This window comes from Pseudomonas migulae NBRC 103157, from assembly GCF_002091715.1.
In the GTDB taxonomy this organism is placed as follows: Bacteria; Pseudomonadota; Gammaproteobacteria; order Pseudomonadales; family Pseudomonadaceae; genus Aquipseudomonas; species Aquipseudomonas migulae_A.
This window is the reverse complement of sequence record NZ_BDAG01000025.1, coordinates 1-56,419: the sequence shown is the minus strand read 5'-3', so window position 1 is coordinate 56,419 and position 56,419 is coordinate 1. Positions and strand designations below refer to the sequence as shown.

Annotated in this window: 51 protein-coding genes and 2 pseudogenes (1 of these 53 cut by a window edge); 33 read left to right on the top strand and 20 right to left on the bottom strand. The window is 59.9% G+C overall.

The window, feature by feature from the left end; translation table 11 throughout:
• The 3 genes in view from fapD to fapF are tightly spaced (at most 45 nt apart) and all read left to right on the top strand, a layout consistent with a single transcriptional unit that may run on beyond the window.
• Positions 1-133, top strand: partial view of a fibril amyloid maturation endopeptidase FapD gene (fapD, locus tag PMI01S_RS18840; RefSeq protein WP_084321597.1) — the 3' portion only. Its footprint begins 548 nt before the window's first position; only the last 133 of its 681 coding nucleotides appear in the window; the start codon falls outside the window, past its left edge; the stop codon is at positions 131-133.
• A 33-nt stretch (positions 134-166) separates the two neighbouring features.
• The gene (fapE, locus tag PMI01S_RS18835) at positions 167-907 is read left to right on the top strand and encodes a fibril amyloid subunit FapE (RefSeq protein ID WP_084321596.1); all 741 of its coding nucleotides are present in this window, start codon (positions 167-169) and stop codon (positions 905-907) included.
• Positions 908-952: 45 nt separating this feature from the next.
• A complete protein-coding gene (gene fapF, locus PMI01S_RS18830) occupies positions 953-2,233 on the top strand; it encodes a fibril amyloid transporter FapF (protein WP_084321595.1) in 1,281 nt (426 codons plus the stop codon).
• A gap of 63 nt (positions 2,234-2,296) precedes the next feature.
• On the opposite strand, the gene PMI01S_RS18825 is transcribed toward fapF, so the two are convergent.
• Complete coding sequence (locus tag PMI01S_RS18825; RefSeq protein ID WP_084321594.1) at positions 2,297-3,622, bottom strand: sigma-54 dependent transcriptional regulator; 1,326 nt, start codon at positions 3,620-3,622, stop codon at positions 2,297-2,299.
• A gap of 343 nt (positions 3,623-3,965) precedes the next feature.
• Here PMI01S_RS18825 and PMI01S_RS18820 point away from each other — a divergent pair, with 343 nt between their 5' ends.
• The 3 genes from PMI01S_RS18820 to nhaB all read left to right on the top strand — a co-directional run bounded on the left by PMI01S_RS18820 (position 3,966) and on the right by nhaB (position 7,384).
• On the top strand, positions 3,966-4,232 hold the full coding sequence (locus tag PMI01S_RS18820; RefSeq protein WP_084321593.1) for a hypothetical protein: 267 nt from the start codon (positions 3,966-3,968) through the stop codon (positions 4,230-4,232).
• A 281-nt stretch (positions 4,233-4,513) separates the two neighbouring features.
• Positions 4,514-5,803, top strand: a complete 1,290-nt coding sequence (locus PMI01S_RS18815; RefSeq protein ID WP_084321592.1) for a hypothetical protein — start codon at positions 4,514-4,516, stop codon at positions 5,801-5,803.
• A gap of 78 nt (positions 5,804-5,881) precedes the next feature.
• Entirely contained in the window at positions 5,882-7,384 is a 1,503-nt protein-coding gene (gene nhaB, locus PMI01S_RS18810; RefSeq protein WP_084321591.1) for a sodium/proton antiporter NhaB, read from the top strand.
• 114 nt (positions 7,385-7,498) lie between these two features.
• Here the strand turns inward: nhaB and PMI01S_RS18805 are convergent, their stop codons facing one another.
• The 3 genes from PMI01S_RS18805 to gnd are packed head-to-tail and all read right to left on the bottom strand — an operon-like array spanning position 7,499 to position 10,817.
• Positions 7,499-8,320, bottom strand: coding sequence for a Cof-type HAD-IIB family hydrolase (locus tag PMI01S_RS18805; protein WP_084321590.1), 822 nt, complete (start codon positions 8,318-8,320; stop codon positions 7,499-7,501).
• A complete protein-coding gene (gene zwf / locus PMI01S_RS18800; RefSeq protein WP_084321589.1) occupies positions 8,317-9,840 on the bottom strand; it encodes a glucose-6-phosphate dehydrogenase in 1,524 nt (507 codons plus the stop codon). Before zwf ends, PMI01S_RS18805 begins: the two co-directional genes overlap by 4 nt.
• Positions 9,837-10,817 carry a phosphogluconate dehydrogenase (NAD(+)-dependent, decarboxylating) gene (gene gnd / locus PMI01S_RS18795; protein ID WP_084321588.1) on the bottom strand — a complete coding sequence of 327 codons (981 nt, stop codon included), beginning with the start codon at positions 10,815-10,817 and terminating at the stop codon, positions 9,837-9,839. Before gnd ends, zwf begins: the two co-directional genes overlap by 4 nt.
• 271 nt (positions 10,818-11,088) lie before the next feature.
• Between gnd and PMI01S_RS18790 the strand changes: the two genes are divergently transcribed.
• The 3 genes from PMI01S_RS18790 (at position 11,089) to PMI01S_RS18780 (ending at position 13,583) form a co-directional block, all read left to right on the top strand.
• Positions 11,089-11,271, top strand: coding sequence for a DUF6026 family protein (locus tag PMI01S_RS18790; protein WP_017338676.1), 183 nt, complete (start codon positions 11,089-11,091; stop codon positions 11,269-11,271).
• Positions 11,272-11,470: 199 nt separating this feature from the next.
• A complete protein-coding gene (locus PMI01S_RS18785; RefSeq protein ID WP_084321587.1) occupies positions 11,471-13,219 on the top strand; it encodes a phosphoethanolamine transferase CptA in 1,749 nt (582 codons plus the stop codon).
• 163 nt (positions 13,220-13,382) lie between these two features.
• Positions 13,383-13,583 carry a hypothetical protein gene (locus tag PMI01S_RS18780; protein WP_084321586.1) on the top strand — a complete coding sequence of 67 codons (201 nt, stop codon included), beginning with the start codon at positions 13,383-13,385 and terminating at the stop codon, positions 13,581-13,583.
• A gap of 107 nt (positions 13,584-13,690) precedes the next feature.
• On the opposite strand, the gene PMI01S_RS18775 is transcribed toward PMI01S_RS18780, so the two are convergent.
• From PMI01S_RS18775 to PMI01S_RS18755, 5 genes are all read right to left on the bottom strand, one after another.
• Positions 13,691-14,182 (bottom strand): GNAT family N-acetyltransferase, encoded by a 492-nt coding sequence (locus PMI01S_RS18775; RefSeq protein ID WP_084321585.1) that lies wholly within the window; start codon positions 14,180-14,182, stop codon positions 13,691-13,693.
• 98 nt (positions 14,183-14,280) lie between these two features.
• Positions 14,281-14,862 carry a DinB family protein gene (locus PMI01S_RS18770; protein WP_084321584.1) on the bottom strand — a complete coding sequence of 194 codons (582 nt, stop codon included), beginning with the start codon at positions 14,860-14,862 and terminating at the stop codon, positions 14,281-14,283.
• 18 nt (positions 14,863-14,880) lie between these two features.
• Positions 14,881-15,999: a cell division protein ZapE gene (zapE, locus tag PMI01S_RS18765; RefSeq protein ID WP_084321583.1), complete on the bottom strand. Its 1,119-nt coding sequence runs from the start codon at positions 15,997-15,999 to the stop codon at positions 14,881-14,883.
• 30 nt (positions 16,000-16,029) lie between these two features.
• Positions 16,030-16,371, bottom strand: coding sequence for a nuclear transport factor 2 family protein (locus PMI01S_RS18760; RefSeq protein ID WP_084321582.1), 342 nt, complete (start codon positions 16,369-16,371; stop codon positions 16,030-16,032).
• Between the two features lie 52 nt (positions 16,372-16,423).
• On the bottom strand, positions 16,424-17,140 hold the full coding sequence (locus PMI01S_RS18755; protein WP_084321581.1) for a helix-turn-helix transcriptional regulator: 717 nt from the start codon (positions 17,138-17,140) through the stop codon (positions 16,424-16,426).
• Positions 17,141-17,343: 203 nt separating this feature from the next.
• On the opposite strand from PMI01S_RS18755, the gene PMI01S_RS18750 reads away from it, so the two are divergent.
• Positions 17,344-18,396 (top strand): aldo/keto reductase, encoded by a 1,053-nt coding sequence (locus PMI01S_RS18750; protein ID WP_084321580.1) that lies wholly within the window; start codon positions 17,344-17,346, stop codon positions 18,394-18,396.
• 106 nt (positions 18,397-18,502) lie between these two features.
• Here the strand turns inward: PMI01S_RS18750 and speB are convergent, their stop codons facing one another.
• Positions 18,503-19,462: an agmatinase gene (gene speB / locus PMI01S_RS18745; RefSeq protein WP_084321579.1), complete on the bottom strand. Its 960-nt coding sequence runs from the start codon at positions 19,460-19,462 to the stop codon at positions 18,503-18,505.
• A 19-nt stretch (positions 19,463-19,481) separates the two neighbouring features.
• Positions 19,482-20,573: a polyamine ABC transporter substrate-binding protein gene (locus PMI01S_RS18740; RefSeq protein ID WP_084321637.1), complete on the bottom strand. Its 1,092-nt coding sequence runs from the start codon at positions 20,571-20,573 to the stop codon at positions 19,482-19,484.
• Positions 20,574-20,674: 101 nt separating this feature from the next.
• Between PMI01S_RS18740 and PMI01S_RS18735 the strand changes: the two genes are divergently transcribed.
• The 4 genes from PMI01S_RS18735 to PMI01S_RS18720 all read left to right on the top strand — a co-directional run bounded on the left by PMI01S_RS18735 (position 20,675) and on the right by PMI01S_RS18720 (position 24,334).
• On the top strand, positions 20,675-21,568 hold the full coding sequence (locus PMI01S_RS18735) for a LysR family transcriptional regulator (protein WP_084321578.1): 894 nt from the start codon (positions 20,675-20,677) through the stop codon (positions 21,566-21,568).
• Positions 21,569-21,759: 191 nt separating this feature from the next.
• Positions 21,760-23,232, top strand: a complete 1,473-nt coding sequence (locus PMI01S_RS18730; protein ID WP_084321577.1) for a nucleobase:cation symporter-2 family protein — start codon at positions 21,760-21,762, stop codon at positions 23,230-23,232.
• A gap of 56 nt (positions 23,233-23,288) precedes the next feature.
• Positions 23,289-23,762: an LEA/WHy family protein gene (locus PMI01S_RS18725; protein ID WP_084321576.1), complete on the top strand. Its 474-nt coding sequence runs from the start codon at positions 23,289-23,291 to the stop codon at positions 23,760-23,762.
• Between the two features lie 26 nt (positions 23,763-23,788).
• Positions 23,789-24,334 carry a GNAT family N-acetyltransferase gene (locus tag PMI01S_RS18720; protein ID WP_084321575.1) on the top strand — a complete coding sequence of 182 codons (546 nt, stop codon included), beginning with the start codon at positions 23,789-23,791 and terminating at the stop codon, positions 24,332-24,334.
• A gap of 101 nt (positions 24,335-24,435) precedes the next feature.
• Here the strand turns inward: PMI01S_RS18720 and PMI01S_RS18715 are convergent, their stop codons facing one another.
• Positions 24,436-25,359 carry a carbon-nitrogen hydrolase family protein gene (locus PMI01S_RS18715; RefSeq protein WP_084321636.1) on the bottom strand — a complete coding sequence of 308 codons (924 nt, stop codon included), beginning with the start codon at positions 25,357-25,359 and terminating at the stop codon, positions 24,436-24,438.
• A gap of 84 nt (positions 25,360-25,443) precedes the next feature.
• Between PMI01S_RS18715 and PMI01S_RS18710 the strand changes: the two genes are divergently transcribed.
• Positions 25,444-26,352, top strand: coding sequence for a LysR substrate-binding domain-containing protein (locus PMI01S_RS18710; protein ID WP_084321574.1), 909 nt, complete (start codon positions 25,444-25,446; stop codon positions 26,350-26,352).
• A 9-nt stretch (positions 26,353-26,361) separates the two neighbouring features.
• Here PMI01S_RS18710 and PMI01S_RS18705 read toward each other — a convergent pair whose 3' ends face one another.
• A complete protein-coding gene (locus PMI01S_RS18705; protein ID WP_007937833.1) occupies positions 26,362-26,613 on the bottom strand; it encodes a hypothetical protein in 252 nt (83 codons plus the stop codon).
• Positions 26,614-26,777: 164 nt separating this feature from the next.
• Between PMI01S_RS18705 and PMI01S_RS18700 the strand changes: the two genes are divergently transcribed.
• The gene (locus tag PMI01S_RS18700; RefSeq protein WP_084321573.1) at positions 26,778-27,095 is read left to right on the top strand and encodes an ElaB/YgaM/YqjD family protein; all 318 of its coding nucleotides are present in this window, start codon (positions 26,778-26,780) and stop codon (positions 27,093-27,095) included.
• 139 nt (positions 27,096-27,234) lie between these two features.
• Here the strand turns inward: PMI01S_RS18700 and PMI01S_RS18695 are convergent, their stop codons facing one another.
• Complete coding sequence (locus PMI01S_RS18695; RefSeq protein ID WP_084321572.1) at positions 27,235-28,263, bottom strand: Ldh family oxidoreductase; 1,029 nt, start codon at positions 28,261-28,263, stop codon at positions 27,235-27,237.
• Positions 28,264-28,493: 230 nt separating this feature from the next.
• On the opposite strand from PMI01S_RS18695, the gene PMI01S_RS18690 reads away from it, so the two are divergent.
• Positions 28,494-33,353 carry a dermonecrotic toxin domain-containing protein gene (locus PMI01S_RS18690; protein ID WP_084321571.1) on the top strand — a complete coding sequence of 1,620 codons (4,860 nt, stop codon included), beginning with the start codon at positions 28,494-28,496 and terminating at the stop codon, positions 33,351-33,353.
• A 97-nt stretch (positions 33,354-33,450) separates the two neighbouring features.
• Positions 33,451-34,452, top strand: a complete 1,002-nt coding sequence (locus PMI01S_RS18685; protein ID WP_084321570.1) for a FecR family protein — start codon at positions 33,451-33,453, stop codon at positions 34,450-34,452.
• A gap of 53 nt (positions 34,453-34,505) precedes the next feature.
• Here PMI01S_RS18685 and pvdQ read toward each other — a convergent pair whose 3' ends face one another.
• Entirely contained in the window at positions 34,506-36,851 is a 2,346-nt protein-coding gene (pvdQ, locus tag PMI01S_RS18680; RefSeq protein ID WP_084321569.1) for a bifunctional acylase PvdQ, read from the bottom strand.
• A 312-nt stretch (positions 36,852-37,163) separates the two neighbouring features.
• Between pvdQ and PMI01S_RS18675 the strand changes: the two genes are divergently transcribed.
• Positions 37,164-37,535, top strand: coding sequence for a fe2+ zn2+ uptake regulation protein (locus tag PMI01S_RS18675; RefSeq protein WP_084321568.1), 372 nt, complete (start codon positions 37,164-37,166; stop codon positions 37,533-37,535).
• Between the two features lie 19 nt (positions 37,536-37,554).
• On the opposite strand, the gene PMI01S_RS18670 is transcribed toward PMI01S_RS18675, so the two are convergent.
• Positions 37,555-37,743, bottom strand: coding sequence for a hypothetical protein (locus PMI01S_RS18670; protein ID WP_008024801.1), 189 nt, complete (start codon positions 37,741-37,743; stop codon positions 37,555-37,557).
• A 190-nt stretch (positions 37,744-37,933) separates the two neighbouring features.
• Between PMI01S_RS18670 and PMI01S_RS31720 the strand changes: the two genes are divergently transcribed.
• Complete coding sequence (locus PMI01S_RS31720; RefSeq protein WP_017338653.1) at positions 37,934-38,074, top strand: hypothetical protein; 141 nt, start codon at positions 37,934-37,936, stop codon at positions 38,072-38,074.
• A 6-nt stretch (positions 38,075-38,080) separates the two neighbouring features.
• Here PMI01S_RS31720 and PMI01S_RS18665 read toward each other — a convergent pair whose 3' ends face one another.
• Positions 38,081-39,004: a LysR family transcriptional regulator gene (locus PMI01S_RS18665; RefSeq protein ID WP_084321567.1), complete on the bottom strand. Its 924-nt coding sequence runs from the start codon at positions 39,002-39,004 to the stop codon at positions 38,081-38,083.
• Positions 39,005-39,121: 117 nt separating this feature from the next.
• Between PMI01S_RS18665 and PMI01S_RS18660 the strand changes: the two genes are divergently transcribed.
• From PMI01S_RS18660 to PMI01S_RS18635, 7 genes and pseudogenes are all read left to right on the top strand, one after another.
• Complete coding sequence (locus PMI01S_RS18660) at positions 39,122-40,117, top strand: aldo/keto reductase (protein ID WP_084321566.1); 996 nt, start codon at positions 39,122-39,124, stop codon at positions 40,115-40,117.
• Positions 40,118-40,284: 167 nt separating this feature from the next.
• Positions 40,285-41,415, top strand: a pseudogene (locus PMI01S_RS32620) (HAMP domain-containing protein); the annotation flags it as partial.
• A 333-nt stretch (positions 41,416-41,748) separates the two neighbouring features.
• Positions 41,749-42,276: pseudogene (locus tag PMI01S_RS32615) on the top strand (methyl-accepting chemotaxis protein); the annotation flags it as partial.
• Positions 42,277-42,593: 317 nt separating this feature from the next.
• On the top strand, positions 42,594-43,040 hold the full coding sequence (locus tag PMI01S_RS18650) for a DUF411 domain-containing protein (RefSeq protein WP_084321564.1): 447 nt from the start codon (positions 42,594-42,596) through the stop codon (positions 43,038-43,040).
• Complete coding sequence (locus PMI01S_RS18645) at positions 43,040-43,474, top strand: YqaA family protein (RefSeq protein WP_084321563.1); 435 nt, start codon at positions 43,040-43,042, stop codon at positions 43,472-43,474. The genes PMI01S_RS18650 and PMI01S_RS18645 overlap by 1 nt, the downstream gene beginning before the upstream one ends.
• Before the next feature lie 85 nt (positions 43,475-43,559).
• Positions 43,560-44,582: an alpha/beta fold hydrolase gene (locus tag PMI01S_RS18640; protein WP_084321562.1), complete on the top strand. Its 1,023-nt coding sequence runs from the start codon at positions 43,560-43,562 to the stop codon at positions 44,580-44,582.
• A 13-nt stretch (positions 44,583-44,595) separates the two neighbouring features.
• Entirely contained in the window at positions 44,596-45,549 is a 954-nt protein-coding gene (locus tag PMI01S_RS18635) for a D-2-hydroxyacid dehydrogenase family protein (protein ID WP_084321561.1), read from the top strand.
• A 116-nt stretch (positions 45,550-45,665) separates the two neighbouring features.
• Here PMI01S_RS18635 and PMI01S_RS18630 read toward each other — a convergent pair whose 3' ends face one another.
• The gene (locus PMI01S_RS18630) at positions 45,666-46,436 is read right to left on the bottom strand and encodes a class I SAM-dependent methyltransferase (protein WP_084321560.1); all 771 of its coding nucleotides are present in this window, start codon (positions 46,434-46,436) and stop codon (positions 45,666-45,668) included.
• Positions 46,437-46,573: 137 nt separating this feature from the next.
• Here PMI01S_RS18630 and PMI01S_RS18625 point away from each other — a divergent pair, with 137 nt between their 5' ends.
• The 4 genes from PMI01S_RS18625 to PMI01S_RS18610 are packed head-to-tail and all read left to right on the top strand — an operon-like array spanning position 46,574 to position 49,002.
• Complete coding sequence (locus tag PMI01S_RS18625) at positions 46,574-47,134, top strand: cytochrome b (RefSeq protein ID WP_084321559.1); 561 nt, start codon at positions 46,574-46,576, stop codon at positions 47,132-47,134.
• 26 nt (positions 47,135-47,160) lie between these two features.
• Entirely contained in the window at positions 47,161-47,691 is a 531-nt protein-coding gene (locus PMI01S_RS18620) for a tetratricopeptide repeat protein (protein WP_084321558.1), read from the top strand.
• 46 nt (positions 47,692-47,737) lie between these two features.
• Entirely contained in the window at positions 47,738-48,238 is a 501-nt protein-coding gene (locus tag PMI01S_RS18615; protein WP_208603353.1) for an RNA polymerase sigma factor, read from the top strand.
• Positions 48,235-49,002: an anti-sigma factor family protein gene (locus PMI01S_RS18610; protein ID WP_084321556.1), complete on the top strand. Its 768-nt coding sequence runs from the start codon at positions 48,235-48,237 to the stop codon at positions 49,000-49,002. Before PMI01S_RS18615 ends, PMI01S_RS18610 begins: the two co-directional genes overlap by 4 nt.
• 447 nt (positions 49,003-49,449) lie before the next feature.
• Here the strand turns inward: PMI01S_RS18610 and PMI01S_RS18605 are convergent, their stop codons facing one another.
• Together PMI01S_RS18605 and PMI01S_RS18600 are read right to left on the bottom strand one after the other, a co-directional pair.
• Positions 49,450-50,754 (bottom strand): ATP-binding protein, encoded by a 1,305-nt coding sequence (locus PMI01S_RS18605; protein WP_084321555.1) that lies wholly within the window; start codon positions 50,752-50,754, stop codon positions 49,450-49,452.
• Positions 50,755-50,758: 4 nt separating this feature from the next.
• On the bottom strand, positions 50,759-51,460 hold the full coding sequence (locus PMI01S_RS18600; RefSeq protein WP_084321554.1) for a response regulator: 702 nt from the start codon (positions 51,458-51,460) through the stop codon (positions 50,759-50,761).
• Between the two features lie 294 nt (positions 51,461-51,754).
• On the opposite strand from PMI01S_RS18600, the gene PMI01S_RS18595 reads away from it, so the two are divergent.
• Both PMI01S_RS18595 and PMI01S_RS18590 read left to right on the top strand, forming a co-directional pair.
• Positions 51,755-52,912, top strand: coding sequence for an efflux RND transporter periplasmic adaptor subunit (locus PMI01S_RS18595; protein ID WP_084321553.1), 1,158 nt, complete (start codon positions 51,755-51,757; stop codon positions 52,910-52,912).
• Positions 52,913-52,927: 15 nt separating this feature from the next.
• Entirely contained in the window at positions 52,928-56,026 is a 3,099-nt protein-coding gene (locus PMI01S_RS18590; protein WP_084321552.1) for a multidrug efflux RND transporter permease subunit, read from the top strand.
• Positions 56,027-56,419: the final 393 nt, after the last annotated feature.

The window sequence follows — 56,419 nt, the reverse complement described above, 5'->3', positions numbered from 1 at the left end:
GGGCTATGACAAAACCAATGCGCTGCTCGACCCTCCCCTGCCACTGACTGCCAAGAACCGTATTGACACCTTCAGCCCGGTGCAAGACGCAGAGTTGTTGGACTTCGGATTTATCCGAAGCGACTTCTTCTAATAACAAGGGAGCACGACGCTCCGGGAGCATCTAATGAAGACTCCAATCTGGCTGGCTGTAGTTTGCCTGGCCGCCAGCCTGCCAACCCAGGCACAGATATTCAAACCCATCGAGCTGAGCGATCAGGAACTGGCAAGCCTGCGAGGTCGCTATGTCATGCCGGGACGGATCGTCAGTTTCGGGATTGTCATGACCAGCACCTGGCAAAATGCCAACGGTCAAGTGATCGGGGCAACGTCCTCGATGCAAATTCAGCAAACGACCATCCAGCCACAGTTCTATGTGTCGATGATTGACGAAACAGGTAATGGCTCGACGGTTACTCAGGGCACCGGTACCGTCAGCGGCGGAAACGGTTTGAACACGACCCAGGGCGTCACTCAAGTTGTTCGCGCTGCCGGCGACAACAACAGCGCTTACAACAACGTTAATCTCAACGTCCAGAAAGGTGGCCAGGCTCCGCAGATGAACAACCAAGGGCAAGTACTGGCCGCGGGCTCAACCTTGACCCACGCCAATGGTGCCGGGGCGCTGAGCATTTCCTCTACCGGCGCGGGCGTGCAGCTCAATATCGTGGCCAATAACAACCAGGGGAGCATCGCGCAGCGTCTCGCCCAGGGCGGGCTCATGCAAAACGCGACCTTGCTTGGCGGTGGCAACCAGGTAAACAACCTGATGTCGATCAACGTTGTGCTGCGCGATAACCTGCCATCAACCAGTTCGCTGAATGGCAACCTGGATCAGCTCAAAGGTCTTCGCGCTCTCGGATTCTGATCTACGCTCAGTCTCATCAGATGTACTCAGAAGGGACGCCTAACCATGCACCGATCGTTAACGCTCAGAGCTATCGTTTGTTTGAGTAGCCTGGCACCGGGCACAATGCTTTACGCAGCATCGGATCCCCAGGTTGAAGCATTAAAACAAGAACTCATGGAGTTGAAACAGCGTTACGAAGCACAACAGAACGCGCTGATGGTCCTCGAACAGCGCGTTCGCCAGGTAGAAGAAACACCGGTGACACCGCCTCCCAAACGTTTGACCAAATCCCCTGCCGAACCGAGCAGGGGTGGCCAGACGGTGGCGGCTGGTGCGCCGGGAACCACCGGCAGTTCATACGGCCAATCGCTCAGAGATGATTCCGAGCCTGCGCAAAGCGTTTCCAACCTGTATGACGAAGCCAGTGGCTTTTTCGGTGGCGGCAAGTTCAGTGTGGAAACCGGCCTGACGTACACGCACTTCGATACACGTGCGCTGACGCTCAATGGCTTTCTGGCGCTGGACTCGATTTTCCTCGGCAACATCAACCTCGACCGCATCAAGGCCGACAACTGGACGCTGGACCTGACTGCCCGCTACAACGTGGCGCAACGCTGGCAGTTCGACATTAACGTCCCCGTGGTTTATCGCGAATCAACGTATTCCTCGGGTGGCGCTGGTGGTGCAGGCCCTGTGACGTCGGACGCAACCGTTACCCGCGACCCGACCATCGGCGATGTGAACGTGGGCGTTGCCTACAAGTTTCTGGATGAGTCGGCCAGCCTGCCCGACGCGGTCGCTACACTGCGCATCAAGGCACCCACCGGCAAGGATCCTTACGGCATCAAGCTGATCGAGGATCCGAACAACGATAACCTCGCGGTCCCCGAGGACTTGCCTACCGGCAATGGCGTCTGGTCGATCACCCCGGGTATCTCACTGGTCAAGACCTTCGACCCGGCCGTGCTGTTCGGCTCCCTGGCCTACACCTACAACATGGAGGACTCTTTCAGCGACATCAGCCCTCAGGTCGGCGCCAAGGTTAAAGGGGACGTGAAACTGGGCGATTCCTGGCAGGTCGGCGCCGGCATTGCATTCGCCTTGAACGAGAAGATGAGTATGTCGTTCTCGTTCACCGATCAGTTCGCCCGCAAAAGCAAGATCAAGCCGGACGGCGGCGATTGGCAATCGATTTCCAACAGCGATTACAACGCGGCCAACTTCAACATCGGCATGACTCTGGCAGCCACCGACAACCTGACGATCGTTCCCAACCTGGCCATCGGCCTGACCGACGACGCGCCAGACTTTTCCTTCAGCCTGAAATTCCCGTACTACTTCTGATCCAAAACCGAATCCCGCTGCGATTTCGATCGTAGCGGGATTTTTTATTGTCTGATCTTGCGTTCAGCGGATCTGGTGCTTGTGCAGCAGTCTGTAAAAGGTGGGCCGCGACACGCCAAGCACCCGGGCGGCGACACTCAGGTTGTCGCTGTGGCGGTTCAAAACGTCGCACAGCGCCTGGCGTTCGGCGCGTGTCTTGTAGTCTTCGAGGGTGCCCATCGGCGCAGCAATCGTCTGCTGGCTGATCAGCCCCAGGTCACGCGCCTCGATCTGCCGTCCCTCGGCCAGGACCAGCCCGCGGCGTACCCGGTTGGCCAGTTCACGTACGTTGCCAGGCCAGTCATGCTTGCCCATGGCAATCAGCGCGTCTTCGCTGAAGCTGCGCGGACGACGGCCGGTTTCATGGCTGTAGAAATGGGAGAAGTGGTTGGCCAGCATCGACAGATCGCCATGGCGCTCACGCAGCGGCGCAGTGACCACTTGCAGCACGTTGAGGCGGTAGTACAAATCTTCGCGGAAGCGTTTTTTCTCGATGGCGGCTTCCAGGTCAACGTGTGTCGCCGCCAATACCCGCACATCCACCGGAATCGGCTGACTGCCGCCCACACGCTCGATGTGTTTTTCCTGGAGGAAGCGCAACAGATTGGCTTGCAGCTCCAGCGGCAGGTCACCGATCTCGTCGAGAAACAGGGTTCCGCCGTTGGCGGCTTCGATCCGACCGACCTTGCGCTGATGGGCGCCGGTAAAGGCGCCCTTCTCGTGACCAAACAGTTCGGACTGGATCAAGTGTTCAGGAATCGCGCCGCAATTGATCGCGACAAAGGGTTTGCTGTGTCGCTGAGATTGCCGATGGAGGGTGCGGGCGACCAGCTCTTTGCCAGTCCCGCTTTCACCGCGAATCAACACCGGAGACTCGGTGGGCGCCAATTTACTCAGCAGTTTGCGCAGCTCGCGAATCGGTTTGCTGTCGCCGAGCAGCTCATGTTCGGGCTGATTGATGTGAACCGTGCCCTGGCCACGCAAGCGCGCCATGCCAAATGCCCGTCCGAGCGTCACCTGAACCCGCGACACATCGAACGGCAAGGTGTGGAAATCGAAAAACCATTCGCAGACGAAGTCCCCGACATTTTGCAGCCGCAGGACTTCCTGGTTGAGCACGGCAATCCACTCGGTGCCGCTGCGGCTGATCAGCTCCTTGACGGCCTCGGGGCGTTCCAGATGAAACGGCTGCAAACGCAACAGGCCAACGTCGCAGGTTCGGTCGACGGCATGTTCCAGGGTGCAGCTATCAACGTCCCAACCTACCGCGCGCAACCCCGGCAACAGACGATGGCAGTCGTCGCACGGGTCCACCACTAACAGACGTCGTAACGCGGGCGCTTCGATCATGACTGTTCCTTGGCGCCAAATTTTAGGAAATATTATTAAAAACAGTCATTTGGCAGACCTGACTGTAACATTAGCAATAATTTGACATTGTCTTGTATCGATTGACTATAGGAAGGCCGCTTAAGCAGTTATAAGAAGTAACTTTGTTAGTTACCTAACGAGCCGAACCTTTCATTCAGCTTTCAAAGCCTGTCGAAACGCTGGGTCGAAGAAAGAAAGTTGGAATTTCTGTTAATTGTATGTGACCCACCCATGGGTTGCGGGCATCAGTACAAGTAACCAGCCGAACGGTAAGCCCAACCGACGGCACATCACTTGATTGGGCATACAGAGAGAAAATCCCATGACAGCCCCGCTCCGTATCAACGAAGCTCTTTTGATTGCCGATCGCGCGTTCAAGCCATTTCAATGCGTGGCCTGGGCCCCACAAGACGGCAACGGCGAACTCAGCCTGACCGTCATCGACCGGACCAATACCCGCATTGGCCGCACGCAGATCCCAAGCAGCGCCTATACCGATCCCGCGCAACTTGAACATGTTCTGGAAGAAGCCCGTAAAGAGCTGAGCCAGGAAGGTTACACGCTGCAATCGTGGTCGATGCCGCACTAAAGCGTTTTGCGGATTACTTCCGGTAATCCGCACCCTCCCCTCGATCGTTAGTTTGCTGGCCTTCTGCGCCAGATACACTGGCGACGTCCGTTTATTCGAACTTTCGAAGGCCAATTGATTGGTTGGCTTTTCAGTGGTTCGAAAAGACACTGTTCTGGCACAAAGCGACGCTCCGCCTGTTAGTTTTGTCAGTTGTGCAGTTGCTCATTCAGGCGTTGAATATTTCCCCAGTCGCCCCTCCCCCACTCCTGGATCAAGACGACTCGCAGGGAGATGCGTGCATGTCAGTCCAGACCTCTTTGGCCTTACCCCTTAAGCAGAACGATGCCGGGAAACTCGACGAGTCCTTTGCCGGCACCGGCAAAACCCAAGTGTATTTCGCCGGCAGCACCTCCAGCATGGCCAATGGCGTCGCGATTGATTCCGCGGGCCGGTTACTGATAGCCGCCAAAGTCGGCACCCCGGGCGGCAGCCGCTTTGGCCTGGCGCGCCTGCTTGAGGACGGCTCGGCGGATCTGGCCTTCGGCCAGCAAGGCAGTGTCATCAGTCAGTTCGAACCCGGTTTCGAGGCCATGGCCGGCAAAGTCTTGCTACTGGCCGATGGGCGCATTCTGGTGGCCGGCCTGCACTATGAAAATGCGCATCGGACACTGCCCGCCTTCGCGCTTTTCAATCAGCAGGGCAAACCGGTCCAGTCATTTGGCAACAACGGACGCTGTGTCGTGCGCCTGCCGGGCAATCTTTCCCAAGGTGTGCGCGATGCCTGGTTGCCACCTGGTGTGCCGGGCGCCGAAGCGTGTGATGTCTATGTACAGGACAACGGGCGAATCCTTTTGCTGGCCAATCATCATTTCGAGCTGGCCGATCATGTCGGCGTACTGGTACGGCTTCACCCTGACGGTTCACTGGACGACACCTTCAACGGTCGTGGCTTCGTGCTGGTCCGCCACCTGCTGATGAACACCTGGCTGAGCAGCCTGCTGGTGCAACCTGACGGTCGGATTCTGGTCGGCGGCTCGATCAATTTTCCTGAAGAAGGCCTGCTTGCGCGTTATCACAGCGACGGCAGCCTCGACGACCGTTTCGCCGTGGACGGTTTCATGAGTTTCATGGCACAGGAGCATCACGCTCAGGTCAGCCAGATCGTCCAACAGCAAAACGGCGATTTGCTGTGTTTTGGCAGCACCCGCGACCCAATGCAGTGCATGGCCCTGAAGATTCACAGCAATGGCCGCCCAGACATTCACTGCAACGGCGGCCAACCGCGATTACTGGAGATTGGCCACAGCGGTTGCCAGTGGACCGCAGCCCAGGTCCTTGCGGACGACAGCGTGCTAACCGTTGGTGCCACGGGCGGGGGCATTGAAGCCGATTTCATTCTGGCCCGGCATCTGCCCGGCGGACAGCTGGATTGCAGCTTTGGCAATGGTGTCGGTTGGATCCGCACCCGCCTCAGCCGCGGTCCGGATACCGCGACCTCCCTGGCCGTGCAGTCCGATGGCAACATTGTCGTAGGCGGCTATTCACTGGATGGCAACTACCGGGCAATCGTCGCACGGTATCTGGGATAGCTACTCTGACATTTCCTACGCTTGATCTTCCTCTCAGCTTACGGCAACTTGCGCGCTTCTTAATATAAGGAGCAGCCGATGTCCGGCTCAATGGCCCAGGCGTTCGCGCATAATTTTCTCGGGCACTCACCTCGCTGGTACAAGGCCAGCATTCTCGGCTTCCTGATCCTCAACGCCCTGGTGCTGTGGACCGTAGGTCCCGTAGCGGCCGGTTGGCTGCTGGTGCTGGAATTCATCTTTACCTTGGCCATGGCGCTCAAGTGTTATCCGTTGATGCCCGGCGGCCTGTTGCTGATCGAAGCGCTGCTGTTGAAGATGACCACGCCCCAGGCGCTGTATGACGAACTGGTGCACAACTTCCCGGTGATCCTGCTGCTGATGTTCATGGTGGCGGGTATCTACTTCATGAAAGAACTGCTGCTGTTTATGTTCTCGCGCCTACTGCTCGGGGTTCGCTCCAAGGCGTTGCTGGCATTGATGTTCTGCTTTCTGTCAGCGTTTCTCTCGGCTTTTCTCGATGCCTTGACCGTGACCGCGGTGATCATCAGCGCGGCGGTAGGGTTTTACTCGGTATATCACCGGGTCGCCTCGGGCAACGATCCGCGCCAGGACAGTGAATATGGCGACGACCAGCACCTGCCAACACTCCATCACGCCGACCTCGAACAGTTCCGCGCTTTTCTGCGCAGCCTGTTGATGCACGGCGCCGTGGGCACCGCATTGGGCGGCGTTTCTACCCTGGTCGGCGAGCCACAGAACCTGCTGATCGGCCACGAAATGGGTTGGCACTTTTCTGAGTTCTTCCTGAAAGTCGCCCCGGTTTCGCTGCCGGTGCTGTTGGCGGGCCTGGTGACTTGCGTGCTGCTGGAGAAGTTGCGCTGGTTCGGTTACGGCACGCTCCTGCCGGACAACGTGCGCGCCGTGCTGGCCAACTATGCCGCCGAAGACAACGCCGATCGCACCTCGCGCGAACGCGCTGCGCTGATAGTTCAAGGGCTGGCGGCGCTGATCCTGATTGGCTGCCTGGCCTTCCACGTGGCTGAAGTGGGCCTGATCGGCTTGATGGTGATTGTGCTGATTACCGCGTTCACCGGCATTACTGACGAGCATCGGCTCGGCACTGCGTTCAAGGACGCCATGCCGTTCACGGCGTTGTTGGTGGTGTTTTTTGCGGTGGTGGCGGTGATTCACGATCAGCAGCTGTTCACGCCGCTGATCCAGTGGGTGCTGGCGCTGCCGGCGGATCAGCAACCGGGCATGCTGTTTATTGCCAACGGACTGCTGTCGGCGATCAGCGACAACGTATTTGTCGCGACCATCTACATCACCGAAGTGAAACAGGCGTTCATCTCCGGTCACATGAGCCGTGAACATTTCGAGACCCTGGCGATTGCGATCAACACCGGCACCAACCTGCCGAGCGTGGCGACGCCCAATGGCCAGGCAGCGTTTCTGTTTCTGCTGACGTCGGCGATTGCACCGCTGATTCGCCTGTCGTATGGGCGGATGGTGTGGATGGCGTTGCCTTACACCGTGGTGATGGGTGTTCTTGGGTGGTATGCGGTGAGTTACTGGTTGTAAACACGGTCAAATGTGGGAGCGGGCTTGCTCGCGAAAGCGGTGTGTCATTCAACATTAAGTTGTCTGATACACCGCTTTCGCGAGCAAGCCCGCTCCCACATTTGTTTTGTGTCGCTAGTGAGGGAGGATGTACCGCTCGATCGCCTGCGCCGCGCCATCCTCGGTGTTGGCCCCCGTCACCACGTCGGCCTGACGCTTCACCGCTTCTTCCGCCTGCCCCATGGCGATCGACAAGCCGGCGCGGTGAAACATGGCGGGGTCATTGCCGCCATCGCCCAAGGCCGCCGTCTGCTCCAGCGGCACGCCGAGGAACGCGGCCAGTGTCGCCAACGCGTCGCCCTTGTTGGCTTGCATCGCGGTCACGTCGAGGTACACCGGTTGCGATCGCGACACCTGCGCCTGGCCCTCGACCTTGGGCAGCAATTGCGCCTCCAGCTCTATCAACAGCTGCGTGTTGTTGCTCGCCGCAACGATCTTGTCGATGTGTTCCAGATAGGGCTCAAAACTTTCCACCACCACGGGCGGATACCCCAGGCCATGCTGCTCTCGAGGCACCATCGGCCCGGTCGGGTCTTTCACCAGCCAGTCCCCGCCGCTGAACACCCACACTTCGATGTCCGGCAGATCGGCAAACAGCGCCAGCGTGGTCAGTGCGGCCGTGGCCGGCAAGTAATGCGCGACCAGCAAACTGCCATCTGGATGGACGATCGTGCCGCCATTGAATGCTGCCGTCGGCAGATCGACGCCCAAGGCCTCGATCTGCTGCAACATGGCTTTGGGTGGCCGGCCAGTGGCGAGGCTGAACAACACGCCCGCCTCGCGCAACGAACGGACGGCTTCGATGGTGCGCTGGCTGAGGCTGTGGTCCGGCAGCAACAATGTGCCGTCCATGTCACTGAGCAGAAAACGGATGGCGTGTTGCGTGACTTCACTCATCCGAGGTCATGCCAGACGCGACCATCGCGAGTCAGCAGGTCTTCTGCCGTCGCCGGTCCATCTTCACCGGCTGCGTAAGTCTGCACGCTCGCGTCCTGCTGCCAGGCGTCGAGGAATGGTTGCACGGCGCGCCAGCCATTTTCGATGTTGTCGGCGCGCTGGAACAGCGTCTGATCGCCAGTCAGGCAATCGTAGATCAGGGTTTCGTAGCCGGTGGACGGCTGCATTTCAAAGAAATCCTTGTAGGCAAAACCCAGTTCGATATTGGCCATTTTCAACGCCGGGCCAGGCCGTTTGGCCAACAGGTCGAACCACATGCCTTCGTTGGGTTGAATCTGGATCCGCAGATAGGTCGGTTGCAGCTCATCGACCTCGGTATCACGGAACTGCGCATAAGGCGCCGGTTTGAAACAGATGACGATCTCAGTGTCGCGCACGCTCATGCGCTTGCCGGTGCGCAGGTAGAACGGCACGCCGACCCAGCGCCAGTTGTCGATCATGACTTTGAGCGCGACATAGGTTTCGGTCGTGCTGTGGGGCGATACGTTGGTTTCCTGGCGATAACCCGGCAACGGCTTGCCGTCAATTTCGCCGGCGGCGTATTGGCCGCGCACCGAATTGGCCCGCGCCTCTTCGGTGGACCAGGGACGGATCGCCCCCACCACTTTGGCTTTCTCGCCGCGAACCGCATCGGCGCCAAAGGCGGCCGGCGGTTCCATGGCCACCATCGCCAACAGCTGGAACAGGTGATTGGGCACCATGTCCCGCAGGGCGCCGGTGTGTTCATAAAAACTGCCACGGGTTTCCACGCCGACGGTTTCTGCGGCGGTGATCTGTACGTGGTCGATGTAATGGTTGTTCCAGAAGGCTTCGAACAGGCTATTGGAAAACCGGCTGATCAGAATGTTCTGCACGGTTTCCTTGCCCAGATAGTGATCGATCCGGTAGATCTGGTTTTCCGTCATCACCTTGAGCAAGCACGCGTTCAAGGCTTCGGCGGTGTGCAGATCGGAGCCGAACGGTTTTTCGATCACCACCCTTCGGAAGGCTTCCGGCGTCTCTTGCAGCAAACCGGCGGCGCCGAGACGACGCACCACTTCGCTGAAGAAACGTGGCGCCGTGGCCAGATAGAACACCGCGTTGCCGGTGCCGCTGGCGGCAATTTTCGCCGCCAGCGCCTGATACGTGCTGTCGTCCAGGAAGTCGCCCTGGACGTAGCTGATGCCTTTGGCCAGTTTGGCCCACAACTGCGGGTCAAGGACTTGATCGCCCTTGCCGACCTTGCTCGCCACTTCGGCGCGAATGAAGTCTTCGAGCTTCTGCGCAAAGGCTTCATCGGTGATGGCATTGTGGTCAACGCCGATGATCCGCAGTCCATCGCCAAGCAGGCCGTCGCGACTCAGGTTGTACAGCGCCGGCATCAGCAAGCGCTTGACCAGGTCACCGTGGGCACCGAACAGGAACAGCGTGGTCGGTGGTGCGGGGTCTGCCTTGGATTTATTGCGGATCAGCCGGGTCATTTTTTCGCAGTCTCCACATGGCCGCCGAAGCCGAAACGCTGGGCCGAGAGAATCTTGTCGCCAAAGGTGCCTTGGCCGCGCGAACGGTAGCGCGAGAACAGCGAGTTCGACAGCACCGGCACGGGCACCGATTGCTCCATCGCGGCTTCGATGGTCCAGCGACCTTCACCGCTGTCAGCCACCGAGCCGGAATAACCGTCGAGCTTCGGATCGCTGGCGAGGGCGTCAGCCGTCAGGTCGAGCAGCCAGGACGACACAACACTGCCGCGACGCCAGACTTCGGCAATGTCGGCGACGTTGAGGTCGAAGCGCTGATCTTCCGGCAGGTTGGTGCTGGCCTTGGTCTTGAGGATGTCGAAGCCTTCGGCGAAGGCCTGCATCATTCCGTATTCAATGCCGTTGTGGATCATCTTCACGAAATGGCCAGAGCCCGCGGGGCCGGCGTGGATGTAACCGCGTTCGGCGCGATCGTCGTCCGACTTGCGGTCCTTGGTGCGGGGGATATCACCCAGGCCTGGCGCCAGGCTGTCGAACAGCGGATCGAGGCGTTTAACCACCTCGGCTTCGCCGCCGATCATCATGCAGTAGCCGCGTTCCAGGCCCCAGACGCCGCCGGAGGTGCCGACGTCGACGTAGTGCAGGCCTTTTTCCGACAGGGTTTTCGCCCGGCGGATGTCGTCCTTATAAAAGGTGTTGCCGCCGTCGATGATGGTATCGCCGGGTTCGAGCAAGGTGCTCAGGGTGTCGATGGTGTCTTCGGTCGGTGCGCCGGCCGGCAGCATGACCCAGACCGCTCGTGGCTTGGCCAGGCCGGTGACCAGGGCTGGCAGGTCGATGACGCCTTTGGCGCCTTCGGCGGCCAGGGTATCGACGAAGGCGGTATTGCGGTCGTAAACAACGGTGGTGTGCCCGTTGAGCATCAGGCGCCGCGCAATATTGCCGCCCATGCGGCCCAGTCCAATAATCCCGAGTTGCATGTGCTGATGCTCCCTACTACAAATAAATGTGTGTCAAAGGTTATAGCCCAACGCGACTAATGAGGGTTAGTCCAGAGCGCTGGCGTGAAGTTTCCGGGCATTGTGCCCGATCCAGACTGATAACGTCTGGAATCGTGCCAAAGACACAACGACCTTGAAAAATAAAAAAGTTCCCTTACAGGGCAAAAGAAATCAAAATCGCTGCCGATAGTAAATAAGCACCGATGTCGGGGCGGATTTACAGTTGAGACAGCCATTTGCGAGGTGAGCAATGGGCACAGTACAAGCAGCACGGCCAGCACAAACCCTTTACGTCACGATCCGTCGCGATGAATTGCGCCAGTTGAAAGACGAGCGCGACCAGCTGAAGCAGGAAGTCGAGCAATTGCGCCTGCTGACGCAAGGCATCCAGGCTCAGCCCAAGCCCGTCACTCTGCGTGCTCCCCACGCCTGACCTCCTCGCCTGACTCGGAAGCAGCCCTGTGCTGTTTCCGTTGCGTCGTCCCGATTCGCCAGCGTTCACAGCTCACAAAACTTTCACACGCCCTTGTTGATACTCCGGCCCGATATGGCCGCCCGGTATTCGCGCGGCGCCCGTTCGTCGGCGACTGTCCAGTCCCGACGGTGGAAAGTGATTCTGGCTGGAGCGCGCAATGGCTTTGTTTCAACGCAGCAGCAATTCGTCTGCGAAGGGTTTTGATTGGGCAGGGTTTCTCTGGCTGTTCCTGTTCTTCTGGTATTTTTCCGGCATCACCCAACTACTGATCCAGTTGACCGGTACCTCCGGGTTCACCGGATTCCGCCAGGCCTTTGTGATGAGTGCCGTCTGGCTGGCGCCAATGCTGCTGTTCCCCCGGCAAACCCGAGTATTGGCCGCACTGATCGGCGTGGTGCTGTGGGCCTGCTCAATGGCGAGCCTGGGTTATTTCTTCATCTATCAGCAGGAATTTTCCCAGAGCGTCATCTTCATCATGTTCGAGTCGAACATCTCTGAAGCCGGCGAGTACATGACCCAGTATTTCGCCTGGTGGATGGTGCCGGCGTTCCTTGCCCACACCCTGTTCGCGTATTTCCTGTGGACGCGTTTGCGCCCGGTGTACATGCCCCGCGGTCGCGCGCTGGTGGCGGCGACGGCCATTCTGGTGGCCGTGGTCGGCTACCCGATGATCAAACAGACCGTGCGCACCGGCAGCTTCGCCGAAGGTTTCGAAAAACTCGAAACCCGCATCGAACCGGCAGTGCCATGGCAGATGGCCGTGGCTTATCACCGTTACCTCGACACCCTCGCCGGCATGCAGGACATGCTCGACAGTGCGAGCAAGATTCCTCCGCTGCACAACCTCAAGGATGCCATGGCCAACCAGCCGGCCACCCTGGTGCTGGTGATCGGTGAATCCACCAACCGTCAGCGCATGAGCCTCTACGGTTACCCGCGTGAAACCACGCCGGAACTGGACAAGCTCAAGGATCAACTGGCGGTTTTCGATAACGTCATCACCCCGCGCCCCTACACCATCGAGGCGCTGCAACAGGTGCTGACCTTCGCCGACGAAGAAAACCCGGACCTGTACCTGTCGACCCCGTCGCTGGTCAGCGTGATGAAACAGGCCGGCTACAAAACCTTCTGGATCACCAACCAGCAGACCATGACCAAGCGCAACACCATGCTCACGACCTTCTCCGAACAGGCCGACGAGCAGGTGTACCTGAACAACAACCGTAACCAGAACGCCGCCCAGTACGACGGCGATGTGATCGCACCGTTCAACAAGGCCCTGGCCGACGCGGCGCCACGCAAATTGATCGTCGTGCATCTGCTCGGCACGCACATGAGCTACCAGTACCGCTATCCATCGACGTTCGACAAGTTCAAGGACCGCAACGGCGTTCCCGCCGGCGTGCGTGACGATCAACTGCCGACCTACAACAGCTATGACAACGCGGTGCTGTACAACGACTTCGTGGTCTCGAGCCTGATCAAGGATTACGCCAAGTCCGATCCGAACGGTTTCCTGCTGTACCTCTCCGACCACGGTGAAGACGTATTCGACTCTGTCGGCCACAACACACTGGGTCGCAACGAGGCCAAGCCGACGGCGCCGATGTACACCATTCCGTTTATGGCCTGGGCTTCGCCGAAGTGGCGCGAAAGCCATGACTGGAGCTTCGCCCAAGACCTCGGGCGGCCGTACAGCAGCTCGCACCTGATCCATACCTGGGCCGATCTGGCGGGTTTGAGTTTTGATGAGCTCGATCGCAGCAAGAGCCTGGTCAGCGATAGCTTCAAGCCTCGCCCACTGATGATCGGCAATCCGTATGAGCGCGCGCAGAAGGCGTTGATCGACTTCAGCCTGATCAAACCGAAGGTGAAGCCGGGGCCTGCAGACGTCGTTTTGAAGTAAACCTTTCAGGGGCCGGTTCCGGCCCCTTTTTCTTGCTCGTCCCAAGCCGCGATGCGAGGCCCCGTACGCCGTTAATTACCAATTAACGGAATCGGCAGATAATGGTCGCTCGACATTGCTTCATGGAAGAAAGGCACCCGATATCCATTGTGGGAGGCGAACCATGAAACGTACACCCTTGATCGTTGCCGGCCTGATGACGTTCGTTTCGGTCAGCGCATTTGCCGAAGGCGGCGCGGAACGAATGCGTTATTACTACGAGAGCCTGCGGCTGAGCCAACAGGAGAATCAGAGTCAGCAAACCGCTGAAGTCCGGGTTCCGGACGATCAAACGGCGCAAGTAACGGAGCACTACAAGCCTTGAACCGAGCAATGGAAAACTCGGACGTGTAGGAGCCGGCTTGCTGGCGATGGCGTCTTTGAGATCGCCATCGCCAGCAAGCCGGCGCCGACGAAAAACAGCGCGCGGTGCTACAGCGCCTTGGTCCAGAACAGCATCCGGCCGTGCGCCGGATCGAACATGCCGGCGCTAAAGCCGAATTTGGCGTAGGACGACTGGGCCACGGCATTGCCTTCCAACACTTCCAGGGTGATTTTGCAGCAGCCACGCTGGCGGGCGATTTCCTCGACCTTTTGCAGCATCTTCTGGCTCAGGCCCAATCCACGAAATGCCTTCATCACCGCGACGTCGTGCACGTTGACCAATGGCCGACAAGCGAACGTCGAGAAACCTTCGAAACAATTGACCAGTCCTGCCGGTTCGCCACCGACGAACGCCAGCACACTGAATGCATGGGGACGCTTGGCCAGTTCTTCCGGCAGGTGCTCCAGCACCTCGGCGGGCAAGGAATGACCGCCACCCATCGGATCTTCAGCGTAATGATTCAACACAAGGCGCACTGCCTCGGCATGCACCGGGTTGGTGTAGCTGGCCTGAAGCACAAGAATTTCTGCGGATTCCATTTCCATCCTCGATCACACGTGAAATAGCACGGCGACCCTATCGCGAACACTGCGGATGGCGCAACGCGGGATCATTCGAAGGCTGCGCTCTTTCGATCTCAATACCCCCAGATCAACGCCTCGGTCCACCCAAGTTCGGCAAAATCCGCAGCCCGCAGACCCGCCTCACCGGCACAGAAGAACTCGTCCAGTTGTGGCGGTGCGATCGACGTGCCGCTGAGCATTGCATGAACCTGCCCACGGTGATGAATCTGATGCTCGAACAAGTGCGACAGCAGGCGCAACCGACTCTCGTGTTGCGGCGTATCACGGGCGATGGTCACGATCTTGCCCAGGTCCGCGTCGCGCATCTGCTCGCAGTAAGCGATCAACCGGCGATCCACATGGGCCTGTTCACGCTTGAGGTCCACAGCAGCGGTGAACGGCTCGTCGTCAGTGAAAAACACGTAGCAATCCGGGTGTGGCGCATCCCCGCGCAACTCCCGTTCCAGCGCATCCACGTAAAACCAGTCGCAGGTCAGGATGTGATTGAGGGTCGCCCGCAGGCTGGGGAAGAAACTGACTCGCGGCGCCGCCAGCTCCTGCGGACTCAACTGCCCCCAGGCCTTGGCCAGTCGATGATTGGCCCAGGCGTTCTGATAGGCCATGGTCAGCAAATGATGGGACAAGGGCTGATTCATGTTCTCGGCTCCTTGGGGTCAAGCGTCGGCGAAACGCTGCAGCTGCATTTCCTGTAATCGGCTGAGGGTGCGACGGAACGGGAATTCCAGATAGCCTTCGGTATAGAGCGATTCCATCGGCACCTGCGCCTCAAGGTACAACGGCACTTTTCGATCGTAGCATTCGTCCACCAACGCAATGAAACGCCGCACACCGTCATCGTGTACCGACAATTGCGGCAATTGGCGATCGCCCGCCACCACCCGCTCGACACCGTCTTCGGTGCCTCGAGCGATGCGCCCTTCGCGCTTTTGCGCGCTGAGGTTAGGCACTTCACTCAACAGAATAGCCTTGTAGGTGTCGCACAGGGCCATGAAATCCATGGCAGCAAAGGGTTGTTCGCAGAGGTCGGCGTAACGGCTCCAGAGCACGGTTTCGCTGGCCTGCACTACATTCAGCGATCGGTAGCCGACCTTGATCGGCTCGCGGGAAACCGACTGGCCGGCGGTCAAGGCCTTGAACACATCACCCAGCGCGCCGGGCTCGCCGGGCGCGGCGACCCAATAGCGTTGCAAACCGGCGCCGGGATGCAGGCGATGGTCTTCGCCGCCATCCACCGCAATGACCTGCATATGGCGCTTGATCGCCTCGATGGCCGGCACGAAGCGGTCACGGTTGAAGCCATCGGCGTACAGCTGATCTGGTGGCTGATTGGAGGTGCAGACCACCACCACGCCCTGGTCGAACATCACCTGGAACAAGCGCCCGAGGATGATTGCATCGCCGATATCGTTGACGAACAGTTCATCGAAACACAGCACGCGCACTTCTTCGCTCAATTCCCGGGCCAGCGCCTTCAGCGGGTCGGCAGTGCCGGTCAGCTGAAACGAGCGCTGATGCACCCAGCCCATGAAGTGATGAAAGTGCTGGCGTCGGGCCGGGACCTGCAAGCTTTGGTAGAACTGGTCCATCAACCAGGTCTTGCCACGCCCGACCGGGCCCCACAGGTAAACGCCCTTCACTGGCGTGCGACCTTCATGCAGCGCTTCGTAGCATTTTTGCAGCGCCCAGACAGCATGTTCCTGGGCTTCGTCCTGGACGAAGCCCTTCTGTTCAATGGCGTGTTGCCAGGCGCTTAACGGGGAGTCGACATTCATGCGCGGCAGTATGCCACCGCGGCGCGGCCTCTACAGTGAAATGTCCAGTCGAGCGATCTTGCCCTGCTCGTTCAGACGAAACATGTAGCGCAATTCCAGCGGGCTGCCGGGAAACGTGCCGGACACCCGGTTATGGACCAATACCTTGCCGGTGCGCAGTTGTACGTCGAGCACCTCGACTTTTGGCTGATAACGCCGAGCGGTATCTTGCATCCATTGGGCGATGGCCTGGGCGCCGATCTGATGCCGGCCTTCATCGAACACATTGGCATCCTCAGCGAAGAAACTGGCGACCTTCGAAGTATCGCGGGCATTGGCGGCAGCCAGGTACGCGGCGATGGCAGGTGCCAGCGAAGAGGCGGGACTGGACATGTTTATAACTCCTTGTTGGTTGATTCTGGAGCCATGCTAAAACATGCCTGTGTCAGTTCTTGTCAGGAGTGAAACGCCCCGCTTCATCGAGTTGCATCTGCTTGCGCCAGGTACGCAGCAGGTCACCACGCCGCCCCGGATAACGCTCCCCCTGCTCGTTCGCCGCCGAAATCCGGTCGGTGCGAAACGTCCGATAGGCGCTGCGCAGTTCACACCAGGCGACGATGATTCGCACCTCGTTGAGAAACCCCAGCGCCAGCGGCCAGATCAACCGCTGACTGGGCACTTGTTGGGCGTCTGCATAGTCGATGTGCAACTTGGCCTGGTTGCGGATCGCCTGACGGAACACATTCAGCGCCACGGCGTTGGGCGCAAAGCCATAACCGGGAGGGCCCGGCAGTACCGTCGGGTTGCGCAACGCGTCCAGCGCCTCGGGCGCGAGCACCGCAGCAATCTTGGCCAGCGCATCCGCCGCCGCCTTGCTCAACACCTCATCACCGCGCTGATCCACGTAGCGCAGCCCCAGCACGATGGCTTCGGTTTCGTCGGCGTTGAGCATCAACGGCGGCAGGAACAAACCGCTACGCAACACGTAACCGATGCCCGCCTCACCGTAGATCGGCGCGCCAAGTGCGGTGAGTTCCGCAATATCGCGGTAGAGCGTACGCTCGGAAATCTCCAGTTCGCCGGCAAGGGTCGCTGCCGTAACCGGGCGACTCTTGCCCCGCAGCACTTGCAACAGGGTCAATAAACGCGTTGTGCGAGACACGATCGGCGGGCTCTGTCCGGAAAAGAGATCGGAGCTTAGCAGAGTGCCCTGTCAGAAAATGGCAGTAGCGATACGCCCGCTGATCAGCCCTTTTCTCACGGTTGAAAAAGCGCCTTGACGGAATACATGACAGTAATCATCTTTAATACATGTCTAGCGACATCTATGCTCGGTCACTGCGCCTTTCCTTCAGGAGTCATCCCATGCATTACAAAGTCTTCGGCCGAAAAACCGGCTTGCGTGTCTCGGAACTGGCGCTGGGCGCCGGTAACTTTGGTACGGGCTGGGGCCATGGCGCCGAGCGCGATGAAGCCAAACGCATATTTGACGGTTACCTGGAGGCCGGCGGCAATTTCATCGACACCGCCAACGGTTATCAGGGCGGGCAGTCGGAAGCCATGCTCAGCGACTTCATCGCCCCGGAACGCGATCGCCTGGTCATCGCCACCAAATACACCTTGGGGACTACGCCCGCTGCGGGCATTTCCCACACCGGCAACAACCGCAAGAACATGGTTCGCGCCGTGGAAGAAAGCCTGACACGGCTCAAGACCGATCACATCGACCTTTTCTGGGCGCACATGAGCGACGGTGTCACGCCCATGGAAGAGATCTTGCGCGGTTTCGATGATCTGGTGCGCGCCGGCAAGATTCATTACGCCGGACTGTCGAACTTCCCGGCATGGCGAATCGCCCGGGCCGACCTGCTGGCCGAAGTGCGCGGTTTTGCGCCGATTGCCGCCATTCAGGTCGAGTACAGCCTCGCCGAACGCACGGCCGAACGTGAGCAACTGCCGATGGCCGAAGCGTTGGGTCTGGCTGCGACCTTATGGTCGCCGTTGGGTGGCGGGTTCCTGACTGGCAAATACCGTTCCAGCGACGAGAACAACCGTGCCGCCAAACTGGGCATGCTGGTGCACGCCGAGAAAAGCGCCCGCGAAACCGCTCTGCTCGACACCTTGATCGCTGTCGCAACGGAGCTGGGCGCCAGCCCGACGCATGTGGCCATTGCCTGGTTGCGGGAAAAAGCCCAACGCTCGACGACCGCGCTGATTCCGATTCTGGGTTCGCGTACGCGTGAGCAGCTGGATGCGACGTTGGGGGCGTTGAATGTGCAGGTGAGTGCAGAACAGTTGGCGCGGCTGGATGGAATCAGTGACGTGCCGAAGGGTGTGCCGCATGAATCCATTGCCGGTTCTGTATCACGGTTTGGCGGCGGCGGAACCCTGGATCTGCCAATCATCCCGGTCGCCTGAAAAAGCATCGCCAGCAAGTCGGCTCCTACAGTTTTGTGGCGGTCACACCTGTTGTGTTCGGCCACACTCTGTAGGAGCCGACTTGCTGGCGATGGCGTCGGAAGCCCTACCGATCGACCTTATGTTTGGCCGCATACAAACACAGCATCTCCATCGCCAATGTCGCCGCCGCCAGTGAGGTAATGTCCGCACTGTCGTAGGCTGGCGCCACCTCCACCACGTCCATCCCCACCAGATTGATCCCGCGCAACCCGCCAAGGATCTCCAGCGCCTGTACCGTGCTCAAACCGCCGCACACCGGCGTTCCGGTGCCGGGGGCGAAGGCCGGGTCGAGGCAGTCGATGTCGAACGTCAGGTACACCGGGTTGTCGCCGACCCGTGCCCGAATGGCTTCGACAATCGCATCTACCCCACGGCGATGCACATGCCGCGCATCCAGTACCTGAAAACCTTGATGATCATCATTGGTGGTGCGCAAGCCGATCTGCACCGAGCGCGACGGGTCCACCAAACCTTCCTTGGCCGCGTGCCAGAACATCGTGCCGTGATCGACGCGCTTGCCCTCTTCGTCCGGCCAGGTGTCGCTGTGGGCGTCGAAATGGATCAGCGACAGCGCCCCGTGTTTACGGGCGTGGGCCTTGAGCAGCGGGTAGCTGATGAAATGATCGCCGCCAAACGTCAGCATCGCGCAACCGGCATTCAGAATGTGCTCGGCATGGGCTTCAATGCTTTCCGGCACCGACTGCGGCGAGCCGTAATCGAAGTCGCAGTCGCCGTAGTCGATCACGGCGAGGTGATCAAACGGATCGAACGCCCACGGCCAGTGGCGTTCCCAGGCAATCCCGGTGGACGCCGCACGAATGCCACGGGGTCCGAAACGCGCGCCGGGGCGGTTGCTGGTGGCGGTATCGAACGGCACGCCGCTGACGGCCACATCAACACCGCGCAAGTCGCGGCTGTAGCGCCGGCGCATGAAACTGGTGATGCCGGCGTAGGTACTTTCGGCGGCAGTCCCGTAGAGGCTGTCGCGGGTCATGGCCTGATCGTTTTGTACTGGGACGTCCATCAGTTTCTCCTTGTTTTAGTTATTGGCGGCTACGGAAAGTGGTCCACAAACGGGTGCGCTGACGCATGTCCTTGAGGCTCATGCTGCGATCGGCGTACAGCCGTTCGCGCACATCGGCGAGCGGGTAAATATCCGGATCGGTGCGCACCGCCTCATCCACCAGCGGTGTGGCGGCCTGGTTGGCCGTGGCGAAGAACAGCGTATTGGTCAGCACCGCCACGGATTCGGGACGCAACATGAATTCGATGAAGGCGCGGGCCGCTTCAGGGTGCGGTGCATCCTTGGGAATCGCCAGGTTGTCCTGCCAGACCAGCGTGCCTTCCTTCGGAATCCGGTACGCCACTTCGTAGGGTTTGTTGGCCTTGCGCGCCTGATCGGCGGCCATGCTGGCGTCACCGTTGTAGGTCAACGCCAGGCAAACGCTGCCATTGGCCAGGTCGTTGATTTGCCGACCGCTGGCGACGTACAGCACATTCGGCTGAAGCTGATGCAACAGCGCCTCGGCGGCTGACAGATCAGACTTGTCGGTGCTGTAGGGATCTTTACCGAGATAGTGCAGCGCCAGGCCGATCACTTCCTGCGGCGAATCGATGATCGCCACACCGCAATCTTTCAGCTTGCTGGCGTATTCGGGTTTGAACAGCAGGTCGAGGCTGTTGAGCGGCACATCCGGCAAACGCTTTTTCACCGCTTCGACATTCATCCCGAGCCCCAAAGTGCCCCAGGTATAGGGCACGCCATAGCGATTGCCGGGATCGACCGTGGCGAGTTTTTCCAGCATCTCCGGATCGAGGTTGGCGTAGCCCTTGAGGCCTTCGTGGGGAATCGCCTTCAGCGCACCGGCCGCCAACCCGCGCGCCAGCACGCTGGACGACGGCACCACCACGTCGTAACCACTGCCGCCTGTGAGCAGCTTGGTTTCCAGGACTTCCGAGGAGTCGAAGGTGTCGTAGCGCACGTGAATGCCGGTTTCGCGCTCGAAGCGCTGCAAGGTTTCCGGCGCCACGTAATCGGCCCAGCTGTAGAGATTGACGACGTTCTCCTCGGCCTGGGCCGAAACCGCCATGGAAAGGAACAGCGCGGGTAAACACAGCTTGAATGAAGGACCCATGACGAACACCTGACCAGAGGAAGTGGCTGCAGCATGCGTCGCCGGATACATTGGAAAAATACCAAGTCAATTATCCTGACTTTATTGCGGAGTAATGTTTGATGCTCGGCCAGCTTCACGATGTGGATCTGCATTTGCTGCGTCTGTTCGTCAGCGTGGTGGAATGCGGCGGTTTCAGCGCGGCCCAGGGTGAGCTGGGGCTGAGCCAATCGAGCATCAGCCAGCAAATGGCCAGGCTCGAAACCCGGCTCGGTTATCGACTGTGCAGTCGCGGCAAGGGCGGATTCAGGATCACTCCCAAAGGCGAACAACTGCTGATCGCGACGCGGGGACTGTTCGAGTCCATCGAAGCGTTCCGCCATCAATCCAATGGCGTGGCCGGCCGCTTGATCGGCGAGGTGCGTCTTGGGTTGTCCGAAGCCGTTGATCAATCGGTGCTGCAACGAGTGGCCGAAGCGATCCGCCGCTTTCGCGAACGCGATGAGTCGGTGCGCATCGAGCTGATCAGCGCCATGCCCGGTGAAATGGAACGCTTGCTGCTGCAACAACGGCTGGACCTGGCCATCGGTTATTTCTCACAGGTGCAGAGCGCGTTTGACTACCGCGAACTGTTCAGCGAAACCCAACACTTGTACTGCGCCCCCGGCCATCCGCTGTTCACCAACGATGCGCCGGACGATCACGCGTTGCAGGCCTGCGACCGGGTGGATCACCCTTACCGCTTTCTGCGCAGCGATGAACCCTTCCAGGGCAAGCGGTGCTCGGCGCGCTCGGAACAGGTCGAAGGCACCCTCGCCTTCATTTTGTCCGGCAAGCATGTCGGTTATCTGCCTAGCCACTTTGCCCGCAGCTGGGAGGACAAAGGGTTGCTTCGGGCCGTGCGCCGCAGCGACATGAGTTTCGACGTGGCTTTCCATCTGGCTCGCCATCGTGCGCAGGTCCCGGGGGATGCGCAGAAAGCGTTTGAAGAGGATCTATTGAAGGCGTTTGCCTGAGGAACACCGCGACCCCTTGTGGGAGCGGGCGTGCTCGCGAATGCGGTGTGTCAGTCAACATCTCATACTGAATGACACAGCGCATTCGCGAGCACGCCCGCTCCCACAGGGTTTTGTGTACATCGACAGATTTTCTGGCATCCTGCGCGTCCATTTTCTGACCCGGCCCGCCTTTCGGCACGCAGACCACCATGACCGCCTCTGAAAAATCCCCTGCCCCGCGCCACAGCGACTTGATTTACGGCCTCGACGACCGCCCGCATTTGACCGCCACCGTCTTCGCCGCCCTGCAACACGTACTCGCCAGTTTCGTCGGCATCATCACCCCGACCCTGATCATGGGCAGCGCCCTCGGCCTGCAAAGCGAAATCCCCTACCTGATCAGCATGGCGCTGTTCGTCTCGGGCCTGGGCACCTTCGTCCAGGCACGCCGGTTCGGCCCGATCGGCTCCGGTTTACTGTGCCTGCAAGGCACCAGTTTTTCGTTCATCAGCGTGATCCTCAGCGCCGGCTTCATGGTCAAGGCTCGCGGCGGCGGCACCGATGAAATTCTTTCGACGATCTTTGGCGTGTGTTTTTTCGCCGCGTTCATTGAAGTGGTGTTGAGCCAGTTCATCGGCAAGCTGCGGATGCTGATCACACCCGTGGTGACCGGGACGATCATCACGCTGATGGGGCTGTCGCTGATCAAAGTCGCCATGACCGATATCGCCGGCGGCTTCGGCGCGACGGATCTCGGCGCGGCCAGTCATCTGGCGTTGGCGGCATTGGTGCTGGGCACCATCGTGATATTGAACCGGGTCGACGTGCCATTCCTGCGCCTCGGGGCGATCGTGATCGGCCTGACTTTCGGTTATGTCGTCGCCTGGCTCATGGGCCACGTGGATTTCGGCAGCATGCCCGACGTGCCGCTGATGAGCGTGCCGGTGCCGTTCAAATACGGGTTCAACTTCGACTGGGTGGCGTTCGTGCCGGTGGCAGTGATTTTCCTGGTATCGCCGCTGGAGGCTGCCGGTGATCTGACCGCCAACTTGATGATTTCCCGGCAGCCGGTCAAAGGTCCGATCTACATCCGCCGGATCAAGTCCGGTCTGCTCGCCGACGGTCTCAACTCGGCCATGGCAGCCGTGTTCAACAGCATGCCGATGGTGACTTTCGCGCAGAACAACGGCGTGATTCAACTGACCGGCGTGGCCAGCCGCTACGTGGCGTTTTTCATTGCCGGTCTGCTGGTGGTACTGGGGTTGTTCCCGATGATCGGCGCGGTGCTGCAACTGATGCCCAAACCGGTGCTCGGTGGCGCCGAGCTGGTGATGTTCGGCACCGTGGCGGTGGCCGGCATCAAGATTCTCGCCGAAGCCGGCCTGCATCGGCGCAACATGCTGATCGTGGCGATTTCCCTCGGCATGGGCCTGGGTGTGGCGGCCGTGCCGGAGGTGCTGCGCGAGTTGCCGAAAGCGCTGCACAACATCTTCGAATCGCCGATCACCGTGGGCGCGTTGTGCGCTATCGTGCTGAATATCTTCCTGCCCGAGGAATTCATCGAGTTGGAAGAAGACGATTTCGATCCCGAAGCCTCGATACTCCAGGTCATGGAAAACCCGGACGTGCCGGCCAAAGGTGAACCCGCTACGCCTGCGGTTGTCGCACAGCTGAACCGCTAGACTCGCTCAAGGCCGAGCCACGAGGGGTTCGGCCTTTTCTTCAAGAGAGCATGTCCATGCGCAGTGTCCACGCCGTTGTCCTTTCCCTTCTTTTATTGTCCCTGAGCGCCTGCGCCCTGTTGCCCAATCGCGACCCGCTGAACATCAATGTGGTCGGTTTCGAACCGCTACAGAGTCAGGACATGGAAGTGCGTTTCGCGGTGAAAATCCGCGTACAGAATCCCAATGAAACCGCCATCCACTACAACGGCGTGGCGGTGGACCTGTCAGTCAACGGCCAGCCCCTCGCCTCCGGGGTCAGTGATCAGTCGGGCTCGATCGGGCGCTTTTCCGAGACAGTACTGACCGTGCCGGTGAGCGTTTCGGCGTTCTCGGTGCTGCGTCAGACACTGGGCCTGAGCCAGACTCAAACGCTGAACAACCTGCCTTATGTCTTGCGCGGCAAACTGGCCGGCGGCTTGTTTGGCACGATGCGGTTTACCGACAGTGGCAAGCTCAGTTTGCCGGGAGCGACGACCGGCACCTGGTAAATTCGCATCAAGGAGTTGCGCAACACATGGACGCCATCCCCACGCTGTACACCGAACGCTTGATTTTACGCCCGTTGGAATTGGCCGATGCCGACGGCATTCAACAGCAGTTCGCACACTGGAAAGTGGTGCAGTATCTGAACGCGCTCGTGCCTTGGCCCTATCCCGCTGACGGTGCCTTGACCTATTTACGCGATATTGCGTTGCCGGCGATGGCTGCGGGCAAAGAGTGGCACTGGTCGATGCGGTTGAAGTCCGCGCCGGAACAACTGATCGGCAATGTCAGCCTCATGGATGAACAGGACAACCACCGCGGATTCTGGCTGGGTCCGCCATGGCAAGCCCAGGGTCTGATGACTGAAGCCAGTGCCGCCGTGACCGAATACTGGTTCGAAACGCTCGGCCGGACGGTCCTGCGGGTGCCGAAAGCAGCGCCCAATATCGGCTCGCGCAAACTCTCGGAACGCACCGGCATGCGCTTGATCCGCACTGATGAGGGCGATTTTGTCGGCGGGCGGTTCCCCAGGGAAATCTGGGAAATCACCCGGGAAGAGTGGCTTCAGCAGCGCTGAAGATCCGGTGTGGGAGCGGGCTTGCTCGCGAAGGCGGTGTGTCAGCCAACATCTTTGCTAGCTGACACACCGTTTCGCGAGCAAGCCCGCTCCCACATACGTCAAGTGTTGAACCGGACACCGGGTTTGGCGCGCTCATCCACCGTCAACTCGAACACATCCGGGCGCGCATAGTGGCCGACGACGTCGAAGTCGTAACGCGCGCGGACCAGGTCGTCTGTGTCAATTTCAGCGGTGAGCAATCCGCGCGTTCCCCGCAACGGCCCGGCCAGAATATCGCCCATCGGCCCGACGATGACGCTGCCACCGGCAATCAACGGCCGGTCCGCCGGCCAGTTGGCAATCTCCACCCCGAGCGCTTGCGGCGAGTCCTGAACCTGGCAGGCGCTGACCACAAAGCAGCGGCCTTCATGGGCGATGTGGCGCATGCTGACCTGCCACATCTCCCGCTCATCCACCGTTGGCGCGCACCACACCTCCACGCCTTTGGCGTACATCGCGGTACGCAGCAGCGGCATCATGTTTTCCCAGCACACCACCGCACCGATCCGCCCGACCTGACTGTCGATCACCGGTAACGTCGAGCCATCGCCCTTGCCCCAGATCAGCCGCTCAGTGCCGGTTGGCATCAGCTTGCGGTGCTTTGCCACCAGCCCGGCCTGCGGATCGAAATACAGCGCGGTGCAATACAACGTGTTGCCAGCGCGCTCGATCACTCCGATCACCAGGTTGGCGCCCGTACGCGCCGACAGCCCGGCCAGCGCTTCGGTTTCCGCCCCGGGCACATCGATGGCGTTGGCGAAATAACGGGCAAAGGCTTCACGCCCTTCCGGCAGGCGATACCCCAGTTGGGTGCCAAACCCCTCACCTTTCGGGTATCCGCCCAGCAACGCTTCGGGCATCACCACCAGCGCCGCGCCGGACTCAGCAATGGCGTTTTCATACGAGAGGATCTGTTCCAGCGTCTCGGCCTTACCGCCGGGCAAGGCGCCTATTTGCAGTGCAGCAACGATTGACTTGGGCATCGCGGTCACTCCGTTCATATCAGGTGTTGCTCATTCTCAGGCGCCACGGGATCATGAATAAAGACCAACCTGCTTATGAATGATATGAATAAAATGAATATCGCCACCATCGATCTCAATCTGCTCAAAGTCTTCGAAGCCTTGCATGAAGAGTCCAGCGCCAGCCGTGCGGCGTTGCGTCTGGGCGTGACGCAATCGGCGGTCAGCGCGGCATTGCGCCGGCTGCGCGATGTGTACGGCGATCAATTGTTCGTACGCACAGGACGAGGCCTTGCGCCGACGCTCAAGGCCAATCAGTTGAAACCGGTGATCAGCGATGCCCTGAACAAATGCCGACAGAGCCTGGCGATGGTCGATCCGACCACCGATCACTACGACGGCCGCTCGGTCACGGTCGGTTTGTCAGATGATTTCGAAATCGCCTACGGGCGTCGCTTGATCGAGGAAATCGCCCGCTGCGCGCCGAAGCTACGGCTGATCTTCCGTCAGACTCACAGTCAGATCGTCGCGCAGGCGCTAATGGAACGCAGCATCGATCTGGCCATCACGGCCGGCGGATTTGCCGAACGGTTGCTCAGTCGTCGGGTGCTGGGTGAAGGCGATTATCTGTGTCTGGTCGACCCGATCAGTCTGGTCGAGGGACAGCACACCCTAGACCTTGAGACGTTCGTCACCCGTGAACATATTCTGGTGTCATCGGGTGGCTTTATCGGGATCACCGACGAAGGGCTGGCCGCGTTGGGCCTGAGCCGGCGGGTCTGCGCTTCGACCACGCATTTCGCAGCGTTGCCGCATTTGCTCAAGGGCAGTCAGGCGGTGGCGACCATTCCGGCGCATGCCGCTCGAAGCCTTGCAGCACTCACCGGGCTGGCGCTGCTGCCCTGCCCTTTGGCGTTGCCGCGCTACCCGATCGAACTGGGCTGGCGCACCAGCACTCAGCTCGATCCGGTGGTGTTGAAAGTGCGGGAGGCGATTGTCGCGATTTTTGCGTGAGGTTCGGCCTTACTTGGCCGCCATCAACCGATTGACTTCACTGCGCACCATGTTCGCGAATTCCGGGGGCGACATGCCGTCGAGTTCAGAACGGACCCATTCGGCCCATTTGCCTTTGCGCTTGGCGCGCTCGCCGAACAACCGCGCAGCCTCGCCCTTGGCTTTGCCCAGGTTGTTTTGCCAGAGTTCGAACAGACGGGATTTCTCGTCTTCAAGCGCTGCGCGCTCGGCAAGGGGTTTGTCGGCCAGATTGAAGCTCATGGGGAATTACCTGCTGCGTAAATAGGCGACATCTTACACTGTAGGAAGAAATGTCCTGCGCTGGATTTTTCTACAGGATGGCGTTCGGGCGCAAAATCACTGCAACTTTTACCGTTGCGGCGAACTCCATTGTTCACTGCTTATTCACTTGCAAGGAGTACCTCATGGCCCGGAAAACTGCCGCACAAGTCGCCGAAGACCAAATCAAGGACCAGGCTTTCAGCGAACTTCAGTCGCTGATTGAAGAGTCGGAAAAGCTGCTCAAGAGCAGCGCGTCACTGGTCGGCGAAGAAGCCGACACGCTTCGCGGACAAATCGCCCAGAAACTCCAGCAGGCACGGGACTCGGTCACCCGCGTTCGAGACCGGACCCTTCCGGCGGTCGAAGCCACTGAAACCTACATTGGCGGGCATCCATGGCAGACCGTGGCCATTTCCGCCGGGTTTGGTCTGGTCGTCGGGTTGTTGCTGGGCCGGCGTTAAGCCCGCGATATCAAGTATTGAAATACGGTTCCTGTAGGAACCGGCTTGCTGGCGATAGCGGACAATCAGCCGACACCTACATCGACTGATCCGCGGCCATCGCCAGCAAGCCGGCTCCTACAGAGTCAGTGCCTCGACGCTACATTCCGGCCAACTCCCGCAAATTCGCCAGCGTCTCCGCGTCCAGCTGAATACCATTCACGCCGGACTTCGCCCGCTGATGATGGCGTCGATCACCCGGCAACCGCTTAAGTCCCACACCGTGCATCTGCCGCACCAGCTCCTGACTGCGCTCGGCAAAGTTCTGCCCGGCGGCCTTGCTCGGATCGATCACGATCAACAGTTGGCCGGTCCATGGTGTTTTCGCACCCGGGTGGTTCTTCCAGTCGAACTCGAACGAGAAGTTGCCGCCGGTCAACGCCGCCGCCAACAGCTCCACCATCATCGACAGCGCCGAACCTTTATGCCCGCCAAACGGCAGCAACGCTCCGCCTTCAAGAATCGCTTTCGGGTCCTGAGTCGGCTGACCGAGGCCATCCACGCCCATGCCCGCCGGCAAACGCTCACCCTTGCGTGCGGCGATCTGCACATCGCCGTGGGCAATGGCACTGGTGGCCAGATCGAAGACGATCGGCTCACCGTCCGCTCGCGGGGCGGCGAAGGCGATCGGGTTGGTGCCGAACAGCGGACGATCGGCGCCGTGCGGCACCACGCAGGTCATGCTATTGACCACGCTCAACGCCACCAGCCCTTCATAGGCGAACGGCTCGACATCCGGCCACAACGCCGCGAAGTGATGGGAATTACGAATCGCCAACACCGCAATCCCTGCGCTTCGAGCCTTTTCCACCAACAAGGCGCGGGCAGCGGCGAGCGCCGGTTGAGCGAAACCGTTGCCGGCGTCGACCCGGACAAAACCCGACGCCACGTCCTCGATCACCGGCACGGCCTTACCATTGACCCAGCCGCTTTTCAGCGTCGACACATAACCGGGAATACGGAACACGCCATGGCTGTGGGCACCATCGCGTTCGGCGCCGGCACAGTTGAGGGCCAGCGTCCTGGCGACATCGGCAGAGGTGCCGTGACGCAAAAAAATCTGTTCAAGCAAAACAACGAGCGCGTCGAAATCGAGAGTGTTGGCGGCCATTTCGGGTGTAGCGGTCATCTGAAGCTCCAGTTTTATTTTTGAGTACGGGCAACAGGGTGAAACGAGGTTGCAACGCAACCGAAAACAGTCGTCGATTAAGCGCTGTTTTACCGGCGTGCTGTCAAGTCTTGACCGCCTGTTCGACACAAGCAATATGTACCGCACCGAAGCCTTTCAACGACCGTACTGTTTTTCCTCAATCCAATCGCTCGCGATTCACAGCCGATCGCAGCACATCGAGGAAAAACATGAACGAACCCTCATTGCCCTATTTTTTCGACGAGGCAGAACGCGCCTCCAATGCCAGGCAGCCCGGTGATCGCGAAAAAGCGTTGACCTTCACGATGGACGACCTGAAGTGGCTGAAAAACGTGTACCTGGCCACCCACGCTGCCCGTATCGCGCAAAAAAAAGATGCCATGCACGTCTACCAGTTACTGCTGAGCGTAACGGGCAAGACGGATATCCCACTGGCCGGGGCTTTCGCCATGAGCCGCCCCGACGGCGCAGAGGTAACGCTCTATACACCGTGGAAAGGCCTGATCAAATTCGCAGACATGGCTGATCTCAAAAGCAAACTCAAGCAGTGGCTGGCGCAGGCCACTGGAAAGCGAGAACTGCTGCGCTTCCTGTCCATCGATCAACGCTGCGCTTTACCGGATCCTCTTGCGCTGGATATCTCCACCAAAGAGATTGAAGGAGCCGTGTTTCCGAATCAGGAGCAAATCCTCGGACACAACCAGGAGCAAAACATCAAGACGATGCTGAGCGAGCTGGTCAAGACGCCGACATTGCAATCGATGCTTGATCAGACGCTCCAGAACGCGTTACGCCAAGTGTTTCCCAAACTGGACCAACGACTGACTCAACTGAAGAGCTTTATCAACACGGTTTCTGCCTTCGATGACGACGATTATCTCCATACGATTTCCTCGTCATCACTGAGCGATGCGCTTATGCATTTCTACCTGACCAATCAGTGGCCCGCGGGTGTTTCCAGGGTCTTCGCCCATCCCGAACACGGCGTGAGCAGCGACGCCGACAACCATGCCTGGGAAAGCACGGTCAAAGAGGTCGCGCAGAGCTTTACGCCCCATTTGCACAGCCTGCTCGACTCATTCTGGAACACGCCCATGAGCAATGGGCTTTCACCTTTCGCGTATTTCAGCGAGAGCATGCGCGATACCTTTCACTACAAACTGTTGCTCCTGCGTCAGCAAGGCACTTTAACGACGCAGGAATACCTGCCATTGATGAGCGCCAGCTTCGCGTCTGCTGCGGCCAATCCTTTACGCATCGAAAAAGTGCGGGTTACCGCGCCCTTCAAGCATTTTGTCGAGTTGGCTTCGACCTTGATGATCGGGAGCACCGACACCCTGGGTTTCCTGTACACCCAGTCCAGAGGCATCGAGGCGACGAGCAATCTGCCCACAGTCAAAAACATCGTGCTGCAAATGATGAAAAGCGAGGGGCATGAAGACACGCTGCTCAATTTCATGTCACTGGACGAACGCGCCACCTTTCTTGCGCTGGCACCGGATGATCGCGTCATCGAGGGTCAACCGATCATCGGCTCGGTGTTTGAACAACTCATGACCGACATCCTTGGCAAGCAACGGGATAACCTTGGCCATGCCTTGAGCCGCTTCCGCGACAGCGAAGGCACACTGGACCCTCATGCGTTGATCGACAAGGCGCTGGATGTCCGCGGATTGATCGATGATCGACTGCTGAGCACCGATGCCTCAGGACGCTGGAGTACACGAGTGGACCAGCGCTGGAGCGCGCAGCCGGCTACCGTGCGCGCCGAGTCGGCCAAAACGGAGTTGGCACTGCTCGACTCTGTTGAGAAGGCTCTCGATCAAGTCCTCGAAAACCACCCCGCGATTCCCGCCACAACCGAATCGGTAGCCGATGCACAAAACCTTGTCGCGTCTTCCCTGGCGAGTCTGCAATCGAGTTTTACTCATACCTTGTCGACGGCATTACGCAGTGAACTGAAGCTGCGGGCTGTTACGCGAACCCTCGGTGCGACGGAACAAGCGATTATCAAAACCGTACTCGACTCTCCGGTGCACTTGCAGCGCGCAGCATTGAGCGGTTTTTTGCCGGACGTATTTTCCCTGGCGCTGAAGGCAAGCGACGCCACGGACCCGTTGAAGCTGGCCAGTTGTTTTGTCCTGACTGAACGAGGAGGCCTGGACCCATTGAACTCCGGCAAGGCGATTTTATGGACGCCTGCGTTGGGGTTTGAAGCCTTCAACTCGTTGAAACCGCTGCAAAGCGAACTCGATCGACGCCTCAAGGACAACGATCATCGCTCAATTCTTCTCGAGAATCTGGGGCGTAGCGAGCGCTTGGCCGGCAGGACTTACACCCTGGCACCGCTGCAACGGGTGTTCGGGTATTTTTTCGATCACTTGCAAAAACCCTTTGTCCATCTGGATCAGCCAAACGTCGCCAGCGCACTGGCGACGCCGCTCTCTGCCGGGCCGCTCGCATGGCTTTTGGACCTGGTGGCGCTACGTTCACCGTTGACGGGTCTGCGCGGCGCGAACGACATTGCCCGCTCCCTGACCACTCAGCAAAAACTGCCCGCATGGCTGGCCAGAGCGTCCATCAAAGATCTGATGCTGCATGGCGAACTGCTCCAGCAATACCTTGATAACGTCAAGGACGACCAGGACTACCTGACAGGCCTACGCTCGTTACAGCGCACGACTCATCAGGCACTTGAAGACAAACTCAAGGCAGACGACTTCAACATCGATCCGGACAACGTCCAGGTCCAGATCAGCGCACGCCCCACCACTGCAGCCAGCACCCAGACCCTGACTGAATTTGCACTGTCGCCGATCAAGGAGGTGGATCAGAGTCTTTTCAAACTGATTTCGCTTGATACGACTGTGATTCCCGAGGGGATGGACGAGCGCTACATCAAGGACCTGATACGAGATCTCAAACCGAGCGAGCAACAACAGAAAATACTGAGCGAAGCCCTTGCAGACACGCCGGCAAACGCGGATCGCCGAAAGCGGTTTTACACGCAGTTACCCTGGCAATTGATGCACTACGCCCACACGGAAAAACTGCAGGAACGCCTGAGCGAAACCGGCTTCGATCTGGTATGCCAAGTCATGGACATGCCCGACGCCATCGCCCGTGCGGCAGTCGACGGTGCCCGCGCGATCATCCGTCCCCTTGAATTCCTGGGTGTCAGGAAGGGACAGACAGTCAAAGTCCCAGGCATCTATCTGATTGGCTCATCGGCCGAGAACACAACGCGGCAGGTGCTGGTCGCACCTCACAGTCCTCGGCACGGGATAAAAGAATACGAAAACGAAACACAGCTGCTGACAGAACTGAAGACGCGCGGTGGACTGCTCGACTGGGTCCTCATGAACCTGGAGAATCCTGACCGGATAATGCTGGAGACCCGGATGGCGACGCGCACGAACCGGGTTGCGAGAGCCACGCAGGAGAACACTGACACCCCCGTGACGGAAGTCACACTGGCGTCCCATCCCATCAAGGGGCACCTGTTCGGGCAGCTTCTCAATGACAATGTCGCGTTGTTGGGCCGATTGCTCGGTTGTCAGTCCGATGACAGAAAGCAGAGCGAGTGGGCAACCATCAAGCACGTGCTGGGCGAAGACTTGCACGAGGCGTATTCGTTTTTCATGGGCAAACTCGCCTACCCCGTCACGGTATGGCGCAGTTATCGTGACATCAAGCAATCAGCCGAGGACCTGCAAACCCACAAATGGGCGGCGGCCATCAGGGAATTCATCAGCGGTATCGCACAACTTGCCTCACTGCGCGGATCGCTGGAAACACAGGCACCGCCGTCTATCGCGCCTGCTGCACCGGTGCCACACATGTCTGTCGCACGCGGCAAATGGAAGGACATCGACATCACCGCGCCCGAACGTACCCGCTTGAAACGTCATGAAAATATCAATGTCGACCTGAGTTCGCTGAAACACGACTCAACAACCGGGCTCTACACGCATCCGACAACAAAACAACTCTACGGGCCGGTTGAAGGCAAAGTGTATCCAGTCGCCAGACACGGCACGCACTGGCGCATCAGCGATGAAAAAACCCGTGGTCCTCATCTGATTCTAAACACCTCGAAGCAATGGGAACTGAACAGGGAAGCATCAGCGCCCCGCTTCGGCCTCGCCAACCGTTTGCAGACCAGGCTCTCGGTCTGGGAAAGCATGAATGTCGACGCCCGTGGAATGCCGCAGATCCGTCGAGTGTTTCCGCAAAGGGCCCGACAGATAGACGAAGCGCTGGACCTGGCAACCACTTATGCCTGGAACAGTTTTCGTAACCTGCAATTGTTGAAAACTCCTGGCGGCACGGTCACTCCAGCGCATCAACTCATCATGGACTTTATCCATGTGCCTACCGTGTTGCCCGAACATGTGGAAAAGCTCGAAAAAGTGGTAGGCGATATATTTGCAGCCCTGCTGGACCCTACGCTCAGAAAGCAGGACTCCAGCCGCTTTGCGATCGGCAGGGTGGTTGAGGACGAGGACAATATTTTCGCCTTCACCGTTGCAACAGACATAAAGAATAAAATCTATCTGGCAGAAAAATTCTTCTCCCCCAAGTTCGATTACTACCGTGAGCATCTTTCCGACGCGGCCTTCCCTGTTGACACCCATTCACGAGCAGCGACTCTTATTCATGAGCTGTCGCATATCTCCTGCCAGACTGCCGACATCGCCTACCTCGATTCCGGCAGGCCCTTCGTCGATCTGATAGGTACGGTCAGCCCTCGCGCCCGTGAGCTGAAAGATGCATTGGCCGAACTTCAAGGCACCGCTCTGTCAGTCAAGACGCCCTACACTCAGCTGTTTATGAACCAGGATGCCGATACAGGCGTATGGGAAGAGCTGGGGAGCACTTCTTATGAAGAAACCGACCACATCAAGGAGCGTGTCCTTGCCTTGACCGGTGCAGACAATCTGAGCGGTGCCCGTACTGTTTTCAAGAATAACTCACTGATCCGACTCGACGTGCTGCTCGCCAATGCCGACAGCGTGGCCTGGTTGATCAGTCATCTCGGACGTCAGTTACACGTCGATACCCCTTGATTACAGAAAATAAACAGGCGTTTGATGGGTAAATGCCATGACGGCTGTTCTCGCAGACTGCCCTCAAGGTTAGAATGCAGGAAATCAGGATGAGTCAATGACCGACAGCCCTCTCTCACAAGCCGACTATGACGCCGTCACCGACGCCGCTGCGCACTGGTGCATGCGTCTTCATGCCAGCGATTGCACTGCGCAAGAGCGCCAAGCCTTCGAGCAGTGGCGGGACGCGCATCCGCTGCATGCGTTCGAGTACGAGGCGATGTTGGAGATCTGGGAAGTCGCCGAAGATTTGCCGCGTCTTGAGACCGTCGTGCCCATCACTCGCGCCAAGCCTGCAACGCCTTGGCGCACCGTTGGCATTGCTGCCGCCGTTTGCGCCCTGGCGTTGCCACTGGCGGCGTACAGTGGCTGGAACCTGGGTTTGCTGCCCAATTCGTACCAGCATTTCGAGGCCGGCAACGCAATCCGCCAGATCACCCTGAGCGATGGCAGTCAGGTCGAGTTGAACCTGGGCACCGAACTGACCTTCAGCAATTACAAGGATCAGCGCCGGGTTACGCTGGAGAAGGGCGAAGCGTTTTTCAGTGTCAGCCACGACGCCACCCACCCTTTTATCGTCAAGGCGGCGGACGGCAGGATTCGGGTCACCGGGACCAAATTCAACGTCTGGATGTATGAGGATCAGGTGCGTGTGAACCTGATTGAAGGTTCGGTGCTGGTCAGCAGCAACGATGACTTGCCGGGCGATGGTTTGCGTCTGGAGCCATCCATGCAGGCGCGTTATAAACACGGCGACTTCACGCCGCAAATCAGCCAGACCTACGCCAATGACACATCGCTGGCCTGGCGCCACGGCAAACTGGTGCTCGATGACCTGGCGTTATCCGAAGCCCTGCCCCTGATCAATCGCTATCTGGAAAACCCCGTGATGGTGGCCGACAACAGCACCGGCGCGATCCGCCTCGGCGGCATCTACAACATCAAGGAACTTCACAGCCTGGTGGCGACGCTGCCCAGGGTGTTGCCGGTCTACCTGACTCGCAACAAGGACGGCAATCCGGTCCTCAACTCCATTCCGCAACAAACCCCGAAAAGCTGAAAAGGCCGCCACCCTTGCGGGGTGCGGCCTTTTTTCATCGTTCTAGCACCGTTTTACTTTTTGGCCACCTTCCCGGCTTTTTCATCCTGTTCATTGATCGTCTGCACCTGATAGTGCGGATCCGACGTGATCTGCTGCTCGGTGAACGGCAACACGCTCAACTGTTTCTTCGAGAAGGCCAGCGTCTGGTCATTGGCATGTTTCGACGCCGGGTCGCTGGACAGCGAAAACGCCAGTAGCCCCTTGGCCTGCGGCCCCTTGTCGTCGAAGGTCACCACCTGCAAGTAGCTGGTGCCGCTGACCACCTCGCGTTTGCCATCGGTTCTCGGCACGCTCTGAATGGCGTTGTAAACGCCCAGTGTGCCTGGCCCGCCATGAATCGGCGTCTGCTGGCCGCCGCTGCTCACCACCTGGATATCGCCCCACCGGCTGTCGGGCTTGAGCCCCGACTTGCTGATCCGTTCCACCGACGCCAGCATCGCCTCACGCAAGGCCTTCGCAACCTCCGGACGATCGACCGCCAGGCCCCGCGGTGTGTATTGCGGATCTTTCGGATCGAACGCGACCCGCCAGACATCCGGCGTTTCCTGCAATGATTCCATGACGTTCTGGAAATGGACAAAACCAAGGCCGCTGTCCAGATTTGCACTGCGATCCCAGGCCTTCAGGCTGGCACACAGCGGTGTGAGCGTCGGCGCATCGGCGCCCAGGTCCGCCGCGCAGAATTGCAGCAGGTCCGGCATGACTTGCGCCGCCTGATACACCTGATCGTCCATCACCATCCGTTGCAGATCCGCCGCCCCGATCGGGCCGGCCTTGTTCAACGTGCCGAGGCGATCCAGGGCAAAGCGTGACCGTAGCCCCAACGGCTGACCGTCCTGGCTGATCAACGGCGAGAAGCCGGTGAGCGGCTGCGCCGGGTTGGCCATCCATGCCGAATCGTTGGAGTGCTGCACGAAGTCCTTGCGCAGCAGTTGTGGCAATTTGTCCGATGCATAGATGCCTTTTTGCGCCGCCGCCGGGTCGATGTCCCAGGCACAGGCGCTGCTGGAACCGTCGAGCACGATCAGTTCCAGTCCGGCCCGTGGATCGCTGCATTGGGCCAGTTTGTCGGCATTGACGTTCGGCACCACCGACAGGTTCATGTACAGCGTCTGGCCCTGATCGTCCGCCGCCAGGGTGTTGACCCACGGGATGCCCTGGATTTTGTGGACCGAGGCCTGCAATTCCTTGAGGCTGACCGCGCGGTTCATCGCATACCACTGCTGCAGCACCCGGTCGTTATCGAGGTTGGCGTCGCGCAGGCTGTAGGCGAACTGGTTATCCCAATCCAGTTTTCCAGGCCATTGCACAATCGGGCCGAACTGCGAGCTATAGACCACGTGCGAAACCGCACGGGTCTGCCCGTCAGGCTGTTCCACGTTCATGGTCACGGTCTGCTGCTTCATCGGCAACGACTTGCCGTCGAGCAGGTAGCGGGTCGGATCCTTCGGATCGAGTTGCAGGCGATACAGGGTGAAATGCTTGGACGAATCCACGGTGTGGGTCCAGGCCAGGTGTTGATTGAAGCCGATGTTGATCATCGGCAGGCCGGGTAACGCAGCGCCCATCACGTCCAGCTTGCCGGGAATGGTCAGGTGCATCTGATAGAAACGCATCCCGCCGACCCAAGGGAAATGCGGGTTGGCCAGCAACATGCCACGGCCATTGAACGAGCGCTCGCTGCCCACCGCGACGGCGTTGCTACCGCGATCGAGGGCGAAGCGCTGCCTGCGCACATCGGCGACCTGGAACGACGCTGACCCGCCTGAGTTTACAGCGACGGATTTGGGCGGCGTGGCGCCGGCCAGTGCTTCGGCAAACTGCCCGACGCCGCCTTCGACCAGCAGGCGACGGGTCAACTTGACCAGGTCCTGGGCGGTGATGTCCCGCACCCACTCGCCCTGGCATTGCTGCGGCAAACCTTGTGCGCGACGTTCCGTCAGCGAACGGTTGTAACCCGCCACATACCCTTCAATGAGGTCGCGGACTTCCGGCGTTTGTGCCTGCCAGAACGCAGAGACGGCTTGCGGTGTATTCAGCCAGTTGAAGAAGACGTCGCTGACCTGGTTTTCGCGTTCTTCGACCGTGAACTGCTCCGGGCCGAAGTACCGTGAACGTTCGCCGTTCACCGTGGTGATTTCGTTGGCCAACAGGCACAAATTGTCCTGAGCGTAGGCGTAGCCGATGCCATAGCCCAGACCACGCTCGTTTTCAGCGCGAATGTGCGGCACGCCGAAGCTGGTCCGGCGGATATCGGCCGTCGCCGGGTCCGGCTGGCTGCGCGCGTTTGCCGCAAGACTCAAGCCCACCAACACAGCGGCAAGGCTCAATCGGGTTAATTGCCTGGTAATAATCACGCTCGCTCCTGATGCCATATGCCTATGTAGGAGCGAGCTTGCTCGCGATGGACGTAGGGACAACGCGTTCACCCAGGCATTACGCGTCATCGTTAACGTCCATCGCGAGCAAGCTCGCTCCTACAAGGGAACGAAATTCAGGAAAAAAATTTAGGGCACTAAAGGGCGTTTCTGCGCGGGTTTACAAGCTTCTGACGTGATGGCGACAAAATTTCTACATCTGAGCCTTCATGATTTGAGTAGCTCGTACGTCTTATTGGTAAGAGCACCCAACACATCTTTCCGGTTCAGGCTCTGAAAAGGAGTTTTTGCATGTACAACTCGCAACTGCCAACGGACGGTAGTACTGCGCCAATGGGCACGTCCATGAGCTCGGGCCTGTTCACTCAGCGCACCGAACGTCACGGCAACGAACGGATCCGGATTCTGCTCAAGAGCTTTGGCCTGCGCGCCAGCCTGATCCGCCTGAAAGTCATCGATGCCTTGCTGACCGCCGCCGACAGCGACCGCAGCCTGGGGGTGCGCGGTGTGCACAGCCACCTGCTGGAGCTGGATATTCCCCTGTCCTTTCTCAGTGTGCGCGAAGTGTTGAAGCGTTTGTGCAGCGAAGGCGTGATTACGCTGAACGCGGACAAGAGCTACAGCCTGCATCCGCAGGCTGCCGCCGTTCTACACGGCGAGTAATGGTACCGGCGGGCGTCGTTCAGGGTTTGACCTTGCGGCGCATCACGCCATTGATCACCACCACGATCACCGCCACGCCAATGGCGATGTACTGAAACAGCTTTTCGCTGATGACCCCGGCATTCTGCAAATACGAAAGGCCAAACATGATCCCCAGCACCACCAGGGAGATCAGAATCGAGTATTTCAAACGTTGCGACTGGGTCATTGCCCTTTTCCTTAAACAAAAAGCTTAAACATAAGCCTGAACGTGAACCTGGAAAATGTATCCGGTTTGTATCCGGATGCATGCCAAGCCCCTACCGTTTTTCGGGGATGCGGCGCTGCAAACGGGGTCTCATGTTACAGCCGATGAAGCCTTTTGGCTTCATAGCGGCGATAACCATGAGGATTTTGAAATGTTCCGTCGAATCACACTGCTGATTCCCCTGCTTGCCCTGCTTTCCCTGAGCGGCTGCATTATTTTTCCCCACGGCGGCTGGCACGGCGGCCACCATTACGACGGCCGTGGCGGACCCGGTTACTACCAGCATCGCTGAGGTTTTTCAGCGCGCTGACTGATCCCTGAAAAAGTCATTTCCCGGCTGCGCGCAAAGCTCGATCATCCAGTCAACGAACACCCGTACCCGCCGCGACAACTGACGGTGAGGAGGATAAAGCGCCGTCAACGACATCCCCGGTGGCGGCAAGTCCCTCAGCACTTCGATCAAATTCCCCTCCCTGATACGCCGGGCCACGTGATAGTACGGCGCCTGCACCAACCCATATCCGGCCTCGCACGCCGCCAGATACCCATCGGCGCTGTTGACCGAGACATGCCTGGGCAGATTGACCGGTTGCAGCTGGCCATCGACGACAAATTCCAGCCCGTAGCGTTTGCCGTTGCTGGCGACGTACTCCACCATTTGATGCCTCGCCAGATCGGCCAGACCCTGTGGCGTGCCATGACGCTGTAAATAGTCGGGGCTGGCGCAGGTCACCTGGTCCAGCATCACCAGCGGCCGCGCCACCAGTGAGTCATCGAGCGCCGCGCCGCCGCGCAACACGCAATCGACACCTTCGCGAATCAGGTCGACAGGCCGGTCATTCAAACCGATTTCCACTTCGATCAAGGGATAGCGGGCGGTGAATTGCGGCAATGCCGGAATCACCACCAAACGCCCTATGCCCGCGGGCATGTCCACGCGTAACAGACCTTTGGGGTTGTGCCGCGCCGCAGAGAACACGGCTTCGGTTTCCTCAAGGTCCGCCAGCAACCGCACGCAGCGAGGGTAATAGGCCGCGCCGTCGAGGGTCAGGCTGATCTGCCGCGTGGTGCGCTGCAGCAGTTGCACCCCCAGGTGGCTTTCCAGTTGCTTGATCAGAATGGTCACCGAGGCGCGGGGAATCTGCAGGCTGTCCGCCGCTTTGGCAAAGCCGCCCAGCTCGACGATTCGGGTGAACACGCGCATGGCGTTGAAACGATCCATTGTGGTCTGCCCCGGCTGATTATTTAGAAATCATGAATAGTGATAGCAGTTTTAGCCGGTTTATCTCATTTCTGTCGAGACCGACAATGGGCTTCACATTCACAGGGAGCTGATTTCATGCAAACACGTCAACTGGGCAAAAACGGTCCACAGGTCAGTGCAATCGGTCTGGGCTGCATGGGCATGACCGATTTCTACACGACGGGCGTCGACACCCGCGAGGCTACGGCCACCCTGCACCGGGCGCTGGAACTGGGCATCAATCTGCTCGACACCGCCGACATGTACGGCCCGCATACCAATGAAGAGCTGATCGGCAAGGCCATCGTCGGCAAGCGCGATCAAGTGTTTCTGGCGAGCAAGTTCGGCATCGTGCGCAACCCGCAAGATTCAACGGCCCGCGGGGTCAACGGCCGACCGGACTACATTCGCACCTCCATCGACGGCACCCTCAAGCGCCTCGGCGTCGAGACACTGGATTTGTATTACCAGCACCGTATCGACCCGCAAGTGGCCATCGAGGAAACCATCGGCGCCATGGCCGAACTGGTAAAGGCCGGCAAGGTGCGTTACCTGGGATTGAGCGAGGCATCGGCGGCGACGCTGGAACGGGCGAACAAGGTCCATCCGATCAGCGCGCTGCAAAGCGAGTACTCGTTGTGGAGCCGTGACCAGGAAGAAAACGGCTGTCTGGCCACGTGTCAGCGGCTGGGTATCGCCTTTGTGCCTTACAGCCCGTTGGGCCGGGGGTTTCTGACCGGCGCACTGAAAAGCGCCGATGATTTTGCGGCAGATGACTACCGCCGTTTCAGCCCCCGTTTTCAGGGCGATAACTTCGCGAAAAACCTGATGCTGGTGCAGCAGGTTCAGGACCTGGCGGCAGAAAAAGGCGTGACGGCGGGCCAACTTGCGCTGGCGTGGGTCCTGGCTCAGGGTGATTACCTGATCCCGATTCCGGGGACCAAACAGCGCCGGTATCTGGAAGAGAACGTGGCGGCGCTCGAGGTCAAACTCAGCCGCGAAGAGTTGCACGCGCTGGAAGCCATCTTCCCGGCGAACGCCACCGCCGGTTTGCGTTACCCGGAAGAAGTCATGAAGTTGCTTGACCGTTGATCTGCAACTGGCCCGTTCGGTGATCTGAACGGGCCAGCCCCCTCTACCGCTCGTCACCCCGCCCCAATCTTGTACGTTCGTACCTAAAGCTCGACATCTGCAGGCCGATAGCCCTTTGAAGCGCCGAAATATTCCAATAAGAACGCTGCTAAAAAGGACCCGGCTCCATGCCCGTATTCCGCACCATTCAGGCCCGCTACACACTGTTTCTGGTCCTGTTCATTCTGCTGCTGTCCATTCTCACTGTGGTCGGGATCAGCCAGTTGGTCGCGCCGAAACTGCGCCACACCGAAGAACAAGTGGCCCTCAATCGCATCGCTGAAGTCGCCGAGCAGATCCAGGGCGAACTGAACAAGGTTCAGGCACAACAACGCAGCATCACCCAGACCATTCCTCTGCTCGACAGCGCCGCCATCGACACCGTTCTGCCGGGGCTGGTCGATCAGTACGGCGAACTGAAAGTCTTCGGCGGCGGCATCTGGCCCCTGCCCGGCCAGCGTGAAGCCGGGCGCAACAAATTCAGCACCTTCTGGCACCGCGATGCCTCGGGCAAGCTGGCGGTGAATACGTTCTGGAACAGCGACGCCGCGCCCAACTATTACGACCAGACCTGGTACAAGGGCGGCATGCAAACCCCGCGCGGACAATGCGCCTGGGCGGCGGCTTATAAAGATGACGCCAGCGCCGAGCCACGCACCAACTGCGCCATGGCCATTCAGAAAAACGGCGCAGCGTATGGCGTGTCGACCATCGACGTGACCCTGGGCTTCTTCAACGATCTGGTGGCACGCAAGGAAAAAGACCTCGGCGCCGAAATGCTGATCGTCGAAGCCGACGGCAAGATCATCAGCAACAGCTCGCGCATCAGCGGGCCGATCGTGCTGAAGAACATCAGTGAACTGGCCGGCAATTCGCCGTTCGCCGGTCAAGTGAAGGCTGGGCTGCAAAACCGCGATCAGGCTCAGCGCGTCGAATTCGACAACAACGGCGAAGGCAGCACCTTTTTCATGCGCCCGATCGAAGGTACGCCGTGGTTCCTTGCCACCGCCCTGCCGACCAGGCTGATCACCGCCCAGCGTGACGATGTGCTCAGTACCCTGAGCCTGCTGCAGATCCCGATGGTGATCCTGCTGGTGTTGCTGCAAATCTACGCGATCCGCCAGTTGGTCCAGCGCATGAAAGCCCTGAAGGCCAATATCGACGCGCTGTCTGCCGGTGACGCCGACCTGACCAAACGCATCACCATCCGCGCCGAAGATGAACTGGGTGCCATCGGCCACTCGGTCAACGCCTTCATCGCGTACCTGCAAAACATGATCGGTGAAGTCACCCAGGCCACCGGCGCCATGGCGTCCAGCCTCGACAACCTGCAACGCACGTCGGCGCACACCAGTCAGATTCTGGTACGTCACGCCTCGGAAACCGACCAGACCGTCACCGCCATCACCGAGATGAGTTCCACCGCCGAAAGCGTGGCGCAGAATGCAGCCGAAACCGCCGCTTTCACCCAACGCGCCAACGCAAACGCCGACCGTTCGCGGGTGGTCGTGGGCGAAGCGTCCAGCAGTGTGATCGCCCTGATCGACGAAGTGGCCAGCGCCACGCACAAAGTCGAAAGCATGCAGCAGGACGCGCAACGCATCACCGAGATTCTCGGGGTGATCGGTGCCATCGCCGGGCAAACCAACCTGCTGGCGCTGAACGCCGCCATCGAAGCCGCTCGCGCCGGTGAACAAGGTCGCGGTTTCGCGGTGGTGGCCGATGAGGTCCGCGCCCTCGCCGCCCGCACCCAGGCCAGCACCTCGGAAATCAACGAGATGCTCACGCGCCTGACCCAAGGCGTCAGTTCGTCGGTCAGCGCAATGGAAAACACCCAGGCCAGCTGCCAGTCGGCGGCCGATGCCACGGCGCGGGTCAACACCGGGCTGGATGAAATGGCCGGCTCCGTCAGCCACATCAACAGCCTCAGCACCCAGATCGCCACCGCCGCCGAACAGCAAAGCGCGGTGACGGAGGAGATCAACCGCAGCATGGTGCAAATCCGCCACATGGTGGATGAACTGGTGAAAAGCGGTCAGGCGAGCGAGCTCAATACCCGGCAGTTGCTTGAGGCCAACACACGCGTCAGCGCGATCATGGGACGCTTCAAAGTCCGCTGATTAGCTGAGGGCGAGCGCAAGACTTTTGTGTACACATCCATTGTTGTGGTGATGACGGCGAGTCACTGTAGGCGCCGGCTTGCTGGCGATGGCGACCGTTCAGTCGCTAGACATATCGACTGACCCGCCGCCATCGCCAGCAAGCCGGCTCCTACAGAGGGCGCGTATGCTGTTCATTTTCTCCACCCGCCAAAGCCTGTGCAACATAGAATCGCCCACAAGCTCAGCATTAATTCGAAACAATCTCGCCGCTCTTTACCGGCTAAAATAGTCAGAATGCCTCTTTTTTTGACCGCCATCCGAGTCGAGATCCCTCCATGCGAACCCATCTGCGTCTGGTCGCCCTGAGCGCCCTGTTCATTTCTTCCCTGGCCCAGGCCGCCGACCTGATCCCGATTGAAGTCCACCGTGACGCCAACTGCGGCTGCTGCAAAAAATGGATCAGCCACCTGGAGGCCAACGGTTTCAAGGTCGAGGATCACGTTGAAACCAACATGAGCGAATTCAAGCAACAGCACGGCGTGCCACCACGCCTGGCGTCCTGCCACACCGGTTTGATCAATGGCAAGTTCGTCGAAGGCCATGTACCGGCCGATCAGGTGCTGGCCCTGAGCAAGCGCAATGATCTGTTGGGTGTGGCGGCCCCCGGCATGCCGATGGGTTCACCGGGCATGGAAATGGACGGCATGAGCGATGCTTATCAGGTCATCGGCCTGAAAAAGGACGGCACTGATGTGGTGGTGGCGGACTACCCAGCCCATTGATGTTCGGTGCGTACATCGGCCTGTTCTTCGCCGCGTTCGGTGCGGCAACCCTGTTGCCATTGCAATCCGAAGCACTGCTGGTGGGGTTGTTGCTCAGCGAGCAGTATTGGCTCTGGTCGCTGCTGGCGGTCGCGACCTTGGGCAATGTCCTCGGTTCGCTATTCAACTGGTGGCTGGGGCGCGGTATCGAGCGGTTTCGCGACCGGCGCTGGTTTCCGGTCAGCCCGCAGCATCTCGAAAAGGCCAGGGTTCATTATCAGCGCTACGGCCATTGGTCATTGTTGCTGAGTTGGGTGCCCGTTGTCGGTGATCCGCTGACCCTGGTCGCCGGGGTGATGCGTGAGCCGCTCGGGCGCTTCCTTGTGATCGTGACCCTCGCCAAAGGCGCCCGCTATGGCGTACTGGCCCTGGCGACGCTGGGCTGGATGAGTTGAACGATCATTCGCCGTGATTGCCTGTGTTTAATGTCGCCCTAATCATGTCGATCCAGCATCGGCCGATTTCCTGTGGAGTTTACCCATGCCCCTCGCCCGCTCCCGCTGGCTTCCCAGCCTGCTGCTGACCGCCGCACTGCCCGTCATCGCTGCCGAAGGCCCGGAATACGGACCGGAGCTGCAAGGCTTCGAGTATCCCTACACAGTCAAGCATTTCGCCTTTGAGTCCCAGGGCAAATCCCTGCAAATGGGCTACATGGACGTCGCCGCCCATGGCAAGGCCAACGGACACAGCATTGTGCTCATGCACGGCAAGAATTTCTGCGGTGCCACCTGGGACACGTCGATCAAGGCCTTGAGCGACGCTGGTTACCGGGTCATCGCCCCCGACCAGATCGGCTTCTGCACCTCCAGCAAACCGGACAACTACCAGTACAGTTTCCAGCAACTGGCGACCAACACCCAACAACTGCTCAAAGCCCTCGGCATCCAGAAAGCGACCCTGCTCGGCCATTCCACCGGCGGCATGCTCGCGACCCGTTATGCACTGCAATATCCCGAGCAGGTTGAACAACTGGCCTTGGTCAACCCTATCGGCCTGGAAGACTGGAAAGCCCTGGGCGTGCCCTATCGCACGGTGGATCAATGGCACGAACGTGAGCTGAAACTGACCGCCGATGGCATCCGTACCTATGAACGCAACACTTACTACGGCGGTCGCTGGAAACCTGAATTCGATCGCTGGGTGGACATGCTCGCCGGCCTGAACAAAGGACCCGGACACAAGCAAGTGGCGTGGAACTCGGCGCTGATCTACGACATGATCTTCACCCAGCCGGTGTACTACGAGTTCAAGGACCTGAAGATGCCGACGCTGTTGCTGATCGGCACGTCCGATACCACGGCCATCGGCAGCGACATCGCTTCGCCCGAGGTCAAGGCGAAAATCGGTCACTACGGCGTGCTCGGCAAACAAGTCGCGAAGCTGATCCCCCAGTCGACGCTGGTCGAGTTCCCCGGCATGGGCCATGCGCCGCAAATGGAAGAACCCGAGAAATTCCACCAGGCCCTCCTCGCCTGGCTGAACAAAACCAACCCCGTTCGTTGATGAGGTAAGGCTGATGGCAGTGCAGATCGCGGTAATCGATGACTGGCAGGATGTGGCACGCAATGTCGTGGACTGGTCGGCGCTGGACGCCATTGGTCAGGTTGATTTTATCCACGATTACCCGGCTGACAACGAGACGCTGGCCGCACGCCTGGGCGAGTTCGAAGTGATCTGCGTGATGCGCGAACGCACCCGGTTCGACGAGGATTTGCTGCGCCGGCTACCGAAACTCAAACTGCTGGTCACCGGTGGCATGCGCAACGCTGCGCTCGACCTCAAAGCCGCTGCAGCCCTCGGCATTCAGGTCAGTGGCACCGACAGCTACAAACACGCCGCGCCGGAACTGACCTGGGCGTTGATCATGGCCGCGACCCGCAACCTCGTGGTGGAAGCCAATGCCCTGCGCGCAGGACTTTGGCAACAAGGTCTGGGAGGCGACCTGCACGGCAAAACCCTGGCGATTCTCGGTTTGGGCAGCATCGGCCAGCGGGTCGCGCAGTTCGGTCAGGTGTTCGGTATGCGGGTAATTGCCTGGAGTGAGAACCTGACCGCCGAACGCGCTGCCGCTGCCGGCGTGACCTATGTGAGCAAACAGGAACTGTTCGAACAGGCCGACGTGCTGTCCGTGCATCTGGTGCTCAGCGACCGCAGCCGCGGATTGGTCGACGCGCAGGCGCTGGACTGGATGAAGCCAACAGCACTGCTGGTCAACACCGCACGCGGGCCGATTGTCGATGAAGCGGCGCTGATCAAGGCACTGCAGAAAAAGCGCCTCGCCGGGGCGGCGCTGGATGTGTTCGAGCAGGAACCCTTACCGGCTCATCACCCGTTCAGAACGTTGGAAAATGTGTTGGCGACGCCGCATGTCGGGTATGTCAGCCAGCAGAATTACCATCAGTTCTTTTCGCAGATGATCGAGGATATTCAGGCCTGGTCTGCCGACACACCGATTCGGTTGTTGGGTTGACACATCCCCCCTGTGGGAGCGGGCGTGCTCGCGAAAGCAGTGTGTCATTCAACAATGATGTTGGCTGATCCACCGCTTTCGCGAGCAAGCCCGCTCCCACACTGTTCTCCATCGATCTAACTGACTTTCACCGCCACAAACGCCGCCGTCACATACGGCACCGTCACCACATCCTTGCCCCGCAGCTCAGGCACGGCATCAATCAATGTCCGCATCTGCTCATCCACCTTCGCCCGCTCGACTGCCGGCAATGCTGAGACGAAGCTGGTGGAGCGCACGCGGTTGAAAATCACGTCTTCCGGCGAGCCCGTATGCTCATGGCTAAACTGCTGCTCCTGCAGCGGCCCGAACGCGGCATGCGGAAAAGCCCGACGCCAGGCTCCGGTGTAGAAACGCGGCGTATCGCCCTCCAGTGCATTGACGATCGCATCCAGTTTGGGCACCCAGCTCACGCGAGTGTCGCGCAGGTTCCACACCAACCCCAGCTTGCCGCCAGGTTTGAGCACCCGGGCAATTTCAGTCAGGGCTTCGTCGCTGGCAAACCAGTGGAAGGCCTGGGCGCAGATCACCACATCCACCGACGCATCCGGCAGCGGCAGGTCCGTGGCCGTGCCGCTTACCGCCAATACATCAGGCCAGGCGTCCAATAATTTTTCGAGCATCTGCGGCACCGGTTCCACGGCAATCACCTGCGCCCCGGTCGCCACCAGCCGACCGGTGAACTTGCCAGTCCCGGCGCCCAGATCGACCACGGATTTATCCGCGTTCAAACCCAATGCGCCTGTCAGCCAGCCGGCCACTTGCGGCGGATAATCCGGACGACCACGAACGTAAGTGTCGGCAGCCGTTTTGTAACCGGCGGCCGCTGAGTGATGGACCTGTTTCATGACAGAACTCCAGAACGACTTCGAACGCTGTCGAGCATAGCGCCTCGATTTGCGCTTTCCTTGAAAAGACCGCCAGAAAGAAATGAATAATTGTTCACTCTGCGGTGTTCACCTGCCATCGCATATGAGGATTGCCCGTGAACAACCTGAACCCGGATTCGCCGAGACGTTACGACCGCCTGACCATGACCCTGCACTGGCTGACCGCCGTGCTGGTGATCGGCCTGTTCGCCAGTGCCCAGGTCTGGGAACAACTGGCCAAGGGCACGCCGCTGCGCAAGGAGTTGCAAGCGTTGCACATTTCCTGCGGCATCCTGCTCGCGGTGATCGTCATCACCCGACTGCTCTGGCGTCTGTCCCGAGGCCGGCGCTTGCCGACCGCCAATCAGGGCGTCATGAACATGACGGCCAAGACCGCGCACCTGGCGCTCTATGCATTGTTGCTGAGCCAGATCGTGCTGGGTTTCCTGTTTCGCTGGGCCCAGGCAGAACCGTTCAACTTTTTTGGCTTGTTCGACGTCCCGACCTTGATCAGCATTGATAGAAGCATGAAACCGGTGTTCGGCGGCCTGCACGAACAGGTAGCGTGGGTCATAGTGGTTCTGGCCGGACTGCATGCGCTGATGGCGTTGGTTCACCATTACGGCTTGCGTGATAACACGTTGCGCCGCATGTTGCCGGGGCGTGGTTTGAAATGAAACGAATAACCCTGTGGAGCTTCGCCATGAATAGCCGCTTTGCTGTTTTTACCGTCCCGCTGCTGCTCGCCGCTGCGTTGTCCAGCGCCCTGGCATTGGCCAACGGCGATGACGAAGAACCCGCCAAGCCCAACTGCCCCAAAGGCCAGGTCTGGGACAGAAAATCGCAGAAATGCGTGATGCAGACCAGCAGCCTCGTACCGGACGCCGACCGCACCGACTACGCCTACCGCCTGGCCAGGGACGGGCGTTATGAAGAAGCCCTGGCCTTGCTCGATACGCTGAAAGACCCGAACACCGCCAAGGCGCTCAACTATCGCGGCTACGCCACGCGTAAACTGGGGCGCACCGACGAGGGCATCGGTTATTACCTGCAATCGGTCAAACTCGATCCGCAGTACGCGCAAGTCCGCGAATACTTGGGCGAAGCTTATGTGATCAAGGGTCGCCTGGACCTCGCGCAAGAGCAGTTGCAGCAGATCAAATCGATCTGCGGCAACACCTGCGAGGAATACCAGGACTTGGCCGAAGCCATCCACGATTCATCGAAAACCTGACAGGACGGAGGTCGCCATCGCCAGCGATCAGACAATACGGGCAGAACTGGGCCAGCACCTGGCGCGTTTATGGCGCTACGGCCTGCTGCTGTCCCGGCAACGGCATGTCGCCGAAGACCTGGTGCAGGCCACCTGCGTTCGGGCGCTTGAGCGCGCTGGGCAATTTGTCCCCGGCACCCGCATGGACCGCTGGCTGCTGAGCATCCTGCATTCGATCTGGCTCAACGAAGTGCGCGCGCGGCGGGTGCGTCAGGGCCAGGGGCAGGTGGATGCCGATAGCGCCCTGTCGTTCGATGGTGAACACGCCGCACAAACCCACGTGCTCGCGACGCAGGTGATCCGGCGCGTCGATGCACTGCCCGAAGCCCAGCGCGAAACCGTGTTTCTGGCCTACGTCGAAGGTTTGTCCTATCGCGAAGTCGCCGATGTGCTGGACGTGCCCATCGGCACGGTCATGAGTCGACTGGCCGCCGCACGAGCGAAACTGGCCGAGTATCCGCCGTTGCTGCACGCCGTGCCGAACCCTACCACCGGAGAACGTCGATGAACGATCACGCAAAACCATCGGACGAGCAACTGGTGGCCTACCTGGATGACCAACTCGATACTGATCAGCGCAGCCGCATCGACGCGGCCATCGCCGAAGATTCGGTACTCAATCTGCGTCTGCAATGGCTGGCCCGCAGCAATCTGCCATTCCGCGAGGCCTACGATGAAGTGACACAACAGGCACCGGTGGACCGCTTGCACGCCATGCTCGAGACCTTGCCCTCGCCTGCCCGACCCGCGATGAGTCGACGCTGGTTTCTTGCCGCGGCGGCCGGCCTGGTGGTGAGCGGTGTGGTAGCAGATCGCTTGTTTCTCGGCTGGCAGTCGAGTCAGCCAAAAAATAGCTGGCGCGGGCTGGTGGCGGACTATATGGCGCTGTACGTGCCACAAACCCTGGAACACCTGCCCAGCGACGAAGCCACGCAACGCGCGCAACTGCGCACCATCGACGCACGCCTGGGGTTGAGTCTGTTGCCTGCACAATTGTCCCTGCCACGCCTCGAACTCAAACGCGCGCAAATCCTCGAATACGACGGCATGCCCATCGCCCAGATAACCTATCTGGACCCCGCGCATGGTCCCATGGCGTTATGCATCACCCGCTCCAACAGCGGCAGCCGGCACTTCGCCCACGAACGTCGACACGGGATGAACGTGGTGTACTGGGCGGACATGGAACATGCATGGATGCTGATCGGGCATAACCCGGCGGCGGAACTGGAGCAGATGGCGAAGCTGATCAAAAGCCGGCTCAGCGCGTGACCTGTAGGAGCCGGCTGGCTGGCGATGGCGCCATCAGACATTGCGGTGGGTTCAACAACGCCATCGCCAGCAAGCCGGCTCCTACACGGGTTGGTGCGGTAGTCGCAGCGATCATGAGGCCGAAGTCGGTAGCCACAACCGGAACCGCGCACCGCCCAGCAGTGATGTGACCTGTAGGAGCCGGCTTGCTGGCGATGGCGCCATCAGACATTGCGGTGAGTTCAACAACGCCATCGCCAGCAAGCCGGCTCCTACACAGGGTGGTGCGGTAGTCGCAGCGATCATGAGGCCGAAGTCGGTAGCCACAACCGAAGCCGCGCACCACCCAACGGCGATGTGACCTGTAGGAGCCGGCTTGCTGGCGATGGCGCCATCAGACATTGCGGTGACTTCAACAACGCCATCGTCAGCCAGCTCCTACACAGGTTGGTGCGGTAGTCGCAGCGATCAATAGGCCAAAGTCGGTAGCCACAACCGGAACCGCGCACCGCCCAGCGGTGAAGGTTCGACCGTGAGGGTACCGCCCTGCGCTTCCAGCGCCCGACGGCTGATCGCCAGTCCTAGACCAAACCCGCCTGTCGCTCGATCCCGACTGCGATCCAGCCGATAAAACGGTTCGAAAATCCGCTCACGCTCGTCATCGGGAATGCCGATCCCATCGTCATCGACCCAGATCTCACACCCCTTTGCACAGACCTGCACACCAATCTGAATGCGCTTCTCGCAATACCGCATCGCGTTGCGCAGCAAGTTCTGAATCGCGCGGGCGGTCAGGCGCGGGTCGAGGCTGAAGCGTTCGAGCTGGCCGTGAAGCAGCACATCAATCACGATGTCAGGAGACTCCAACTCTTCATCGACACTGCCCAGAATGCTGTCGATGAATTCATCCAGCGACACTTCAACCTGCTCCGGTAAACGCGCGGGGTTTTGCAGGCGGCTGTAGGACAGCAGCTCCAGCACCAGTTCGTCGAGTTCACGGATGTGCGCAACCAGGCCTTGCAAACGTTCGCGGCTGGCGACCGGCAAGTCGTCGGACAGCGCCAGGGCCAGGCCAAAGTCCAGGCGCGTCAGCGGCGTGCGCAGTTCGTGGGAGACCGCGTTAAGCAAATCCCGCTGCTGGTTGAGCAGGTTCTCAATATCGCCGGCCATGGTGTCGAACACGTTGGCCAGGCTACCGATATTGGAGTTGGCGGAAATCTTCGTGCGCTCGCTCAAGTGGCCTTTACCGAAGCGTTCAGCGGTGCCTTTAAGGCGTTCCAGATCGCGCCAGTGCGGGCGCAGCCACAGCAGCAAACACGCCAGCATCGTCGCGCCGATCAGCACGTTGATGCTCCAGTACAACAAATTGACGTCCAGCGGGTCCGGCGGCACAACCATTTGCACCACCGTTTGTTGGTTCAACGGTGTCACCGCCAAGGTGCGCCAGCCCCAGTCGCCGATGCGCACCACGCTCTCGCCACGCTGCAAACGCTTCTGCTCTGCCAGGGTCAAGCCAGGATCGTCATTGCCGGTCAGAACGATGTGCAGCGGGTCGAATTCCTTATCCATCTCGCTCGCCAACGCCGGCCATTGCGCCTCGGGCACGGCATGGAACTGCTTGACGATGAGGGTTTGCAGCCCGCGGGAATAATCGAGGTTGTAGGTGACGAAGCGCTCCTGGAAGACCTTGATCACCACGTCCGGCACCAGATAGATCGCCGCGCTGTAGGAGACGATGGTTACCAGATACAGGCGAAAGAGGAGTCTGAACATCGCTTCAGCATTCCCACTCGGAGCGGCTAAACAAATAACCCTTGCCCCACACGGTCTTGATCTTGCGCGCTTCGCCAGCGTGGTCGTCGAATTTGCGCCGCAACTTGGAGATCGCCACGTCCACCGAGCGGTCTGTGCCATTGAATTCGATACCGCGCAGGCGTTGCAGGATCTGGTCGCGGCTCAGCACTTCGCCAGCATGCCGGGCCAGCACCACCAGCAGGTTGTATTCGCCGCTGGACAGTTCGACCAGTTGTTCGCGCCAGGTCACGGTGCGCTCGGACAGGTCAATGCACAGATTGCCCATGAGAATGCGGTCATTGGCGGTCTGCGGCTCACTGAGGCTGCTGCGGCGCAACAGCGTACGGACGCGGGCCAGCAACACTCGCGGTTCGCAGGGTTTGGTGACGTAGTCATCGGCGCCCATTTCCAGGCCCAGCACCTGGTCGTGGCTGTCATCGCGGGCGGTGAGCATCAGGATCGGCAGCGTCGCCGAATCCGCGCGCAGCAAGCGACAGACTTGCAGGCCGTCGAGGCCCGGCAACATCAGGTCGAGGATCACCAGGTCCGGCGGATTGACCCGCGCACGCTCGCGCACGTGGTCGCCACGGCTGATCACGCTGACGGAATAGCCGTTGCGTTCCAGGTAGCTGGCAATCAGCTCGGAGAGTGCGGTGTCGTCTTCGACCAGGAGGATGTTGGGCATGGGTGTTTCCAGGGAGTTCTGTGGCGATCACGTGGGCCCCTTCGCGAGCAAGCCCGCTCCCACATTTGATTGCTGTCGAGCACAAAATTCGTGTGCACAGAAATCCAATGGGGGAGCGGGCTTGCTCGCGATGGCGGCCTCGAAGTCGCAAAAGGAATCAAGCCGTGAAGGATATACGCCCTCACCCGCCCCTGAGTAAAACCCTTACACAATTTCACACAGCACCAACAAAGCTTCACCGCTACCCTCGTCGGCTCCCCGTAGGATACGGGAGTTCATTATTGGGGTATTTACATGTCAAAGAACCTGCTTGCCAAGCTCAGCCTGCTGGCACTGGCGTTGATGCTGAGCGCTTGTGACAAGTCCTCTATCGCCGAAGAACAGGCGCCATTGGCCACCGTGCGCATCGAAACCCTCGACGCCCGGCCTCTGTCGATCACCAGCGAACTGAGCGGGCGGATTGCCGCGCCCCGGATCGCCGAAGTTCGCGCCCGTGTCGCCGGCGTCGTGTTGCAACGGGTCTTCCACGAAGGCAGCGATGTGAAAAAAGGCGACGTGCTGTTTCGCATCGACCCCGCGCCGTTCAAGGCTGATCTGGACAGCGCCGAAGCGGAACTGCGAAAAGCCGAGGCCAATGCGTTTCAGGCACGCCTGCAAGAGCAGCGTTATGCCCAGTTGATCGAAGGCAACGCCATCAGCGGTCAGGACTACGACAACGCCCGAGCCGCCGTGCGGCAAACCGCCGCCCAGGTCGCCGCCAACAAGGCCGCCGTGGAGCGGGCGAAACTCAATCTCGGCTACGCCACCGTCACCGCGCCGATTTCCGGGCGTATCGGCCGTGCACTGGTCACCGAAGGTGCGCTGGTCGGGCAGAACGAAACCACACCACTGGCATTGATTCAGCAACTGAACCCGATCCATGCCGACCTCACCCAGTCGACCCGCGAACTCAACGATCTACGCCGTGCCTTCCGCTCCGGTCAGTTGAAGGAAGTCGGCCAGGGCCAGGCCAAAGCCACCCTGATCCAGGACGACGGCAGTCTCTATCCGCTGCCGGGCAAGCTGCTGTTCACCGACATCACCGTCGACCCGGGCACCGGCCAGATCATCCTGCGCAGCGAGTTCCCCAACCCGGACCTCGACTTGCTGCCCGGCAGCTTTGTGCGAGTACGCCTGGAGCAAGCTGTGAATCAGCAAGGCATCAGCGTGCCGCAACGGGCCATCCAGCGTGACAGCGCCGGTATTGCTCAGGTGCTGCTGCTCGACGCAGATCAGCGGGTCGGCCAGCAGCCGGTTGAGCTGGGCGCCGTGCAGAACGATCGCTGGATCGTCACCGCAGGTCTCAAGCCCGGCGACCGCATCGTCATCGAAGGCCTGCAACACGCCAAGCCCGGCGAGAAAGTGCAGATCGACGATTCCCCTCTTCCACTTGCCCAGGCCACTGGTCAGTAAGCAGGACGCTTTTTTATGCCGCAGTTCTTTATCGATCGCCCGGTGTTTGCCTGGGTGGTGGCCCTGTTCATCCTGCTGGCCGGCGCCCTGGCCATTCCACAGTTGCCGGTGGCGCAGTACCCCGATGTCGCGCCGCCGCAGATCGAAATCTATGCCGTGTACCCGGGCGCCTCGGCGCAAACCGTGGACGAAAGCGTGGTCAGCCTGATCGAGGAAGAGCTCAACGGCGCCGATCATCTGCTGTATTTCGAATCCCAGAGCAGCCTGGGCAGCGCCACGATCAAGGCGACTTTCCAACCGGGCACCAACCCGGAAATGGCCCAGGTGGATGTGCAGAACCGCCTGAAAGTCGTGGAGTCGCGCTTGCCGCAAGCGGTCAATCAGCAAGGCTTGCAGGTGGAGAAAGTCTCTGCCGGTTTCCTGCTGCTGATCACCCTGACCTCCACTGACGGCAAGCTCGACGACGTGGCGCTCAGCGATTACCTGGCGCGCAACGTGATGAACGAGATCAAGCGTCTTGACGGTGTCGGCAAGGCCCAGTTGTATGGCGCCGAACGGGCGATGCGGATCTGGATCGACCCGCAGAAGCTGATCGGTTTCAACCTGACACCGGCCGACGTCAACGCGGCCATCGTCGCGCAGAACGCCCAGGTCTCGGCCGGCAGCATCGGCGATCTGCCGACCCGCACCACCCAGGAAATCACCGCGACCATTCTGGTCAAAGGCCAGCTGTCGACGCCGGAAGAATTTGCCGACATCGTGCTCAAGGCCAATCCCGACGGTTCCACGGTGCGCATCGGCGATGTGGCGCGGGTCGAGATCGGCAGCCAGGAATATCAGTTCGGCACGCGCCTGAACGGCAAGCCGTCCACCGCCGTCGGCGTGCAGTTGTCGCCCGGCGCAAACGCCCTGAGCACCGCCACGCTGGTGCGGGCAAAGATGGATGAACTGGCGCGCTACTTCCCCGCCAACGTCGAATACAAGATCCCGTACGACACGTCGCCCTTCGTCAAAGTGTCGATCACCAAAGTGGTTTACACCCTGATCGAGGCAATGGTGCTGGTGTTCGCGGTGATGTTCCTGTTCCTGCAGAACATCCGCTACACGCTGATTCCGACCCTCGTTGTACCGGTGGCGCTGATGGGCACTTTTGCGACCATGCTTGCGCTGGGGTTCTCGATCAACGTGCTGACCATGTTCGGCATGGTGCTGGCCATCGGCATTCTGGTGGACGACGCCATCGTCGTGGTGGAGAACGTCGAGCGGATCATGGTCACCGAAGGCCTGTCGCCGAAAGAGGCAACTCGCAAGGCGATGAAGCAGATCACCGGCGCCATCATCGGCATCACCCTTGTGCTGGTGGCGGTGTTCATTCCGATGGCGTTCATGCAGGGTTCGGTCGGGGTGATTTACCGGCAGTTTTCGCTGTCGATGGCCACCTCGATTCTGTTCTCGGCCTTCCTTGCGCTGACCTTGACCCCGGCGCTCTGCGCGACCTTGCTCAAGCCGATTGCCAAGGGCGACCATCACGCCAAGGGCGGTTTCTTCGGCTGGTTCAACAAGCGTTTCGAGCAACTGACCGAGCGCTATCAGGGCTGGGTCGCCTATGCACTGAAACGCAGCGGTCGTTACCTGTTGATCTATGGCGTGCTGCTGATCGGCCTGGGCCTGTGCTTCAGTCGCCTGCCCTCCTCATTCCTGCCGGTGGAGGATCAGGGCTACACCATCACTGACATTCAGTTGCCGCCCGGCGCGAGCAAGAATCGCACGGTGCAGGTGGTCGAACAGATCGAAGCCCACAACGCCACGGAACCTGGCGTCGGCGACAGTACGGTGATCCTGGGCTTCAGCTTCTCCGGCAGCGGGCAGAACGCGGCGCTGGCGTTCACCACCTTGAAAGACTGGTCGGACCGCGGCAGCGACGACTCGGCGAGTTCGATCGCAGACCGCGCCAACATCGCGCTGAGCCAGATCAAGGACGCCATGGCGTTCTCGGTCCTGCCGCCGCCGGTGGACGGCCTCGGCACCTCCAGCGGTTTCGAGTTCCGTTTGCAGGACCGTGGTGGCCTCGGCCATGCCACGCTGATGCAGGCGCGCACCGAGTTGCTGGCAGCTGCCGAGAAAAGCCCGATCCTGATGAACGTGCGCGAAAGCGCGCTGGCCGAAGCGCCGCAGGTGCAACTGATCGTGGACCGCAAACAGGCGAATGCGCTGGGTGTTTCCTTCGCCGACATCGGCAGCGTGCTGTCCACCGCCGTCGGTTCAGCCTACATCAACGACTTCCCCAATCAGGGGCGGATGCAGCGGGTGGTGGTCCAGGCTGAGGGCGATCAACGCAGTCAGGTCGCCGATCTGCTGAAGATCCATGTGCGTAACAGCAACGGGAAAATGGTGCCGCTCTCCGCCTTTGTCCAGGCCAAATGGACCCAGGGACCAGCGCAGTTGACCCGTTACAACGGCTACCCGGCGATCAGTATTTCCGGCGAACCGACGCCGGGTCACAGCACCGGTGAAGCCATGGCGGAAATCGAGCGACTGGTCGCGCAAGGGCCGGCGGGGTTGGGTCAGGAATGGACGGGGCTGTCGTTGCAGGAACGACTGTCCGGCAGTCAGGCGCCGATTTTGCTCGGTTTGTCGCTGCTGATCGTGTTCCTGTGCCTGGCGGCGTTGTATGAGAGCTGGTCGATTCCGACTTCGGTGCTGCTGGTGGTGCCGCTCGGCGTGCTCGGCGCGGTACTGGCCGTGACGCTGCGCGGGATGCCCAACGACGTGTTCTTCAAGGTCGGGCTGATCACCATCATCGGCCTGTCGGCGAAGAACGCGATCCTGATCATCGAGTTCGCCAAGAGCCTGTACGACGAAGGCCACGACCTGATCGACGCCACGCTGCAAGCCGCGCGCCTGCGTCTGCGGCCGATCGTCATGACGTCCCTGGCGTTCATCCTCGGCGTCGTGCCGCTGGCTATCGCCACCGGGGCGAGTTCCGCGAGCCAGCAAGCCATCGGCACCGGGGTGATTGGCGGGATGATCACCGCGACCTTGGCGGTGGTATTTGTGCCGGTGTTTTTTGTGGTGGTGATGAAACTCATCCACAAGCGCCACAAAACGACCTGACCGCACATTCCCTTTGTAGGAGCCGGCTTGCTGGCGATAGCGGTGGGTCAATCAACCGGTTGACCGACTCGATGGACGCCATCGCCAGCAAGCCGGCTCCTACAGGGATCTCGCGTTGTGCCACTGGCGTCAACCGGAATGATCACCGCGACACTGGCCGTGGTGTGGGTGCCGGTGTTTTTTGTGGTGGTGATGAAACTCGTCCGCAAGCGCCACAAAACGACCTGACCGCACATTCCCCTTGTAGGAGCCGGCTTGCTGGCGATAGCGGTGGGTCAGCCAACCGGTTGACCGACTCGACGGACGCCATCGCCAGCAAGCCGGCTCCTACAGGGATCTCGGCGTTGTGCCACTGGCGTCAACCGGAATGATCACCGCGACACTGGCCGTGGT

What these genes read in the sequence shown, in the direction of transcription:
- fapE (WP_084321596.1), top strand. Translation starts at nt 167, where the DNA reads ATGAAGACTCCAATCTGGCTGGCTGTAGTTTGCCTGGCCGCCAGCCTG.
- fapF (WP_084321595.1), top strand. Translation starts at nt 953, where the DNA reads ATGCACCGATCGTTAACGCTCAGAGCTATCGTTTGTTTGAGTAGCCTG.
- PMI01S_RS18825 (WP_084321594.1), bottom strand. Translation starts at nt 3,622, where the DNA reads ATGATCGAAGCGCCCGCGTTACGACGTCTGTTAGTGGTGGACCCGTGC.
- PMI01S_RS18820 (WP_084321593.1), top strand. Translation starts at nt 3,966, where the DNA reads ATGACAGCCCCGCTCCGTATCAACGAAGCTCTTTTGATTGCCGATCGC.
- PMI01S_RS18815 (WP_084321592.1), top strand. Translation starts at nt 4,514, where the DNA reads ATGTCAGTCCAGACCTCTTTGGCCTTACCCCTTAAGCAGAACGATGCC.
- nhaB (WP_084321591.1), top strand. Translation starts at nt 5,882, where the DNA reads ATGTCCGGCTCAATGGCCCAGGCGTTCGCGCATAATTTTCTCGGGCAC.
- PMI01S_RS18805 (WP_084321590.1), bottom strand. Translation starts at nt 8,320, where the DNA reads ATGAGTGAAGTCACGCAACACGCCATCCGTTTTCTGCTCAGTGACATG.
- zwf (WP_084321589.1), bottom strand. Translation starts at nt 9,840, where the DNA reads ATGACCCGGCTGATCCGCAATAAATCCAAGGCAGACCCCGCACCACCG.
- gnd (WP_084321588.1), bottom strand. Translation starts at nt 10,817, where the DNA reads ATGCAACTCGGGATTATTGGACTGGGCCGCATGGGCGGCAATATTGCG.
- PMI01S_RS18790 (WP_017338676.1), top strand. Translation starts at nt 11,089, where the DNA reads ATGGGCACAGTACAAGCAGCACGGCCAGCACAAACCCTTTACGTCACG.
- PMI01S_RS18785 (WP_084321587.1), top strand. Translation starts at nt 11,471, where the DNA reads ATGGCTTTGTTTCAACGCAGCAGCAATTCGTCTGCGAAGGGTTTTGAT.
- PMI01S_RS18780 (WP_084321586.1), top strand. Translation starts at nt 13,383, where the DNA reads ATGAAACGTACACCCTTGATCGTTGCCGGCCTGATGACGTTCGTTTCG.
- PMI01S_RS18775 (WP_084321585.1), bottom strand. Translation starts at nt 14,182, where the DNA reads ATGGAATCCGCAGAAATTCTTGTGCTTCAGGCCAGCTACACCAACCCG.
- PMI01S_RS18770 (WP_084321584.1), bottom strand. Translation starts at nt 14,862, where the DNA reads ATGAATCAGCCCTTGTCCCATCATTTGCTGACCATGGCCTATCAGAAC.
- zapE (WP_084321583.1), bottom strand. Translation starts at nt 15,999, where the DNA reads ATGAATGTCGACTCCCCGTTAAGCGCCTGGCAACACGCCATTGAACAG.
- PMI01S_RS18760 (WP_084321582.1), bottom strand. Translation starts at nt 16,371, where the DNA reads ATGTCCAGTCCCGCCTCTTCGCTGGCACCTGCCATCGCCGCGTACCTG.
- PMI01S_RS18750 (WP_084321580.1), top strand. Translation starts at nt 17,344, where the DNA reads ATGCATTACAAAGTCTTCGGCCGAAAAACCGGCTTGCGTGTCTCGGAA.
- speB (WP_084321579.1), bottom strand. Translation starts at nt 19,462, where the DNA reads ATGGACGTCCCAGTACAAAACGATCAGGCCATGACCCGCGACAGCCTC.
- PMI01S_RS18740 (WP_084321637.1), bottom strand. Translation starts at nt 20,573, where the DNA reads ATGGGTCCTTCATTCAAGCTGTGTTTACCCGCGCTGTTCCTTTCCATG.
- PMI01S_RS18735 (WP_084321578.1), top strand. Translation starts at nt 20,675, where the DNA reads ATGCTCGGCCAGCTTCACGATGTGGATCTGCATTTGCTGCGTCTGTTC.
- PMI01S_RS18730 (WP_084321577.1), top strand. Translation starts at nt 21,760, where the DNA reads ATGACCGCCTCTGAAAAATCCCCTGCCCCGCGCCACAGCGACTTGATT.
- PMI01S_RS18725 (WP_084321576.1), top strand. Translation starts at nt 23,289, where the DNA reads ATGCGCAGTGTCCACGCCGTTGTCCTTTCCCTTCTTTTATTGTCCCTG.
- PMI01S_RS18720 (WP_084321575.1), top strand. Translation starts at nt 23,789, where the DNA reads ATGGACGCCATCCCCACGCTGTACACCGAACGCTTGATTTTACGCCCG.
- PMI01S_RS18715 (WP_084321636.1), bottom strand. Translation starts at nt 25,359, where the DNA reads ATGCCCAAGTCAATCGTTGCTGCACTGCAAATAGGCGCCTTGCCCGGC.
- PMI01S_RS18710 (WP_084321574.1), top strand. Translation starts at nt 25,444, where the DNA reads ATGAATAAAATGAATATCGCCACCATCGATCTCAATCTGCTCAAAGTC.
- PMI01S_RS18705 (WP_007937833.1), bottom strand. Translation starts at nt 26,613, where the DNA reads ATGAGCTTCAATCTGGCCGACAAACCCCTTGCCGAGCGCGCAGCGCTT.
- PMI01S_RS18700 (WP_084321573.1), top strand. Translation starts at nt 26,778, where the DNA reads ATGGCCCGGAAAACTGCCGCACAAGTCGCCGAAGACCAAATCAAGGAC.
- PMI01S_RS18695 (WP_084321572.1), bottom strand. Translation starts at nt 28,263, where the DNA reads ATGACCGCTACACCCGAAATGGCCGCCAACACTCTCGATTTCGACGCG.
- PMI01S_RS18690 (WP_084321571.1), top strand. Translation starts at nt 28,494, where the DNA reads ATGAACGAACCCTCATTGCCCTATTTTTTCGACGAGGCAGAACGCGCC.
- PMI01S_RS18685 (WP_084321570.1), top strand. Translation starts at nt 33,451, where the DNA reads ATGACCGACAGCCCTCTCTCACAAGCCGACTATGACGCCGTCACCGAC.
- PMI01S_RS18675 (WP_084321568.1), top strand. Translation starts at nt 37,164, where the DNA reads ATGTACAACTCGCAACTGCCAACGGACGGTAGTACTGCGCCAATGGGC.
- PMI01S_RS18670 (WP_008024801.1), bottom strand. Translation starts at nt 37,743, where the DNA reads ATGACCCAGTCGCAACGTTTGAAATACTCGATTCTGATCTCCCTGGTG.
- PMI01S_RS31720 (WP_017338653.1), top strand. Translation starts at nt 37,934, where the DNA reads ATGTTCCGTCGAATCACACTGCTGATTCCCCTGCTTGCCCTGCTTTCC.
- PMI01S_RS18665 (WP_084321567.1), bottom strand. Translation starts at nt 39,004, where the DNA reads ATGGATCGTTTCAACGCCATGCGCGTGTTCACCCGAATCGTCGAGCTG.
- PMI01S_RS18660 (WP_084321566.1), top strand. Translation starts at nt 39,122, where the DNA reads ATGCAAACACGTCAACTGGGCAAAAACGGTCCACAGGTCAGTGCAATC.
- PMI01S_RS18650 (WP_084321564.1), top strand. Translation starts at nt 42,594, where the DNA reads ATGCGAACCCATCTGCGTCTGGTCGCCCTGAGCGCCCTGTTCATTTCT.
- PMI01S_RS18645 (WP_084321563.1), top strand. Translation starts at nt 43,040, where the DNA reads ATGTTCGGTGCGTACATCGGCCTGTTCTTCGCCGCGTTCGGTGCGGCA.
- PMI01S_RS18640 (WP_084321562.1), top strand. Translation starts at nt 43,560, where the DNA reads ATGCCCCTCGCCCGCTCCCGCTGGCTTCCCAGCCTGCTGCTGACCGCC.
- PMI01S_RS18635 (WP_084321561.1), top strand. Translation starts at nt 44,596, where the DNA reads ATGGCAGTGCAGATCGCGGTAATCGATGACTGGCAGGATGTGGCACGC.
- PMI01S_RS18630 (WP_084321560.1), bottom strand. Translation starts at nt 46,436, where the DNA reads ATGAAACAGGTCCATCACTCAGCGGCCGCCGGTTACAAAACGGCTGCC.
- PMI01S_RS18620 (WP_084321558.1), top strand. Translation starts at nt 47,161, where the DNA reads ATGAATAGCCGCTTTGCTGTTTTTACCGTCCCGCTGCTGCTCGCCGCT.
- PMI01S_RS18610 (WP_084321556.1), top strand. Translation starts at nt 48,235, where the DNA reads ATGAACGATCACGCAAAACCATCGGACGAGCAACTGGTGGCCTACCTG.
- PMI01S_RS18605 (WP_084321555.1), bottom strand. Translation starts at nt 50,754, where the DNA reads ATGTTCAGACTCCTCTTTCGCCTGTATCTGGTAACCATCGTCTCCTAC.
- PMI01S_RS18600 (WP_084321554.1), bottom strand. Translation starts at nt 51,460, where the DNA reads ATGCCCAACATCCTCCTGGTCGAAGACGACACCGCACTCTCCGAGCTG.
- PMI01S_RS18595 (WP_084321553.1), top strand. Translation starts at nt 51,755, where the DNA reads ATGTCAAAGAACCTGCTTGCCAAGCTCAGCCTGCTGGCACTGGCGTTG.
- PMI01S_RS18590 (WP_084321552.1), top strand. Translation starts at nt 52,928, where the DNA reads ATGCCGCAGTTCTTTATCGATCGCCCGGTGTTTGCCTGGGTGGTGGCC.